The organism is Streptomyces sp. BR123 (assembly GCF_013401435.1).
Taxonomy (GTDB): domain Bacteria; phylum Actinomycetota; class Actinomycetes; order Streptomycetales; family Streptomycetaceae; genus Streptomyces.
This window is the reverse complement of record NZ_JACBGN010000027.1, coordinates 1-45,919: the sequence shown is the minus strand read 5'-3', so window position 1 is coordinate 45,919 and position 45,919 is coordinate 1. Positions and strand designations below refer to the sequence as shown.

43 protein-coding genes and 14 pseudogenes are annotated in these 45,919 nt (G+C 70.0%); 29 read left to right on the top strand and 28 right to left on the bottom strand.

Going from position 1 to position 45,919, the window contains the following annotated elements:
- Nucleotides 1-106: 106 nt before the first annotated feature.
- Together HYE82_RS07165 and HYE82_RS07160 are read right to left on the bottom strand one after the other, a co-directional pair.
- Nucleotides 107-796, bottom strand: coding sequence for an IS5 family transposase (locus tag HYE82_RS07165; RefSeq protein ID WP_179173080.1), 690 nt, complete (start codon nucleotides 794-796; stop codon nucleotides 107-109).
- A 515-nt stretch (nucleotides 797-1,311) separates the two neighbouring features.
- On the bottom strand, nucleotides 1,312-1,665 hold the full coding sequence (locus tag HYE82_RS07160) for a DUF3703 domain-containing protein (RefSeq protein WP_179173086.1): 354 nt from the start codon (nucleotides 1,663-1,665) through the stop codon (nucleotides 1,312-1,314).
- Between the two features lie 77 nt (nucleotides 1,666-1,742).
- Here HYE82_RS07160 and HYE82_RS07155 point away from each other — a divergent pair, with 77 nt between their 5' ends.
- The 4 genes and pseudogenes from HYE82_RS07155 to HYE82_RS37805 form a co-directional block, all read left to right on the top strand.
- A complete protein-coding gene (locus HYE82_RS07155) occupies nucleotides 1,743-2,078 on the top strand; it encodes a helix-turn-helix transcriptional regulator (RefSeq protein ID WP_179173079.1) in 336 nt (111 codons plus the stop codon).
- Nucleotides 2,078-2,321, top strand: a pseudogene (locus tag HYE82_RS37810) (cation transporter); the annotation flags it as partial. The gene HYE82_RS07155 and the pseudogene HYE82_RS37810, both read left to right, overlap by 1 nt.
- 363 nt (nucleotides 2,322-2,684) lie before the next feature.
- Entirely contained in the window at nucleotides 2,685-3,764 is a 1,080-nt protein-coding gene (locus HYE82_RS07150) for a hypothetical protein (RefSeq protein WP_179173078.1), read from the top strand.
- Nucleotides 3,765-3,778: 14 nt separating this feature from the next.
- A pseudogene (locus HYE82_RS37805) lies at nucleotides 3,779-3,921 on the top strand (IS701 family transposase); the annotation flags it as partial.
- Between the two features lie 275 nt (nucleotides 3,922-4,196).
- Here the strand turns inward: HYE82_RS37805 and HYE82_RS07140 are convergent.
- Nucleotides 4,197-5,138, bottom strand: a complete 942-nt coding sequence (locus HYE82_RS07140; protein ID WP_179173077.1) for a hypothetical protein — start codon at nucleotides 5,136-5,138, stop codon at nucleotides 4,197-4,199.
- A gap of 699 nt (nucleotides 5,139-5,837) precedes the next feature.
- On the opposite strand from HYE82_RS07140, the gene HYE82_RS07135 reads away from it, so the two are divergent.
- From HYE82_RS07135 to HYE82_RS37800, 8 genes and pseudogenes are all read left to right on the top strand, one after another.
- Nucleotides 5,838-6,068, top strand: a complete 231-nt coding sequence (locus tag HYE82_RS07135) for a hypothetical protein (RefSeq protein ID WP_179173076.1) — start codon at nucleotides 5,838-5,840, stop codon at nucleotides 6,066-6,068.
- Nucleotides 6,069-6,320: 252 nt separating this feature from the next.
- Complete coding sequence (locus HYE82_RS07130) at nucleotides 6,321-7,610, top strand: hypothetical protein (protein WP_179173075.1); 1,290 nt, start codon at nucleotides 6,321-6,323, stop codon at nucleotides 7,608-7,610.
- An 86-nt stretch (nucleotides 7,611-7,696) separates the two neighbouring features.
- Entirely contained in the window at nucleotides 7,697-8,374 is a 678-nt protein-coding gene (locus tag HYE82_RS07125) for a FadR/GntR family transcriptional regulator (protein ID WP_179173085.1), read from the top strand.
- Nucleotides 8,371-9,810: an amino acid permease gene (locus HYE82_RS07120; protein WP_179173074.1), complete on the top strand. Its 1,440-nt coding sequence runs from the start codon at nucleotides 8,371-8,373 to the stop codon at nucleotides 9,808-9,810. Before HYE82_RS07125 ends, HYE82_RS07120 begins: the two co-directional genes overlap by 4 nt.
- Before the next feature lie 424 nt (nucleotides 9,811-10,234).
- The gene (locus HYE82_RS07115; protein ID WP_179173073.1) at nucleotides 10,235-10,756 is read left to right on the top strand and encodes a MarR family winged helix-turn-helix transcriptional regulator; all 522 of its coding nucleotides are present in this window, start codon (nucleotides 10,235-10,237) and stop codon (nucleotides 10,754-10,756) included.
- A gap of 119 nt (nucleotides 10,757-10,875) precedes the next feature.
- Entirely contained in the window at nucleotides 10,876-11,337 is a 462-nt protein-coding gene (locus HYE82_RS07110; protein WP_179173072.1) for a hypothetical protein, read from the top strand.
- A 52-nt stretch (nucleotides 11,338-11,389) separates the two neighbouring features.
- Entirely contained in the window at nucleotides 11,390-12,256 is an 867-nt protein-coding gene (locus tag HYE82_RS07105) for an NmrA family NAD(P)-binding protein (protein ID WP_179173071.1), read from the top strand.
- Nucleotides 12,157-12,657, top strand: a pseudogene (locus HYE82_RS37800) (hypothetical protein); the annotation flags it as partial. The gene HYE82_RS07105 and the pseudogene HYE82_RS37800, both read left to right, overlap by 100 nt.
- A gap of 41 nt (nucleotides 12,658-12,698) precedes the next feature.
- Here HYE82_RS37800 and HYE82_RS07095 read toward each other — a convergent pair.
- Nucleotides 12,699-13,724, bottom strand: a complete 1,026-nt coding sequence (locus HYE82_RS07095) for a transposase (RefSeq protein WP_256986978.1) — start codon at nucleotides 13,722-13,724, stop codon at nucleotides 12,699-12,701.
- Complete coding sequence (locus tag HYE82_RS37795) at nucleotides 13,702-14,175, bottom strand: hypothetical protein (protein ID WP_256986984.1); 474 nt, start codon at nucleotides 14,173-14,175, stop codon at nucleotides 13,702-13,704. Before HYE82_RS37795 ends, HYE82_RS07095 begins: the two co-directional genes overlap by 23 nt.
- Before the next feature lie 662 nt (nucleotides 14,176-14,837).
- Here HYE82_RS37795 and HYE82_RS37790 point away from each other — a divergent pair.
- Complete coding sequence (locus HYE82_RS37790) at nucleotides 14,838-15,032, top strand: alpha/beta hydrolase (RefSeq protein WP_309144226.1); 195 nt, start codon at nucleotides 14,838-14,840, stop codon at nucleotides 15,030-15,032.
- Here HYE82_RS37790 and HYE82_RS37785 read toward each other — a convergent pair.
- From HYE82_RS37785 to HYE82_RS07065, 6 genes and pseudogenes are all read right to left on the bottom strand, one after another.
- Complete coding sequence (locus HYE82_RS37785) at nucleotides 15,012-15,338, bottom strand: TetR-like C-terminal domain-containing protein (RefSeq protein ID WP_309144225.1); 327 nt, start codon at nucleotides 15,336-15,338, stop codon at nucleotides 15,012-15,014. The two genes, HYE82_RS37790 and HYE82_RS37785, sit on opposite strands and share 21 nt — an antisense overlap.
- A 250-nt stretch (nucleotides 15,339-15,588) precedes the next feature.
- Entirely contained in the window at nucleotides 15,589-15,903 is a 315-nt protein-coding gene (locus HYE82_RS07080) for a hypothetical protein (RefSeq protein ID WP_256986977.1), read from the bottom strand.
- A 35-nt stretch (nucleotides 15,904-15,938) separates the two neighbouring features.
- Nucleotides 15,939-16,019 (bottom strand): annotated as a pseudogene (locus HYE82_RS39475) (hypothetical protein); the annotation flags it as partial.
- Nucleotides 16,020-16,250: 231 nt separating this feature from the next.
- A pseudogene (locus HYE82_RS37775) lies at nucleotides 16,251-16,337 on the bottom strand (IS5/IS1182 family transposase); the annotation flags it as partial.
- A gap of 383 nt (nucleotides 16,338-16,720) precedes the next feature.
- A pseudogene (locus HYE82_RS07070) lies at nucleotides 16,721-16,985 on the bottom strand (DUF6192 family protein); the annotation flags it as partial.
- Nucleotides 16,986-17,130: 145 nt separating this feature from the next.
- Nucleotides 17,131-17,781, bottom strand: a complete 651-nt coding sequence (locus HYE82_RS07065) for a TetR/AcrR family transcriptional regulator (protein ID WP_179173070.1) — start codon at nucleotides 17,779-17,781, stop codon at nucleotides 17,131-17,133.
- A gap of 97 nt (nucleotides 17,782-17,878) precedes the next feature.
- Here HYE82_RS07065 and HYE82_RS07060 point away from each other — a divergent pair, with 97 nt between their 5' ends.
- Nucleotides 17,879-18,253, top strand: coding sequence for a DoxX family protein (locus HYE82_RS07060; RefSeq protein ID WP_179173069.1), 375 nt, complete (start codon nucleotides 17,879-17,881; stop codon nucleotides 18,251-18,253).
- A gap of 926 nt (nucleotides 18,254-19,179) precedes the next feature.
- On the opposite strand, the pseudogene HYE82_RS07055 reads toward HYE82_RS07060, so the two are convergent.
- A pseudogene (locus HYE82_RS07055) lies at nucleotides 19,180-19,470 on the bottom strand (hypothetical protein); the annotation flags it as partial.
- 143 nt (nucleotides 19,471-19,613) lie between these two features.
- On the opposite strand from HYE82_RS07055, the pseudogene HYE82_RS07050 reads away from it, so the two are divergent.
- Nucleotides 19,614-19,985, top strand: a pseudogene (locus HYE82_RS07050) (transposase); the annotation flags it as partial.
- 346 nt (nucleotides 19,986-20,331) lie between these two features.
- On the opposite strand, the gene HYE82_RS07045 reads toward HYE82_RS07050, so the two are convergent.
- Both HYE82_RS07045 and HYE82_RS07040 read right to left on the bottom strand, forming a co-directional pair.
- Nucleotides 20,332-20,478, bottom strand: coding sequence for a hypothetical protein (locus HYE82_RS07045; protein WP_179173068.1), 147 nt, complete (start codon nucleotides 20,476-20,478; stop codon nucleotides 20,332-20,334).
- Nucleotides 20,479-20,647: 169 nt separating this feature from the next.
- Nucleotides 20,648-21,544 carry a LysR family transcriptional regulator gene (locus tag HYE82_RS07040; protein ID WP_179173067.1) on the bottom strand — a complete coding sequence of 299 codons (897 nt, stop codon included), beginning with the start codon at nucleotides 21,542-21,544 and terminating at the stop codon, nucleotides 20,648-20,650.
- Nucleotides 21,545-21,816: 272 nt separating this feature from the next.
- Here HYE82_RS07040 and HYE82_RS07035 point away from each other — a divergent pair, with 272 nt between their 5' ends.
- The 3 genes and pseudogenes from HYE82_RS07035 to HYE82_RS07030 all read left to right on the top strand — a co-directional run.
- On the top strand, nucleotides 21,817-23,139 hold the full coding sequence (locus tag HYE82_RS07035) for a serine hydrolase (protein ID WP_179173066.1): 1,323 nt from the start codon (nucleotides 21,817-21,819) through the stop codon (nucleotides 23,137-23,139).
- A gap of 21 nt (nucleotides 23,140-23,160) precedes the next feature.
- Nucleotides 23,161-23,271 (top strand): annotated as a pseudogene (locus HYE82_RS39220) (DUF6192 family protein); the annotation flags it as partial.
- 143 nt (nucleotides 23,272-23,414) lie between these two features.
- Nucleotides 23,415-23,708, top strand: a pseudogene (locus HYE82_RS07030) (transposase); the annotation flags it as partial.
- Nucleotides 23,709-24,185: 477 nt separating this feature from the next.
- Here HYE82_RS07030 and HYE82_RS07025 read toward each other — a convergent pair.
- From HYE82_RS07025 to HYE82_RS07015, 3 genes are all read right to left on the bottom strand, one after another.
- Nucleotides 24,186-25,073 carry a hypothetical protein gene (locus HYE82_RS07025; protein WP_179173065.1) on the bottom strand — a complete coding sequence of 296 codons (888 nt, stop codon included), beginning with the start codon at nucleotides 25,071-25,073 and terminating at the stop codon, nucleotides 24,186-24,188.
- 55 nt (nucleotides 25,074-25,128) lie between these two features.
- Nucleotides 25,129-26,775, bottom strand: coding sequence for a hypothetical protein (locus HYE82_RS07020; RefSeq protein ID WP_179173064.1), 1,647 nt, complete (start codon nucleotides 26,773-26,775; stop codon nucleotides 25,129-25,131).
- Between the two features lie 629 nt (nucleotides 26,776-27,404).
- Nucleotides 27,405-28,262, bottom strand: coding sequence for an alpha/beta fold hydrolase (locus HYE82_RS07015; RefSeq protein ID WP_179173063.1), 858 nt, complete (start codon nucleotides 28,260-28,262; stop codon nucleotides 27,405-27,407).
- Between the two features lie 61 nt (nucleotides 28,263-28,323).
- Here HYE82_RS07015 and HYE82_RS07010 point away from each other — a divergent pair, with 61 nt between their 5' ends.
- From HYE82_RS07010 to HYE82_RS07000, 3 genes are all read left to right on the top strand, one after another.
- Complete coding sequence (locus tag HYE82_RS07010; protein ID WP_179173062.1) at nucleotides 28,324-28,914, top strand: TetR/AcrR family transcriptional regulator; 591 nt, start codon at nucleotides 28,324-28,326, stop codon at nucleotides 28,912-28,914.
- Nucleotides 28,915-29,317: 403 nt separating this feature from the next.
- Nucleotides 29,318-30,127: an alpha/beta fold hydrolase gene (locus HYE82_RS07005; RefSeq protein ID WP_256986976.1), complete on the top strand. Its 810-nt coding sequence runs from the start codon at nucleotides 29,318-29,320 to the stop codon at nucleotides 30,125-30,127.
- A 106-nt stretch (nucleotides 30,128-30,233) separates the two neighbouring features.
- Nucleotides 30,234-31,040, top strand: coding sequence for an AraC family transcriptional regulator (locus HYE82_RS07000; protein WP_179173083.1), 807 nt, complete (start codon nucleotides 30,234-30,236; stop codon nucleotides 31,038-31,040).
- 230 nt (nucleotides 31,041-31,270) lie between these two features.
- On the opposite strand, the pseudogene HYE82_RS06995 reads toward HYE82_RS07000, so the two are convergent.
- Nucleotides 31,271-31,534, bottom strand: a pseudogene (locus HYE82_RS06995) (terminal protein); the annotation flags it as partial.
- Between the two features lie 115 nt (nucleotides 31,535-31,649).
- On the opposite strand from HYE82_RS06995, the gene HYE82_RS06990 reads away from it, so the two are divergent.
- Nucleotides 31,650-32,711 carry an IS630 family transposase gene (locus tag HYE82_RS06990; RefSeq protein ID WP_309144224.1) on the top strand — a complete coding sequence of 354 codons (1,062 nt, stop codon included), beginning with the start codon at nucleotides 31,650-31,652 and terminating at the stop codon, nucleotides 32,709-32,711.
- 35 nt (nucleotides 32,712-32,746) lie between these two features.
- Nucleotides 32,747-33,553: an NmrA family NAD(P)-binding protein gene (locus HYE82_RS06985; protein WP_179173061.1), complete on the top strand. Its 807-nt coding sequence runs from the start codon at nucleotides 32,747-32,749 to the stop codon at nucleotides 33,551-33,553.
- Nucleotides 33,554-33,680: 127 nt separating this feature from the next.
- Here the strand turns inward: HYE82_RS06985 and HYE82_RS06980 are convergent.
- A pseudogene (locus tag HYE82_RS06980) lies at nucleotides 33,681-34,079 on the bottom strand (CBS domain-containing protein); the annotation flags it as partial.
- Between the two features lie 21 nt (nucleotides 34,080-34,100).
- Here HYE82_RS06980 and HYE82_RS06975 point away from each other — a divergent pair.
- The 4 genes from HYE82_RS06975 (at nucleotide 34,101) to HYE82_RS06960 (ending at nucleotide 36,571) form a co-directional block, all read left to right on the top strand.
- A complete protein-coding gene (locus HYE82_RS06975; RefSeq protein ID WP_256986985.1) occupies nucleotides 34,101-34,937 on the top strand; it encodes a hypothetical protein in 837 nt (278 codons plus the stop codon).
- A 345-nt stretch (nucleotides 34,938-35,282) separates the two neighbouring features.
- Complete coding sequence (locus HYE82_RS06970) at nucleotides 35,283-35,543, top strand: hypothetical protein (RefSeq protein ID WP_179173059.1); 261 nt, start codon at nucleotides 35,283-35,285, stop codon at nucleotides 35,541-35,543.
- Entirely contained in the window at nucleotides 35,540-35,914 is a 375-nt protein-coding gene (locus tag HYE82_RS06965; protein ID WP_179173058.1) for a PIN domain-containing protein, read from the top strand. Before HYE82_RS06970 ends, HYE82_RS06965 begins: the two co-directional genes overlap by 4 nt.
- 432 nt (nucleotides 35,915-36,346) lie before the next feature.
- A complete protein-coding gene (locus tag HYE82_RS06960; RefSeq protein WP_179173057.1) occupies nucleotides 36,347-36,571 on the top strand; it encodes a hypothetical protein in 225 nt (74 codons plus the stop codon).
- A 42-nt stretch (nucleotides 36,572-36,613) separates the two neighbouring features.
- Here HYE82_RS06960 and HYE82_RS06955 read toward each other — a convergent pair whose 3' ends face one another.
- The 6 genes from HYE82_RS06955 to HYE82_RS06930 form a co-directional block, all read right to left on the bottom strand.
- Nucleotides 36,614-37,840: an SMI1/KNR4 family protein gene (locus HYE82_RS06955; protein ID WP_256986975.1), complete on the bottom strand. Its 1,227-nt coding sequence runs from the start codon at nucleotides 37,838-37,840 to the stop codon at nucleotides 36,614-36,616.
- 501 nt (nucleotides 37,841-38,341) lie between these two features.
- Complete coding sequence (locus HYE82_RS06950; RefSeq protein WP_179173055.1) at nucleotides 38,342-38,482, bottom strand: hypothetical protein; 141 nt, start codon at nucleotides 38,480-38,482, stop codon at nucleotides 38,342-38,344.
- Nucleotides 38,483-38,491: 9 nt separating this feature from the next.
- Complete coding sequence (locus tag HYE82_RS06945) at nucleotides 38,492-38,791, bottom strand: hypothetical protein (RefSeq protein WP_179173054.1); 300 nt, start codon at nucleotides 38,789-38,791, stop codon at nucleotides 38,492-38,494.
- A 496-nt stretch (nucleotides 38,792-39,287) separates the two neighbouring features.
- Nucleotides 39,288-39,683: a cupin domain-containing protein gene (locus HYE82_RS06940; protein ID WP_179173053.1), complete on the bottom strand. Its 396-nt coding sequence runs from the start codon at nucleotides 39,681-39,683 to the stop codon at nucleotides 39,288-39,290.
- A gap of 107 nt (nucleotides 39,684-39,790) precedes the next feature.
- Nucleotides 39,791-40,915, bottom strand: a complete 1,125-nt coding sequence (locus HYE82_RS06935) for a serine hydrolase (protein ID WP_256986979.1) — start codon at nucleotides 40,913-40,915, stop codon at nucleotides 39,791-39,793.
- 217 nt (nucleotides 40,916-41,132) lie between these two features.
- A complete protein-coding gene (locus HYE82_RS06930; RefSeq protein ID WP_179173052.1) occupies nucleotides 41,133-42,029 on the bottom strand; it encodes an alpha/beta hydrolase in 897 nt (298 codons plus the stop codon).
- Nucleotides 42,030-42,146: 117 nt separating this feature from the next.
- Here HYE82_RS06930 and HYE82_RS06925 point away from each other — a divergent pair, with 117 nt between their 5' ends.
- The gene (locus HYE82_RS06925) at nucleotides 42,147-43,181 is read left to right on the top strand and encodes a helix-turn-helix domain-containing protein (RefSeq protein WP_179173051.1); all 1,035 of its coding nucleotides are present in this window, start codon (nucleotides 42,147-42,149) and stop codon (nucleotides 43,179-43,181) included.
- 170 nt (nucleotides 43,182-43,351) lie between these two features.
- On the opposite strand, the pseudogene HYE82_RS06915 reads toward HYE82_RS06925, so the two are convergent.
- The 3 genes and pseudogenes from HYE82_RS06915 to HYE82_RS06905 form a co-directional block, all read right to left on the bottom strand.
- Nucleotides 43,352-44,070 (bottom strand): annotated as a pseudogene (locus HYE82_RS06915) (IS110 family transposase); the annotation flags it as partial.
- A 289-nt stretch (nucleotides 44,071-44,359) separates the two neighbouring features.
- The gene (locus HYE82_RS06910) at nucleotides 44,360-44,713 is read right to left on the bottom strand and encodes a hypothetical protein (protein ID WP_179173048.1); all 354 of its coding nucleotides are present in this window, start codon (nucleotides 44,711-44,713) and stop codon (nucleotides 44,360-44,362) included.
- A 2-nt stretch (nucleotides 44,714-44,715) separates the two neighbouring features.
- Nucleotides 44,716-45,225, bottom strand: a complete 510-nt coding sequence (locus tag HYE82_RS06905; RefSeq protein ID WP_179173047.1) for a TetR/AcrR family transcriptional regulator — start codon at nucleotides 45,223-45,225, stop codon at nucleotides 44,716-44,718.
- Between the two features lie 271 nt (nucleotides 45,226-45,496).
- Here HYE82_RS06905 and HYE82_RS37765 point away from each other — a divergent pair.
- Nucleotides 45,497-45,747, top strand: a pseudogene (locus HYE82_RS37765) (hypothetical protein); the annotation flags it as partial.
- Nucleotides 45,748-45,919 lie beyond the last annotated feature (172 nt).

Below are 45,919 nucleotides of genomic sequence, written 5' to 3'. Positions count from 1 at the left end.
GCGGGGGAGGAGGCGGGTCGTGGCATCGGCGGGCCTTTCGGACGGGTGCGTGTCGTGCCTCCACCCTGGCAGAGCCCGCTCTTGGAGCCTGTCGGTGGCCGGTTGATCACGCCGCGACAAGGTCCTCGACGGTCATGGAGGAGACGGTCTTCCGGCTGTCGTCATGGCTCCAGCGCGATGACTGCCCTGCGGGACGGACGAGCATCATCCGGATCATCGCCACCTTGACCATCGCTTCCGAGGTGGCGGTGAGCCGTTCGTAGTCGCGGGCCAGGCGGCGGTTGCGGACCAGCCGGCCGAGCATCCGTTCCACGATCCAGCGGCTTGGCAGCACCTTGAAACCCTTGACGTCGTCGGTCCGCTTCACGATCTCCACCACGATGTTCAGCCTGTCCCGGGCGCAGGAAAGCAGCCTGGAACCAACGGAGTTGGCGTATCCCCCATCCGCCGAGACCGGTGAGACCGTGCGGAAGCCCTCGGCGGGCCGGGCCAGGACCGCGCGCCCGCCGGCGCGGTACTGGACGGAAGCCGAGGTGACCGCGACGACCAGCGGGAGTTCCATCGTGTCCACGATTACCGACGCGTTGCGCCGACGGGTGCGGGAGCAAGCCGGGCCGGATCCCGAGCCGTCGGCCGCGGTGATCGACGCCCAGTCGATCAAGAGCAGTGAGGGCGGAGAGGCACAGGGATTTGATGCCGGACAGCGAACAGCGGGCCGCAAGAGGCAGTGGATCCGGTCCCAGGTGCCGTCCCGGCGCCACTTGGTGAACCAGCGATGGGCCGCGTCGAAAGACATCGGATCGTGCCCTCGCTCCACCCGGCCCTTCTCACGGACTTCAAGGCGGGCCCCGGCCCGCCTCGCCGACGCCGCGGCGGGCATCGACCGGCAGCTCGCCTCGGTACCGGATGCGGGAACCGGCTTCGGCCTGGCACCGCTCTGTGAGGTGAGGCCAGTGAGCGGCGCCCTGCCCCGGCTGACGATGCGGCGGAGCCACGGCCAGCTGGCATCCCGCAAGCCGATCGATCTGAAAGGGCCTTGAGTCGCCACCGGTGCAGGGGCGGCGACTCAAGGCGCTTCGCTACAAAAGCCGCTCCCTCGCCCCGGCCGGGCCGCTGCCGCACCACCTGCAGCAGCTGCTGGAGACGACAGGCGCGCCGGCCCTGTTCACCATGCGTGGTCTTGTAGGCGAGTTCCAGGAACGAGTGTCGCTCACCGGCAGGAACACCGGTTCCTGCCGGATATCGATGTTTCCCGGTTGTGAGAACGCCGGGGTGCTTGCTTCCCGGCGGGCGGCGTGCATGGAGCGGGTTCTACGGGCGCAGTGTGACGCCGGCCTCGCGGAGCAGGGTGGCGAGGTCATCCGGGATTGGCATCGAGGTGGTGAGTCCGGCGCGGGTGCGGCCGGTGTTGCCGTCCGGGTACTTCCCGGCCGCCGAGCCGGGAGCGGCCACGGCCAGGCGCACCAGCTGGCCGATTGCCTCGTGCAGGTCGCGGTCGCGCAGGGCGAGATGGAGCATCACCCAATGGGTGCGGGTGTGGGGCCATGGCCAGGGCTGGGACAGGATGTGGGCACGCTCGGCTGCCCGCCATCGCTCCGCCGTCGGCCCAGGCGTGCGGGCTGCGGACATCTCGGCGGTGAATGCCTCAAGCAGGTGGGGCGGCATGGGGACGCGGCGGGACACGGAAGACCTCCGGCAGTTCAGGATTTCTTGAATTCAAGCATCCGTGTATCGTCTTGTCCATGCTGACCCTCGCGACCGACCTTGACGCCCTGACCCGCTTCGGCCGGGCGCTGGCCGAACCGATCCGCTGTCGTCTGCTGCTCGCGCTGCGCGAGGCCCCGGCCTACCCCTCCGACCTCGCCGACGCCCTGGGAATCTCCCGCACCCGCCTGTCGAACCACCTGGCGTGCCTGCGCGACTGCGGTCTGGTCGTCACCGTCCCCGACGGCCGCCGTACCCGCTACGAACTGGCCGACCCCCGCCTTGGCCACGCGCTGGACGACCTGCGCAACGCCGTCGTGGCCGTCGCCACCGACCGCACGTGCGTCGACGCCGACGACAAGGGGTGCTGCTGATGACCGCGATATCCCTCGGGCCGCAGCCCGGCCCCCCGTGACGTCCTCGCCCGCCGAATACGGCTGCTGGTCGCCGCGACCACCGCGTGCAACGTCATCGAGGCGGTCGTCGCTCTCACCGCCGGCACCCTCGCCTCCTCCACCGCACTGATCGGCTTCGGCCTCGACTCCGTCATCGAGGTCTCGTCCGCCGCCGCGGTCGCCTGGCAGTTCTCCGCCCGCGGCCACGCCGTCCTCGATGCAGCGGTCGCCCACCCGGACGGGAAGGTACGCAGCCGACTCGTCGAGGCGCGGCACGAGTTGACCACGGATCGCTGGAACCGACTCCTCCTTGCGGAGACGAGCGGTGCGCGGCGGGCTCTGTTCGTCGAGAGGGCCGTGTGGGCGGGCGCAAGGCTGTCCGCCGCACATTGCGAGATGCTCGCCGCCGACGCGTCCCCGTTGGTTCGGGCCGGGGTCGCCGGACTGCGTGGACTTCCCGTCCCTCTGCTCCGTTCTCTGGCCTCGGACCCGGTTCCCGCCGTCCGGGGCGCGGCCTGCGACCCAGCCTGGCCTCATCTGTCTCCGCTCCTGCGGGAACGGCTTCTCACGGACCCCGACGAGTACGTGCGTACCGCCGCACGGCTCCGGTACCACCAGGACCACCCCCTGGACGGAGCCGGTTTCGAGCGACTCGGCGGCACGGCCGGTGGGGCTCTGGGCACCTGTCGCCTGGTGCCCCCACTGGCCGTGCGGCTGGCGGTGCACCAGGATCCTGCCGTTCGGGAGAGGCTGGCCGAGAACCCCCGTCTGGACCCGGCGGCCATCGTCGTGCTCGCCGAGGACGAGGACGGTCAGATCCGGCACGTCGTCGCCCTACGGGCAGACGTGACCGAGGAGCAGCGGGCCGCGATACCCCTCGCATTCGATCCGAGCGACGGGCGCCCCATGGTCCTGCCCTGGGTCGCAGACCTCCACGACGACCCGATGGCCATGCGCCGGCTCGCCGCCTCCAGCCATCCCCATATCCGGAGCAGTGTCGCCCGCGCCCGGCACCTGCCGCAGGACGTCGTCGAACGACTGGCCCGCGACGAGGACCGGGTTGTGCGGCGGCTCTTCCTCGCCGAGTCCTGCGAGGACGCGCCGCCGGACATGCTCCTGGAGGTCTGGCACTGGTGGGACGGCAGCCCCGGCTTTCCCGGGCGCCCGCGGACCCATCCCGACTTCCCTCGCGCCGGGCTTCTCCGCTTCGCCACCGACCTGAACCCGAGGCTGCGCCGACTTGCCCTGGACGATCCGCAGTCCACGCCCGAGCTGGTGGAGGAGTTCAGCCGGGACGCGGCCGAGGAGGTACGGCAGGACGTGGCGCAGGACCCCAGGCTCGCTCCCTCGACCGCGGTACGCCTGCTCGCCGACCCGGATTCCTCCGTGTGGGCCTTTGCTGCCCGCAACCCCGCCCTCCCGCAGGACGTTGTGCTCCGGCTGCTGCAGGACCCGGAGACCGCCGATGCCGCCGCCGGAAACCCCGCGCTGCCCGTGCCCGTGATGCGCCGGATGGTCAACCTGTTGGAACGGACCCGCAGAGAGTGTGACCGCAGCTGCCTCAACCGACCGCATGCGCCCACCCCGCATCAACACTCGTCACACGGATGGCAGCTTCTGGCCGGTCCGCCCGCGGAGCCCCGCACCCGCGTGCGGGCGGCCTGAAGGCTGAGCTGGGCCGCAAGCCGAAAACCGTCCTGGGCCTGGACCACTTCGAGGGGCGCTCGTTCGCCGGCCGGCACCGGCACGTCACCCTCCTCACCGCCGCCCACCTGTTCTGACCGAACAGCGGAGCAGCCCGAAAGCCCCTGCCAGGGCCTGACCCTCTACCAGGCCCTGGACCTCCTACAACTCACCACGGAGTCGAGCGTCGCCCAACAGATGGGGGACGCGTTCCTTTCCGGCTCAGCGGCCCGTTTCCGCCCTACACCTTCGTCTGAACTGAGGAAGCACCCCACGGGCTGCTTGTCCCTGCTGTCGCTTCTTGACCGATCCGGCGGTCGGCCGCCCCGCCGGCGGTATTCCGCCAGTACCCCATCCCGGTGAACGTCTCGCTGGTGAGGGGCACTGGCGCGGGGTGGTGTGTGCCGTGTCGGGTCAGCACCAACGGGTGTGTCGGCAGACGCTCCAGCCATGGCGGTCCGAGTCGCCGTCCGACGAACCGCCGGTGTCGCGGGGACGGCCGTTCGGGAAGACCGTGTCGCGGTTCCGGTCGTTTGGGTGGGGGTCGCGGTAGTCCGGGTCACCGTCGCCGTCCCGGTCCGGGAGGTACACGGCCGTGCCGCGGTCGGGGTCCGGACAGCCGTTCTCGGGCGATGACAGGGACAGCTTCACCCAGGCGTCGTTGCGCAACTCCGCGTCCTTCGCGGGGTCCTGGCGGCAGACGCGCCAGTCGTCGTACTCGCCTTCGGCGGGCAGGGTGTCGTTGCGGTACGCCGCCTCGGCGCGGATGCGGCGCTCGGGCACGCCCACGGCGGCAACCTCCGCGCGGGCGGTGGGCCAGGTCTTCCACGACACATCAGGCATCTTCGGCCAGGGCACAGCGTGGCCGTCCCGATCAGGGCAAGGCTCGCCGGCTTGGACGACGCCGAACTCGACCGTCTTCTCCACGACGACGCTTCCGGGCTCCGGCTGTTGGAAGCACACCGTCCACAGGGACCGGGCCGTCACCGCCCGTCCCTGACTGGACGCGTCGTGGTAGGTGACGGAGTATCCGGACTTGCGGGAACGTCCGAACGCCGTGTCGAGCCGCTCGCCCAGGAAGTCGCGTACCCGCTCCGCGGGCCGGGTCGGCGCGGCAGGCGGGGTCGGGCGGAACGCGGGGGATGTCCTGGCCGGTTTCGCGTCCTTCGCCGACGGGTGCGCCGCGATTGCCGGCCGGGGCTGGTCCGGGACCACCGCTCCCAGCAGCGCCATCGCGGCGACCGTGGCCGCGATCTTGCCGGCCTTCGGCCAAGGGTTGCCCCGCCACAGCACCACGAGCGCGGCGGCGAGGGCCACGGCGCCCAGCCGCTCGTCCAGGGCACCGAGCAACGGCACCGCAGCAACGGCTCCGGCCCTGGCGCGGTTCGTGCGCCACCAGGGGTTCGGCGGGGCGGATTCCGGCGGCGCCGCGGGGGTGCAGGGGGCGGGCATGGAAGTGCTGCAGCCCTTTCGATGGGCGGGGGCGGGTATTCCGGCCACATGGTACCGGTGGCCGAAAAGCGGCCCGCTCGCTCCCTCGTCACCCGCGACTTGGGTCCGCCGCCGCTGACACCCACGCCCGGACCGTGGACGGCGCTTACTGGGTCAGGAACCATGGGCTGGCGCTCCTCACTGCCGCCAGGTCATCGAAGCCCTGCCGCAGACGACCACCGTTCCCGGAGATCGCCAAGACTTCGTGGTCGGCACCGTGTGGTCGGCGCAGCTGTGGCCGTCCGCCTTCCGCCCGCAGGTGACGGAGCGCACCCGGTGGCGGCAGGAGCTCGGAGACGGCTGGGACGCCCACCGGCAGGAGGACTCCAACGCCGCCCCTCGGCTGCTCGCCGCCGGACGGATCTCCAACGCGGGCTCCCGGCTCGACCCGGGCGACGACTTCTTCAAGGAGGCCGTCATCGAGGTGGCGGTGGCCGCCGGGCAGGGCCGGGTGGAGCTGCCCGCGTCGGTGTCGTTCATCCGCGCCGACCGCTGCAAGCTCGCCAACAGCTACACGGGATCCATCGAGCACTCATGGGACGTGGAAGGTCAGGGGCACCTCGAGTGGTGGCGGAAGAAGTCGTCACCGGGGCACCGGTCTGGGCCGCAATGGGGTGGGCCATCCCGAAGGGCAACGACGCCGCCCCGTACATGGAGGTGCACATCTCCCGCGATCCCGACGGACGCGAGGTGCTCAGCGAGGACGAGCAGGAGCCGTACGGGATGAAGACCATGAGCAAGGGTGTCGACCAGCCCGTCGCGGTGCTGCTGCGGCTGGCCGGAGGCGGCGCCTGACGGCCGGCCCGGCCATGCTGCACTGGGCGCGCCGGGAGAACGAGCGGCGGTAGCCCACAGACCCATGCCGAGCATATGAAAACAAGACAACCTGACGCTCGCACTGAACGCGCGTAGACCTACCTGCGCCGCCGGAGCTGGTGGGCTGGCCTGCCGGGTCGTCGAGTCGCCCGAATGGCTGAATGTTGAACTATTGGCTGACAAGCGCACTACGGTTGCGGAGGTTGCTGTTCCACCGAGAGGAAACCCCTCATGAGCGCTGCCGAAGCCCCAAGAACGGCCTTCATCCTCACCGGCTACCGCCCCGAGGACGGCTTCTTGGCCGCCGAACTGAATCCGCCCCCCGCCGAGTACGTCTGGCACGACAAGGGCGCCGAGCAGCAGGAACAGCGGTACGGCTCGGGGGTGGGATACCAGCAATGGCTCGCCGTCGACGCGTGGACCGGCGCGGTCTGGTTCGGGGACGTCGACTGGCGGGCTCCGCGCGAACACGTGGAAGGCCAGCTTCCCGGCGTCCCGCGCAAGGCGCTGGGCGACGGCATGTTGCCGGCCCCCGGGGTCCTGGTGCAACTGCTGAGCCACATGACGCACGACGAGCAACACGGCTGCTCCTGGCGCTTCTTCACCGCCCCGGAGTTGCATGCGCTCGCGCTGCGCGTCCTACCGGCCGTTCAGCGGCTCGTCGACTCGATACACCGGACGGGGCCGGACGGCGAGCCGGAGTGGTCCGCCGAAGCGGCCACCGCCTGGGAGGACATCGAGCGGGTCGCCACCCACACCTTCCAGGCTTCCGGAGCGGTCGACTGGCCCAGGCTCCGTATGACCCCCGTACCCGCATGGCGAGTCGAAGTCGGCGCCTTCCTCGAAAGCAACGCCGACCTGTGCGACCCCGCCTGGGCGGGGGCCACCGACGCGGAGCTCGACGCCGATGCAGACTACCGGCGCGACTCGGGCTACGGCGGCGTCCCGGGACGCGTCTGCCTTGCTGTCGACCGGCAGATCGAGCACGGTTTCACCTTCTACGGCCACCGTGCCGCCCTGTATGCCCACCGCGCACGGGCCTGCGGTGGCCGTACGCCGACGGATGCCCGCACCTGGCTGGAGGCGACAGAGGCCGGCAGGAATACCTGGGCGGCGGCCAAACCCCTCGGAGCCACCCTCGCCGACGTGCCGGACTGCGTCCTTTCGCTGCTGGCCGAGGGCTTCCAGAGCGCCGCGCAGAAGGAGGGGCTGGCTCTGATGGGACTGCCCACCCACCTGCGGAACCTGCGCGCCGAGGAAAGGGAGGCCGTCGATCGGCAGCTCGTCCGCGAAGGCGAGGAGGTCGAACGCCTGGAGAACGTGCTCAGGGAGTTCCGCGCCGCACGGAACCGCACCGTGACGCGGATCCTGGCGTGGGCCGACGGGCGCAGCGATGAGGAGATCGCACGCCTGGCCTCCACGTCCCCGGACCTCGTCGGCGACTGGCGGGCCCGCCTGGGCGACGAGCAGGCCACCCAGGCCGCAGAAGCCCGATCTCGCCGGGTGCCCGGCGACTCTTGACAGCCCTGCTCGGCTGCCCCCAAGATCAGGGCGTGAACCTGTCAGACAGTCAGACAGGTGGGGGGATGTCGCGGCGCGTGAGCGCGATGGAAGCGGTGTTCGGCCACCTGCGCACCGCCATCGAGCGCGGCGAGTACGCAGTCGGGGACAAGCTCCCCTCTGAAGCCGAGCTGTGCCGCACTCTCGAGGTCAGCCGGCCCGTTCTGCGCGAGGCGCTCCGGGCCTTGCAGGCCATGGGCCTGACCGTGTCGAAGACGGGCAAGGGAACCTTCGTCGTAGCGAACACGGTCGAGGACCCGACCTTCGGCGACTACGCCGCGAGCGACCTGCTCGAGGTGCGCCGACACGTCGAGATCCCGGTCGCCGGGTACGCCGCGCTGCGCCGCACCCCGGAAGACCTGGACCACCTGGCCCATCTGCTCGACCGGATGGAGCAGGAGACCGACACCACGGCATGGGTGGCCCTCGACACCGTCTTCCACCTGGCGGTTGCCGAGGCCTCCCGCAACCCGGTCTTCCGCCGGGTCATCGAGGAGATCCGCGACGCCTTGGCGCGCCAGTCGACCTTTCTCAACGAGCTGGGCGGCCGCCGCGAGCAGTCCAACTGCGAGCACCGGGCGATCTACGAGGCGCTGATCGACGGCTGCGAACCGGACGCGGTCGAGGCCATGTCCCACCACCTCCACAGGGTCGAGACGACCCTGACCGACATCGTGCACCCCAAGCGCACGAACATCCCCACGGAAGGCGGACCCGAGGCGTGAGCGAGCAGTTCCTCAAAGACGAGAAGCACCCGTCCACCCGTCACGTCGACGCCGGGGACGACGGCTACAGCAAGTCGTTGCAGCCCCGGCACGTCAACATGATCGCCATCGGCGGTGCCATCGGCACCGGGCTCTTCCTGGGCGCGGGGGGCCGGCTTGCCGAAGCCGGGCCCTCACTGTTCATCGCCTACGCCGTCTGCGGCATCTTCGCGTTCCTCGTCGTGCGGGCGCTCGGCGAGCTCGTCCTGTACCGGCCGTCCTCAGGCGCCTTCGTGTCCTACGCCCGCGAGTTCCTGGGCGAGAAGGGCGCCTACACCGCAGGCTGGATGTACTTCCTCAACTGGGCCACCACCGGCATCGCCGACATCACAGCCGTGGCCGTGTACACCCACTACTGGGGCCTGTTCTCCGACGTCCCGCAGTGGGTGATCGCCCTCATAGCCCTGACCGTGGTCCTCGCCGTGAACCTCATCTCCGTGCGGATCTTCGGAGAACTGGAGTTCTGGTTCGCCATCGTCAAGGTCGGCGCCCTGGTGGTCTTCATGGTCCTCGGGATTTTCCTCCTGGTCACCCGCCACCCCGTCGACGGCGTCGTACCCGGCCCCTCCCTGATCACCGACAACGGCGGGATCTTCCCCAACGGGCTGCTGCCCATGCTGCTGATCGTCCAGGGCGTCGTCTTCGCCTATGCCTCCGTCGAACTGGTCGGCGTCACGGCCGGCGAGACCGAGAACCCCGAGAAGATCATGCCCAAGGCGATCAACTCGATCATGTGGCGCGTGGGCCTCTTCTACGTCGGTTCGGTCGTCCTCCTGTCGATGCTGATGCCGTGGAACGGCTACAGCGCCGACCAGAGCCCGTTCGTGACCGTGCTCTCCCACATCGGCGTGCCCGCTGCCGGCGGCGTGATGAACCTGGTCGTCCTCACCGCGGCCATGTCCTCACTCAACTCCGGCCTCTACTCCACCGGCCGCATCCTGCGCTCGATGGCCGTCAACGGGTCCGCCCCCCGCTTCACCGCCCGGATGAGCCGCACCCAGGTGCCCTACGGCGGCATCCTGCTCACCAGCGGCGTGTGCGTCCTCGGCGTCGGCCTCAACTTCGTGGTACCCGACGACGCATTCGAGATCGTCCTCAACCTCGCGGCCCTCGGCATCCTCTCCACCTGGGGCATGATCATGGTCTGCCACCTGCTCTTCTGGCGGAAGACCCGCGACGGCGAACTCGCCCGCCCCGCCTACCGCCTCCCCGGCTCCCCCTGGACCCAGGTCATCACCCTGGTCTTCCTCGCCTCCGTCCTGGTCCTCATGTACGCCGACGGCGGGGCGGGACGCACGACCGTGCTGTGCGTGCCGCTGATCGCCGGAACGCTGGTGGCCGGCTGGTACGCGATCCGCGGCCGCCTCGCACGCGCCGCCGCCAAGAGCAGCCGCTGACCGGACGACGCCCCTGAACGATCCGCGCAGTCGGTGCACCGTCACCGAAGCCGCCGCACCCCCACCCGTGCGAATCAGCACACGTCAAAGGAGGCACAGATGCGCAGCGCATCTGTGCCTCGCGGACGCGCCCGGCATACGGGAGCCCCTCACGCACCCGTCACCCACGTCATCCGGGGCGGCGTCATCCGAACCGTGGAGTCTTGCCTCCGATACGGGTGCCGAAAGACAGCCCCGCGCAAATGTCGGCCGGGTACCGCAGACGACCGGGCACGTCACGCTCGTTCAGGGCACCGATGACCAGGTCTGCGGTGAGGCCCCCGGGCGCGGCGGGCTGTAGTCGGGGGCGGAGCCATCCGGAGTCTGCGGCTGTGAGGCTCTCGGCGACTTGACCGGCAGATAGTTAGCCGCCATATTACGTCTCATGAGTGACGAGGATGCGAACCCCGGCGCTGCACCCACGCTCGAACAGGCGCGGAAGCAGATCGCACGGTACGGGCTTGAGGCCGACCCGCAGGCGGTGCTTGTCGCGGTGCGCCTGATGGCTGCCGGGGCGCGCCTGGACCGGGCGTCCGAAGTGCACTTTGCGCGTTCCGGGCTGTCGACCGGGCGCTACCGCCTCCTGGTGGATCTCGAGGACAGTGGCGGGGAGAAGTCGCCGTCGCAGCTCGCAAAGAGTCTCGGCGTCTCGCGCGCCACAGTGACCGGCCTGGTCGTTGGCCTGGAGCGAGAGGGTCTGGTGGCTCGCCGCGCCTCAACGGAGGACGGGCGGGGCGCAGTGGTCGTACTCACGGCGCGTGGCAGCCGGCGGTTGCGCGATATGGCCGCGGACCACTTCGCACGGCTTGAGGCGCTGGTCGGTGGACTGGCCGCCGACGAACGCGGGCTGTTCCTGGACCTCCTGGAGCGGATCACTCAGCGGATCGGCGCATTGACTGCCGAATAGCTGCGGCATCACTTCCGTGCGGGGGGCGGCTGTTTCGACCGCGCGGCACCCTTTCCCGCGCCCTAGTAGTTAGCCGCCTAATCAACTAGTTAGCCAGCTAATCATTTCGGAGGAGTCGCATGAGTCCCTCTCCCAGAACCGCCCAGCGCGGTATCGCCACGCGTCCGTTCACCCCGTGGAAGGAAGTCGCGACCGCCTACCTGGCCCCCGCGCTCACCGCCGGGCTCGGCGGATTCCTCAGCGGCCAGCCCGAACTGACCAGGGCCGCCTTCACCTCCATCGGGGCCACATCGGCCTTGGTGGCCTGCATCGTCGGCGCATGGCTGCACCGCCGTGGCCGCCCCCGACGCTGGACAGCCTCGGCGCCGCGACCGGTACTCACCCTCGGACTTGCCCTTACAGCGGCCGGCATCGCCGGCCTGGCCGGATGGTTCGGAACCGACTGGCTGCCGTCGCACACACCGGTGCCCGATGCCGGATGGCTGGAGCGGCTGCAGATCGACCTGCCGCTGTCGGCCGGCCTGGCCGCCGCCATCGTCACCTGGCGGTGGCACGGCACGACCTCCCGGCAACAGTCCTGACCCAGCCCTTCCCATCCGATTCTCCAGACCCCTCACTCACGAAAGGCACACTGTGATCACCATCATCGGCGCCACCGGCGCCACCGGAAGCGCCCTGCTCCGGCGGCTCATCGAACTCGAAATCCCCTGCCGCGCCGTCAGCCGTACGCCCGACAATCTGCGCGCCGCCATCGGCGCAAACACGCCAGTCGAGATCATCGGTGCGGACGCCGCAGACCCTCAGACGCTCCACGACGCATTCGAGGGATCCACGCAACTGTTCCTCGCCATGGCCAACAGCCCGCGTCAAGCCGAGCTGGAGACCAACGTGATAGACGCCGCAGCCCACTGCGGGGTACGGCACGTGGTCAAACTCTCCGCCCCAGCAGCCGAGCCCGCCTCACCGGTGGCCATCTCACGCAGCCACTGGCGGATCGAGGAACACCTGGCGACAACCGAGATGACGGCCACGCTGCTCCGGCCCTACGCATTCATGCAAAAGCTGCTCTTGAACGCCCCAGCGATTGCCGAGGGCGTACTCGTCGGGACCATGCGCGAGGCACCCTGTAACTACATCGACGTCCGAGACATCGCCGACGTCGCCGCCGAGACCCTCCTGCGCCCCAGCCTTGCCGGCGCCACCTACACCCTGACCGGCCCGCAGGCCTTCAGCCACCCCGGGCTCGCCCGTCTACTCGGCGAGCTGACCTGCCGCCCCGTTCGCTACATCGACCTGCCACCGAGCGAGTTCCACAGCCACCTCCTGTCCACCGCACATATGCCGCCCTGGCTCGCCAGCCACGTGGTAGAGATCCAGCAACTGGCCATCGCCCGCCCGGAATCTCCCAACGACACCATCGAGACCATCCTCGGCCGCCCCGCCAGGACACTGCACGCCTTCCTCCGCGAACATCTCCACACGTTCACCAAGACCGCCTGACCGACCGCCCAACCGTCTGCCCCCGCCCCTCACCCTTCTCCGGGATACCGATCCCGGTATCCCGGAGAAGGGCATGCTGCTTCGAGGACGAAGCCGGGTCCACCCGCCGGCCGCCCGCAGGACGCACCCGGGGCCGGCGCGGCCACACGCAGGTCGTAACGGTGAGTGGACGCCGCTCGGGGCGCCTGTCGGTGGCCGGGCTGATCGCGATGCGGCCCGGCCACCGCACCCGACTGTGCCACCGCGTGCGCACCCACCGAGCGGGCAAAGGCAAGCGCCGCAGCATGGGCGAGCGTGACTTCATCGCGCTGATCGACGGCGTCCACCAGATCGTCAAGGCACCGATCGTGCTGGTGTGGGACCGCCTGAACACGCACGTCTCCCGCGCCATGGGCGAGCTGATCGCCGAGCGTGAGTGGCTGGCGGTGTTCCTCCTGCCTGCCTACTCACCCGACCTCAGCTTGACTCTGTCGGGGATCTTGGAGTTGCCGAGGTCAGGTGCCCAGGGTTCGCCACGACTTCGGCCGGGGGATCTCGCGCCGGTCGAGGTAGTTCTGGAGGCAGTCGGTTGGCGCGGCATGGGGGCTTCCTCGGTGGGTGGAAGTCCGCTGAGGCGCTCGATGTTGACGGCGATGGCCGTCAGGACGTGTTGGACGTGTGCCTTTCCCTGTCCTCGGTAGCGGCAGCGGCGCATGCCGTGTCCGTGGGCGAACTCATTGACCGTGCCCTCCACTCCGGAGCGGACCGCGTAACGGGCCTTCCACTGGGGTGTCTGCTGCTCGGTGTGGACGCGGAGCTGCAGGTCGCGGAGTTCGCGCGGGGGAAAACCCACGGTGCGGGCGCTGTCGACGGTGGACGTGCAGCGGGATCGGACGGGGCAGGGGCGGCACTGGCTCTTGGTGAACCGGGCCACGATCAGCGGGGCCGCGGTGGGCGAGGAGGTCGGGTAGGGGCCATGCCAGCCCTGGCTGACTTGCCCCTGGGGGCAGGTGACCTGCTGGCGGTCGTAGTCGATGTGGAAGTCGTCCCGGGCGAAGCCCTCGTTCTGGCGGTGCTGGCGGGTGGGGTTGCTCCGCAGCGGCCCGGAGACGGTGACCTGGTGTTCACGGGCGGCTTGTTCCAGGTGGGGCAGGGAGGTGTAGCCGGCGTCGACCAGGTGCTCGGCGGGCAGCAGTCCGCGACGCGCCAAGCGTGTGTGGATGCCGGGCAGGACCTGGCTGTCGTGGGCGGTGGCCGCGGTGGTGGCCACGTCCGTGATCACGTTGGGTCCGTCGGGAGCGCAGGTCTCGGTCAGATGAGCGGAGAATCCCTTCCAGCTGATGATGTGGCCGTGCCGTGCGTAGCGGGCCGAGGTGTCGTAGGGAGAGACGATCGCCCGGGGCGAGGGCGGCAGCCCGGGGCCGCATTGCTTCTCGGCGGTGCGCCAGCGCAGGTGTCCTGCGGCGTCATAGTGGTAGTTCTGCACCATGACCTGGCGCAGGGCCTGGACACGGGGACCGGTGGTGCGGTCGGCTCCGTGCCGGTCGAGGTGTTCCAGGAGCCGGACGGCGTCGTTTCCGGTGGCAAGGATCCTGGTCTTGGGTTTGGTGGGGGTTCTTGCCCAGGCGGACCGGCCGGCCGTAGCGGAGCCCCCAGTCCTCATCGACCAGTTCGTCGAGCAGGTGCGGGGACGTGCCGGCGACTTCTTCGAGTGCGGCACGGACGGCCTCGGTGATCAGCTCCAGGCGGGTCAGGTCACGCACCGCGGCCAGGACATGGGTGGAGTCGGTGCGCTGCGTGGTGCGCTCGCGCACCAGTCCGGCCTCCTTGAGACGGGCCAGCGCGAGGTCGAGGAGCCGGTCGGCACGGCCGTCTTCAGCGAGCCGGTCGCGGAAGTCGGCCAGCACGCTGTGATGGAAACCGGGATCGTCCAGCTCCATGGCCATGGCGTACTTGAAGTCGATGCGGCAGCGGACCGCCTCGGCGGCCTTCGGGTGGTTCCGCCGATCGATGCTGATGTCGAGGTGCCCGTTGTCCCTCCGCCCCCGTTCCGGTGAGCATGTGCCGCCTCTGACTGCGCAGGTCGCGCGGGCGAGCAACCCGGGTGGCACGACGGCGATATGGGTACGGGACCGCCTCGATGGACTGTGGTGCGACGAGGACTTCGCCGACTGGTATCCACGGGATGGGCGTCCGGGTCTCTCGCCTGCTCAGCTGGCCACCGTCTGTGTGCTGCAGTTCCTGCTCGGCCTGTCGGACCGGCAGCTCACTGAGCTTGACTCTGTCGGGGATCTTGGAGTTTCCCGGTGCGACAGCGTGATCAACGGGCATGCTGTTTTTGAACCTCCGGCTGACCCGGGCCGATAGCCTGTGAGCAGCCCCACTCTGAGGGGAACCGATGGCTCCCACGCCCGCCGACACCGCCGAGATCCGGGACCAGCAAATCGCCGACCTGCGGGCCAGCTCGTCGTTCTCCGCGGTATAAGCGGTGATCGGGGGCCGAGTACCGTGCGATAGCGGAGCGGGTGTACGAGCGGGCGTGCGACCGGCGGTCCGGGCTCAACCGTACCCTCGCAGGAGCGGCTGGCGCCGCGCTGCGGACGTGGCCGCCGTCACCGCGTCGGCGCTGGTGCTGCACGGCACCGAGGACCCCATGTTCCCGCCCGCCCACGGCCGGGCCACCGCCCCCGCTGTCCCCGGCACGCGCCTGGTCACCGTCGAGGGCCTGGGGCATACTCTCCCCGCGGCGCTGGACCGGCGCCTGGCCGACGAGATGCTACGGCACGTCCAGCGCTGAACGCCGGCCGGAAGCGGTGAAGGCGCGGGCGCCCGCCTGCCACGTGAGGTCGAGGTCGGAGCCGTCCGGGTAGCGGTGGTCGAGTTCGAGGAGCACCATGCCGTGCGCGTACGACCAGAGGGCCTGCGCGAGGTGGGGTTCGTCCGTGGCGAGGAAGAACGGGCTTCCGGCCCACTCCTCCAGCCCGCCAGGCAGGGCGGCGCGCGGCAGCGGGCCGGTGGTCGCCAGGCGGTAGAGGCCGGGGTGGGCGAGGGCATGCCGCCGGTAGGCGGCCAGGACCGCGGGCACGCGGTCGGCGGCGGGCACTTCGCCCAGGGCGGCGTGCAGGGCCGGGCCGCACCCATCTCGGCGAGGGCGTCCTCCACGAGGGCCGCTTCCACGGCCTCCTTGTTGCGGAAGTGCTTGTAGAGGGAGGGAGCGCGGATGCCGAGGCGCTCGGCGAGGGCGCGCATGGTCAGTTCGTCGTGGCCGCGCTCCTCCAGCAGGCCGCGGGTGGCGGCGGCGATCTGGGCGGCGCGGGGGGTGCGCGGGGTGCGGACGGGCTGCTGGTGGGTGCTCACTGGTGTTCGGCTCGCTGCCTGAGGGCGGAGTTCATCGCCGCGGAGGCGTCGTGGACGTCGAGCTTGCGGCGTACGAAGGGCACGGCCACGAGGGCGCCGGTGAAGGTCTCGGCCTGAGTGAGCCGTACGCTGCCGGGCCCGGTCTCCTCGATGAGGAAGGAGTGCTCCCCGTCGAGGAGACCGGGCAGCCCGAGCCGCCCGAGCCAGCGCAGCTCCCTGCCGGGGACGGCAGCACGGACCGTGGGGCGGAAGCGCATGGTGGAGCCGTTGTTGACGATGACGTTCCGTAGCACTGCGCCCCTCTCGGGCATGCCCTTGATGCTGAGATGAAGGGGTTCCGATGCGGGTACGCGTCGAAGTCGGTGAGCACCTGCCACACGCGGGAAGCGGGGGCGGCGATGTCGATGTGGGTACGGACAGCGTGCATGGGAACTGGCAGGGAATGAGTCGGCTAACGTTGTTAGCTCGCGCCCCCAGCGTAAGGCTCTTTGTTAGCCGCGCAAGCGTGTCGGCGGCAGGATTGTCAGTGGCCCCTTGACTCACTGAGACAGAACACCCCGAGAGGCAACTGCCCGGCCAGCTCGGGGTGGCCCCCTCCGCGAGGCGCCTGGTCATGAGGGCGCGGCCAAGTGATCAGGGTCTCGGAGTGCTGGACGAGGCGTTCGTAGTCCCGGGCGTGCCGGCGGGCGTGCATCATCCAGGCAAGCGACCGTTCGACCGCCCAACGGCGGGGCAGCATCACGAAAGCCGGAGGCGTCCTTGGGCCGGAAGACGATCTTGATGGTGAGGCGGAGGTGGACTCGTTGGAGTTGAGCTGGGCGACGATGTGCCGCACCCACGTGTCGTTCGGGTGGGCGGCGGCGTGAGGGGCGAAGGTGCCGGTGATGAATCGGCGGAACTCGGTCAGCTTCTCGCCCACCACGGCCTGCTCGTAGGTCTCCAGGACATCGCGTTCGGCGCCGAGCAGGTAGCCGACGTCGCGGGTCCACGTCAGCGGCGCCGGCCCTTCTCCGCGGCCTGGTCGCGCAGGGCGGCGAGCCGTCGCGGACCTGGCGGGCGGACAGGCTGGTCGCGGGACGAGCTGGCGGAAGTCCGCATCCCTCCGTCGCCGGGAGGCGCGGGGCACGGCTACTCGCCCTTCAACAGCCGGGCGACCTCGTCGTCCATGTCGACCTTGCCGGTGTCCACCGCGGTCTCGATCCAGTCCGGTGTCGCCCGCACCTTCGCGGCGTTGGAGTGCACGATCGCGCACTCGTCCTCGCTCAGGGTGCGGTCCCGCAGACCGTGGACAGCCGCGGCGACGAACGAGTGGCAGGCGGTCACCAGGTCCAGGAACTCCACCGTGCGGGTCAATGCGCATCACGGCCGGCGCGACCGGGCTCATGCGCTCGAAGTCCGCGAACCGCTCTTCCTCGTCAGGAATGCTGCCCAGGACCCAGCCGCTGGCCTCCGGCCCCGGCCGGACGCCCCCCGCAGGCGGCGAACAGGGCCTGTGCGCGCAGCGCGGGGCCGCCCGGCCGGGGCGTAACGGTCTTCGATCAGCGACGCGGGCGTGCTGCGAGCATCGCGTCGTGAAGTTCCTCGGGGCCGGGAACGGGCGGCAGCGGCGACGTGGGCCCGTCGGGGCGGCAGGAGTCGAGCAGCAGGGAGACCAGGCGCTGCCAGGCGCCGGGGGCGGCGTGGCGGGTGGAGGACAGCACGCCGGTGTTGGCCATCAGGAACAGGATGACGTCGCTGCTGGTGATCTCGGAGCGCAGGCGGTGCTGCTGCTGCGCGCGCCGGATCAGGGCGTCAAGAGCTTCTATGGCGCGGGAACGTGGTTCTTCCATCGCCGGTGAGTCGGGGAAGCAGGCGGTGAAGGCTTCGGTGACGGCGCGGTCGGCGGCCTGCATGGCGCAGATGCGCTCGACGAAGCCCTTGAAGCCTTCCCAGGGGTCGGGGGTGTGCATCGCCTCCTCGGCGAGGCGGGCCAGATCGGTCATGCGGTCGGCCAGCACCGCTTCGATCAGGGCTTCCCGCTCGGGGAAACGCCGGTAGAGCGTGGCGATGTTGACCTCCGCCTTTCGCGCGACGTCCTCCAGGGGCGCACTCAGCCCGCGCTCGGCGAACACCGTGCGGGCAGCCGCCATGATGCGTTGCCGGTTGTCTTCGGCGTCCCTGCGCAGCCTTCGGCTCTGCTCGGATCCCATGGCCTGAATCCTACAAGTGAAGGTACTCCTGCGGTTCTGGTAGCTTGAGCCTCACATCAAAACGCAGGGTCCCCTTCACTTATGGAATGAGTGTGCCGTGCCCGTCGTCCTGTGGGTCGCCCAGGCCCTCCTCGCCGTACTGTTCACCGCCGCCGGCGGGATGAAGCTGGTCATGTCCCCGGATGACATGGTCCCGCTCATGCCGTGGGTCGTGGACTTCCGTCCCGAGACGATCAAAGCGATCGGAGTACTGGAGGTACTTGGTGCGGTGGGGCTGATCCTTCCCCGCGCCACGAACATCGCCCCGGTACTCACCCCGGTCGCCGCGGCGGGCCTTGCCTGCGTCATGGCCGGCGGCGCGGTCGTGCATGTCACCCGAGGTGAATATCCCCACAGCATCGGCAACATCACCGTGTTCGCGGTGGCTCTGTTGACCGCCTGGGGAGCACTTCGCTCCCCCTCCTGGCGGTGATCCCTCGGTAGCCTGTGGGGCCCAGCGATCGCGGATCCGGCCGGAAGAGATGGTTGAGGTCGGCCACGACGTGCCCTTGGAAGGGGCCGCGCACCAAGCGGCCGATGGCGTCGACATCCTCGGGCGGAACCTGGAGATCGCCGCCACCTGTGATCGAGAGGACCGGAGCCGCGATCCGGGCGAGCGCAGGAGCCGGGTCGTGGGCGACGAAGTCACAGGTCCACCGCGCGTTGACACGCTGTCCCTGAAGACGCATCTCGGCGTCACCGGAGGCTGCGATCCTCTCCAGATTGCTGCGCTGGAGGCGGTGGACGTTCGTGCGCAACACCCGCAGGACGAGTTTGACCGGCAGCGGCAACCTGGTGGCCAGGTGCTCGGCCTGCCAGACGAGGATGTCGCCGCCAGGACGTGCGGCGGCGGAGAGCAGGACCCACTCCGGCCACTTGGGCGTCAGCGGCGAGCTGCGCGGCGTACCAGGCGCCCTCGCTGTGTCCGACGACCGGGAGGGAAAGGCCGGCGGTCCGGTCTGCGATCCAGGGGAGGGCGGCCTGCGCATCAGCCGGCCCGTCATCCCTCCCGGCGCGCAGGAAGTCTCCGCTGCTGCCCCCTACATCGCGCTTGTCGTAGCGCAGTGTCGGCCCTCGCGCCTTCGCCAGGGCGTCCGCGACAGCGCGGGTGACCCCCGTCCTGAGCATCGGTCCGCCGGGCAGCCGTACGTCAGAATCGCGGTTCACCCTGCCTGATCCCGGGAACAACAGGGCGGCGGCGACGGGTGGGCCGCCTCGGTGAACGTCCCGGCCAGTGAACAGCCGTTGCTGTCGATGCCTGCCGTCTCGTCGGTCACGAGTTCTCTTCCCCTTTCCTCTCTGTCGCCGCCTGCCGCGTCACCACGGAGAGCAGCGGGCTTGACTTGCGAGAAGGCGGGGTCAGTTGGGCAGGGCGTTTTCGACCAGTGCCACCGCCGCCCGGGCATCGAGGACCTGGATCACGAGGCGGGCGTATCGCTCGTCGGCCAGTTGGATGACCACTGCCTTGGCCGGGTCGCGGACGTCCCGGAAGACCCGTTCGCATCGACGTGAAAGGTGCCGGCGGTAACGATGCCCGGGACATGGGTGCCAGGCGGAGCCCTTGGGCTCCTTGGCGATCCCGGGGTCGGCTGTGGCGCCGCGCACGTGTGCCAGCGGAATGGTCAGGCGGCTCTTGAGCGCCCAGAGTTTAGCTTGTCATTTATGGTCCGGCGTCGAACGCGGCTCGAACTTGGTCGGCGTTTTCGCAGTTCAGCGGACGAGAAGGCGGCCCCCGTCTGATCCTGTGCTCCGTCACAGAGTGGATCAGCACGAAGGCCGTGTCCGTGAGTTTGATGCACCAGAGCGGCCTGCGGCATGCGTGCGCGGAAGTGTCACACGTCCGATCGGAGCTGTGCGCGTGTCTGACTGCAAGGGGCGACGCATTGTTCGGGTTGTGCGACGCGCCGCTGTGCACGGACGGGCCCGTGCGAACGCTGGTCGATCTCGCGCTCGCACCCGAACACCGCCGTGGGCACGGGGCTCTGTACGGCGGACTCGACCAGGGCCGGATCGACGTCGCCCGGCTGCGTCGGGCCCTGGCCAGGGTGCCGTTGCCGCGGGCGGACGGCTGGCTCGTGCTGGCGGTGGATGTCTCGCCGTGGCTGCGGCCGAACGCCAACACATATGCTGACCGGGCCTTTTGCCACACGTCCGGCCGGGGTGAGGGCAAGCATCAGACCGACAATCACACCGTCGGGCACGGCTACGCCGTCGGATTCGCCGGTAACGGCGGGCTCCCGCAGACATGGATCTTCTGCGCCGACCTGGAACCGGCTGTCGTCTTCGGCCGCGCCGCGACGATGTGACTGAGGCCGCCCGCGAGGACCGTTTGCCAAGCACTCGCCGGTTCTTGAGGGGCGAAGGCGTGCTCGACGGGGGCGCGGGCGCCACACCCTGGTTGGACGGCTTCTGACCACGCTGCAGGGGCGCGGTTGCAGTTGCCGGCCGCCTTGTAGCCGGTGACCGTCGCGGGGTCGGCGTCATCGAGCCCGACGAACCCCACGTCGGCGCTCACACGACGCAGACACGCCGGCTCCACCGGCCATCGCTGCTCCTCAGCTCGACGACGGTGATGTCCCCGGGGGAGCGCCCCAGGCCCGCGAGCGCCTCACCGACGATGGCCAGGAGCAGCGACTGGCTGCCGCCGAGCACAAGCACGAGCGGACCGGCGGTCAGCAGCAGGCCGCCGAGGGCTGCTGCGCCCCGGGCCCCGAAGCGCGTCCATGTACACCTCGTCCACGCCCGGTTCGCCCGCGCAGTCCGGGGACTTCGCCGGATAGAGGAAGGAGCCCTCCGCATCGAAGGAGCGGTCGCAGAAGTCCACGTTTCACTCTTGGTGACTCGCCGTACCCAAGTCCCCCACAACCTGGGCAAGTGCCCGGACGGGGGCGAACTCGGTGTCGCTGCGCCAGACCAGGCCCCAGCGCAGGCCTGGCCAGTCGTGAATGGGCAGATAGACGATGTCGGGGCGGGCGTGGTAGCGGGTGACGTGGGCGCCCAGGCTGTGGATGACGTCCCCGGCGGCGACCTGGGTGAACAAGTCGTCCAGGCTCTTGATGATCGGGCTGTGGCGTTCGATCGGGCGGCCGCTGGGGGTTTGGAAGGGCGTGAAGGCGTCCGCCCAGTAATCAGGTCCGGCCGGGCCCTGCCAAATGCCGAAATCGCCGAAGGCCTCCAGGGAGACCGATGGCCGGACGGCCAGTTCGTGGTCGTGGGCGACGAGTGCCACCGCGTGCTCGGTGTAGATGACCGGCCCTACCGTGAGGTCGGGCTCCTCCACGGGCAGCCAGGCGACCAAGACGTCGATCTCTCCCCGCCGCAGCGGGCCGAACGCGTCGATGAACGGGTTGTGCCGTATGCGCAGGGCCCACTGGGGGTGGCGGGCGCGGAACGCCTCCCAGTAGGGCCGTAGATCGTGGGCGTTGCTGGGCAGCATGCCCACGCGTAGCACCTCGGTCGTGCCCCGCGCGGCGAGCCTGGCCCGCTCCACGCTCGCCTGTAGCCCCCGGTAGACCGGTAGCAGGTCCTCGCGCAGTTGCTCGCCCAGCGGGGTCAGCCGCACGTTTCGGCTGGTGCGCTCGAACAACCGTGCCCCGACGCCTCGTTCCTGCTTCTTGAGAGCCTGGCTGACCCGCGCTTGCGACACGTGCAGCCGTTGGGCCGTCCTGCCGAAATGAAGTTCTTCCGCAAGCGTCAGGAAGATCTCGATGTCCCTCAGCTCCACCCGTCCCGTCCCCGTCCCCCTCGGGCGCTGTGACGACGCACCACGATCCATAAGCGGCAGGTTATCCGGCCTTTCGTGATCTCCCGTTGTTCCCCCGACGGCCAGGCGAAATGCTGAAGGGGCAGGCCGGACGACCAACCCGGCGATCAAAGTGAACACAAGGGGACGACATGTCACAGGCCACCAGACAGACCGTGAGCTGGGACGAGCGGGGGAACTGGGCTCTGAGTGGCGGCGCGGACGGTGGGCTTTCGCGAGCGGGGCTGCACCGGATGCGCGAAGTGCTTGCCGGTTACGTCGAGTCCGGGGCGGTTCCCGGACTGGTCGCCCTGGTCGGCAGGGGCGATCAGGTGCACGTCGAGGCCTTGGGCACCCTGCACGCGGCTCATCGATCGGATGCTCGATCGGTTGGCCGTTCGGGCGGCGGGTCGGACGCCGGACTCCACGAAGGATCGGAGGGCGGATCGCCGGACGGCGGTGGGGCGGACGGCCTGGTCGGCGCTGCTCGCGGTGACCGGCGAACTGCGGGGGCTCCGGGTGGTGCGCCGATGCGTCGGGACACCCTCTTCCGCATGGCCTCACTGACCAAACCGGTCACTGCCGCGGCGGTGATGATCCTGGTCGAGGAGTGCCGACTGCGACTGGACGACCCGGTCGAGACCTGGCTGCCCGAGCTGGCGAACCGGCGGGTGCTGGCGCGGATCGACGCACCGTTGAACGACACCGTGCCCGCCCGGCGCTCGATCACCGTGCGCGATCTGCTGACCCTGACCTTCGGTTTCGGTCTGGTGCCGGCTCCGCCGGACACGTACCCGATCCAGGTCGCCGTCCGGGAGCGGGGCGTCATCGGTGACGGGACCGCGAACTGGCCGACGGTCGGACCGGACGAGTGGATCAAGGAGCTGGGCGCTCTTCCGCTGATGTACCAGCCCGGCGAACGGTGGCAGTACCACGTCGGCTCAGACGTGCTCGGGGTCCTGGTCTCGAGAGTGGCGGGCCGGCCCTTCGGGGAGTTCCTGCGCGAGCGGCTGTTCGAGCCACTGGGGATGGTGGACACCGGGTTCCACGTGCCCGCCGACCGGATGCACCGGCTTCCCACCAGCTATGCCCACGACCCGGAGACCGGCGAACTCACGACCTGGGACGAGGCCGTCGGCGGTAAGTACAGCCGGCCGCCGGTGTTCGAGGCCGGTGGTGACGGTCTGGTCTCCACCGTCGACGACTACCACGCGTTCCACCGGATGCTGCTGAACAAGGGGAGCCACGGAGGCGAGCGCGTCCTCTCCCGCGCCTCGGTCGAACTCATGACCATGGACCACCTGACGCCGGAGCAGAAGGTCGAGAAGGACCAGTTCGGTGACCTCTTCGGACGGCACGGCGGCTACGGCTTCGGCATGGCGGTGCGCACCCATCGCCGTGACCTCGCGTCCGTGGGGCAGTTCGGGTGGGACGGCGGCCTGGGCACGACAGCGTACGCCGACCCGGCGGAACGGCTCATCGGGATTCTGCTGACGCAGACGGCCATGGACTCCGCGGACACCCTCCGACTCCACCAGGACTTCTGGACCACCGTCTACCGGACGCTCGACGACTGACCAGAGGCGGGCACTCGGTCGGTGAACGAATCTCCGGCCGGCCTTCAGCAGGCGGTGTCCTTCACCGTTCACCGGGTCCTGGGCAGCATTCCTGACGAGGAGGAGCGGTTCGCCGCGATCAAGGAACCGCCTGCGGGGAAGAGCCGGTGGACGGTCGACGAGGCCAACGGCTGGTTGGGCGCCAGGTCGAGCACCCGGAGACGCCGCAGGAGAAGATCACCGGATCCACTCCCTGGCCCGGGACGAGGAAGTGGCCGCCGCGGTAACCTCCCCATCGCGGCCGTCACTTCAAGCCTCGGAAACTGCACGCCGACAAGGCCTACGACCTTCCTGAACTGCGGAAACGGCTCTGCGGCAAACGGATCGGCGTCCGCATCGCCCGCAAGGGCATCGAGTCGAGCGAACGATTAGGGCGTCGGCGGTGGGTGATCGAACGGACCATGTCCTGGCTCACCGGATACCGCCGGCTCAACCACCGATACGAACGCCACCCCCGCCACTGCCTGGCCTTCCTCGGCCTCGCCGCCGCCCTGTGCTGCTACAAGCGACTCGTCCGCCTCACCACATAGGACACGGTGGATGCAGCACACGGAGGGTGCGGGACATCGACGCCGCCGTACATGCGGCCGCCCGAACCCCACGCCAGCCCGATGCGCCGTTCGAACAGCACAGACCCGAGAGGACGGAAGCGGTACGGGACCCCCTGCAGCAGAACCATCTGGGCGGCGATCCGGGGCCCGTACCCGCCCGCCGTCAGGTCGGCCAGCACCAGGTCGTCGAGCAGCGGGCGCAGCGCGTCGGCGGCCCAGCCCAGTACGAGCTTCTCCTCGCCGGCGGCGAGCTCATCCCCGGCCCTGGCGGAGCCTCTGGGCGGCGCGGCGTACTCCTTCCGACGAGAGCAGTTAAGGCTCAGGCATACGCGGGGGCTGCAGGTATGCCCGCGGGGTGTCCGCCGGTGCACCCACGGATCGGCCGGTTCGGTGGGGGAGCTGCAGCGGGTCCGCCATATGGCTGGTCTGCCGTTGGGTGCCGGGTAGTCGAACCGCTCAGGTGACGCAGTTCGCGAGGTCGGCGACGGAGAGGCAGGCGGGGTTCCCGTCGCCTGCGGGTTCTGCGCTGACGGTGCGGAAGACGTCCGGCGGGATGGTGAAGATGGCGACCCGGTGGCGCGGCATGACCACTCGGCCCACTTCCGTCTGCAGCACCGCGACCGTTCGGCCGTCCTCCTGGTCCTCCGGGCGGTAGAGGCCGATCGGGACGCGGGCGCCGGCAGGGTATCCGTAGACCGCGATCCGGTGGTTGCGCTCCCAGCCCTCCACGGTGGACGCTCCCCGGGGCAGGCGCAGCGGTACCTCACTCTCGGCGCGGACGGCTCCGGAGCGCGCCGCCACGGTGAACCGTCCGGACCGGGCGATGTCCGTCAGGGCCGGCTCGGACGGGAGGAACTGCCAGAAGCCGCTCTGGAGCAGGCCGCCGCCGACGTCCTCGACCTCCACCGGACTGCCGTTGAACAGGTCGTCCATCGCCGACGGCGTGGCGCTCAGCTGGGCCACGGTTTTCACGGCCGTGGTGTAGGCGCGCCCTCCGGCCTTGACCGTGACGGTGATCGGGCCGGGCGGGAAACCGTGGAGGCACAGGAGCGACTCCTCACCCAGGCCTGCCGCCACCGCGTCACTCGCCCCCGTCCCGTCCCCGCCCGAGGTCACCCAGACCCGGGGGCGGTCGTCGGGACGGCCCTGCGCGAGCTGGTCCAGATCGTCGCGGCAGCTGACGGGGCCAGCGCCTTCCATCTCCATGTCGAACTGCTGGGCCAGCAGGAGGTCCCGGGCGCCCGGGCTGGGGGTTGCCGCCCGTGTGGCGGGACCGCCGGTGGGGGCTGCCGTCGGCGTCTCGCGGAGCATCGTGCAGCTGGTACCGAGGAGCAGAGTGAGCACCCACAACATGGGCGGCCGCCACCGGGGCGGGTGCCGTTCGACCATTCGTCACCTCTCATTGTCCGTGTCCTCGGCTGGTCCCGCACCGCTCCTCGGCGCGCCGCAGCTCCGTGACGAAGGCCTGTTCGTACCGGCGGACGCGCGCGCTGTCCGCCCTGCCCGCGCGTTCTGCCGCGGTCAGCTGGGTCAGGGCGTCCTGTTGCGCCGTACGCCCGGTGGCGAGGTCGCAGCGCGCGAGGCTCCAGGAAGCCAGCAGGCCGTGCCAGACGGCGCGTTGGACCGGCTCCTGGCCGTGTGCGATGGCATCCCGGATGCGGTTGACGGCTGTTGCCAGGTCGCCCCGGCCGGCGGCGTTGACGGCGGCGATGGACTCCGCGAAGGCGCGCAGGTCCGCGGAGCCGGTGAGGTCCGGGGCGGCGCGGACGGCCGCCACAGCACGTTCCACCGTGCCGTTGTCCTTCACCAGGCGGGCCGTGATGCGGCACTGCTCGACCTGGGCGAGGTTCGCGGTGGCCTTGATCCGTCCGAGTTCGGTGATACCGGGGTCCGCTGCGAGGGCGCGCAGGGCCTTCGAGACTTGGGCGAGGTCCGTGGCGCGCACGGTGCCGGGCTTGCAGCTGTGTGTGGGTCCGATGGCCCGTCGGTAGGTGTTGCCCTGCAGGCTGAGGGCGGCGCGGCGGCCGGCCGGCGAATCCGGGCCGATGGCGAGGTAGTCGGCGCGGGCCGCCGCCAGCAGCTTCTCGCGGCCGGGGCCGCTTTCGCCGGACGCCTGGTCCTCGAGGGCGTGGCCGTGGAAGAGCCGGACCAGATCGGGCGGTACGAAGCCGCCGGCGCCGGCCTGCCGCTCCGCGTCGAGAAGGCGGGCGAGGATCCGGCCGGCCTCAGCGGGGCTGCCGTTGCGCCAGGTGTCCAGCGCGTCGACGAACTGAGCGAGGGTACCGATCTGGCGGGTCAGTTCCCCGGTCAGCTGGGCGCGGGCGCGCGCCGACTCCCAGCCGCGGGCGACGAGGACCGGCGCGCCGAGGAACCATCCGGTGAGCTCGGGCGAATCAGGGATCTGGTCGGCCCGGACGTAGACGGCGGGCCGCAGCGTGGTCTGGCCCGCCTGGTCCTCGCTGACGAGGCCGCCCACGACGATCTCGGCATTGGTCTCGTCGGCGAACCTGGCGGTTTTCCGCTCCAGTGCGCCGCTACGGGTGTCGGTGAGCTGGGCGAGGGGCAGCGACGCCGCGCCGGCGTAGCTGCGGACGGCCGTCGCGGTGGGGATGCGCGCCGCCATGTCGTGGGCGAAGGTCGCGGCCACGTCGTTCAGGACCTGCCTGTCCTGCCGCCCGCCCTCGGCCGCGAAGCCGGCCACGGCTACGTCGCGGGCGCCGCTCATCCGGGTAAGCGGGGGCGGCGGGGGGCGGAAGGCGAGGAGCACCGCGACGCTGCCGAGGAAGAGCACCGCCGCGGCCGACCACACCAGGATCCGGGACCGGCGGGGGTACTGCCCGAACCGCTCCCCCACCACGGCGCGCACCGCCAGCACGTACCCGGCCAGCGCGGCGAGCACGGCAAGGACGAGCGGCACGGGTGACAGGGTGGAGCCGAGCTTCTCCACGACGAGCAGCGCGCACGGCACGCAGGCCGCGAACAGGCCGAGCAGGGACCACAGCCAGACGGAGGCGCGGTGGCCGCCGTCCGGGGAGTGGTCCGGCATACGCTTCCTCACCCCGTCGGCTGGTCGGCGCAGGCCCGCGCCGACCAGCACGGTAGAGGGCACCACGCTGCGCGGGCGGTCGACGCCGCCCCGGGCGCTGGGATTGCGCGCCGAATTCCCCGGATCGGAGGCAGGGTGGACCAGCATGTCGACGGTCTGCCGGGGCCGGGTGCGACCACGGTGCCCACCCGGTCCCGGCAGAGCAGCTTCACCGCTCCCCGCGCTCAACTGGTCAAGCACGCTCGCTGGTCAACTGAATGGCTCAGTCACAATATTGAGCCGAAGCACGTAGTTGTCACCGGCAGAGCCAGTTGAGCTGGTGAATGAGACCGGGCGAAGCAGGCTGGTTGTCACCAGTGGGGCACGCGGCTTGTCACACGTGCTCGTTCGGCAGCCTTCCAGTCACCAGTAGCGAAGATCGAAAGCCGCGGGCTGTCTGGGGCGACGGTCTGATGGGGGCTGATGGGGACGGGGCGTCCGGCTCGGTACAGGGCCTCGTACACGAGCCGGCGCTGTCGGGTGATCCGATGCGTCACTTCACCCGGTGCCAAGCGGAACGGACCCGGCTTGCAGCTTCGACCTTGGCGGGAGGGCGGTAGCGGCTGTCGGATCCGCCTGCCGCCCCGCGCTCAGGAGATGTGTCGGACCGGCTCTGCTCCGGTTTGGATCAGGAAGTCGGTGAGTGCTTGGGCGAGTTGTTCGGGCTGGTCCTCGGGGATGAGGGTGGATGAGTCGGCGATCTCGATCAGCCGGCCCTGCGGGTACAGTTCGGCCAGCCAGGGGCCGTGCTCACGCGGCATCAACCGGTCCTCGGTCGCCCAGACGACCAGTACCGGGCGGTCGAAGTCACGCAGTCGCTCACTCCAGGCGAGCAAGGTCTTGCGTCCGGGTGCCCCGGTGGCGAATTTGGCGAAGTCCCTGCGGATGGCCCTGCTGCGGGTGGCGGGAGCGAACCAGTCGTCCATGATCTCGTCGGGGACCCCGCGCAGGCTCATCCCGCCGTATCCGCCCCGGCTGTGACGGAAGGCGGGAACGCGCATGAGCCGTGTCAAGAGCCAGACGCCGCCGGGAACCCTGCACACCTGCGCCATGGCCTTGGCTGGCCCTGGGGGAAAATTGTCGAAGGCCTCGCAGGCCACCAGCACCAGGCGCGCGATGTGCTGGTCCTGCCCTTCCGACACCAGGAACTGGCCCCCGCCCCAGTCATTGAGTACGAGGGTCACCTGGCTCAGACCGAGCCTCTCGATGAACTCGCCCAGGAGCCGGGCGACACCGCGCTGGGACAGGTCGGCATCCGGGTTCATCGGCTGACGGTGACCACCCAGAGGCAGCGTGGGAAGGACGCAGCGGTATCCGTCCAGCAGCGGGACCACCTTGCGCCACTGGGTCTCGTTCATCGGTAGACCGTGGCCGAACACCAGCACAGGCCCCTCACTGCCGGTGTCCTGGTAGTCGATCGGTCCGGACGACAACTCGATTCTCGGCATCCCAACCCCTGGTTGATAGATCGTTCTACTGTAATCTTGGAGGGGAAAGGGGTGGAAGGCAATGGGACAGACGGACACGCGAGCCAGGATCCAGGGGGCCGCCACGGTGCTGTTCCGCCGACACGGCTACTCGGCCACCGGCCTGAAGCGGATCGCGGCAGAGGCGGACGCACCGTTCGGCTCGATCTACCACTTCTTCCCTGGCGGCAAGCAGCAACTGGCCGAGGACATGATCCGCACGTCCGGAACCGAGTACGGCCGAATGGTCCTGGCTCTGCTGGACGGCGTGCCGGACCCGGTGGAGTCCCTCGTGCACGCATTCGAAGCGGCCGCGGACGACCTTGCAGCGGCCGACTATGCCGACGCGTGCCCGATCGGGACGGTGGCCTTGGAGGTCGCGAGCAGCAATGAGGTGTTGCGGGTCGCGACGGCGGAGGTTTTCGAGGAGTGGGTCGGCACGGCGACACGGTGGTTCGGCCGCTGGGTGGCCGAACCGAAGACGGCGCAGTCCCTCGCCTACTCGATGGTCATGATGCTTGAGGGGGCTTTCATGCTCAGCCGGGCTGCCCGTGATCCGGAACCGCTGCGGGTGGCCGGCCGATCGATGGCCAAGTTGTTGTGCACAGCCATCACTCAGGCCGGCGAGGACTGATCTCGAACAACGAGAAGGACAGCCTGTGCATGAGCGGCGCACAGGTTCACGGCCGGCTCCACGCGCCAGAGGAGCGCTGCACCGCCGCAAGGGCGTTGCCGCCCCCCGTCCCGGCGGGCAAGCGCTGAGTGGCGGAGCGCACACACGCGTGGATGAGCGACTACGGCACGACGAGCCGCTGCCGGCGGGACGGCCGCCCCACCACCCGATGCCTCAAGAGGTAGCGACTCGTTGACCTGCATGAATGCCAGATGGTTGGAGACTGCCGACGGCCGAGTTCTCCAACGGCCTGGCCTTCGTGGAAGTCCCGCTCGCCGTGGAGGCAGAGGTGTCCGGCGAGCGTCAGCCTCGCGACGACATTTGTACAAGACTGATAGCCGTCAGCGCAGGCATCGTCCCGTACATGAGACATGACGACGTCACGCGCTTGCACGGGATGCATGTGGTCCACTACGGCCCGCGGCAGGCGCCGCCGCTGGTGCTCATCCACGGATCGGGATTCTCGGGCGCCTCCTGGAGCCCGGTGCTGCCGGCACTCGCCGACCGGTATCACGTCATCCGAGTCGACCTCCCGGGTCACGGCCAGTCCTCGCCCGTGCCGTCGTACGACGTGCCTGAGCAGGCGGGCCGCTTGGCCGCGGTGCTCGACGAGCTCGGTCTTCGTCCGGTCACCGTGGCCGGGCACTCCAGCGGTGGATACATCGCCACCGCGCTTGCCGAACAGCGCCCTGACCTGATCGGTTCGCTCGCACTGATCAGCAGCGGCCCGAGTCCCGAGGCGCTCCTTCCGCAGCCCGTCCTCCTTCGGATGCTGATTGCCCCGCCGCTGGGCCCGCTCCTCTGGCCGATCCGCTCGGACGCGATGCTCCGCAGGGGCGTGACCGCGGTATGCAACCGCCCGGTGGACATCCCGGACGACCTGGTCGCCGAGGTCCGGGGCATCGACTATCGCACGTTGAGGACGGTGCTTCGCCGAAACGCCGCGTACATCGCCGAGCGGAGCGTGCCCGAGCGCCTCATCGCCCTCGACGTCCCGGTCCTGGTGATCTTCGGCGCTGCCGACCGCCGCTGGGATCCGTCCTCGGCACACCACTACGACGCGGTGCCGAACGCTCGCGTCGAGCAACTGCCCGACATCGGACACCTACCCATGTTCGAAGCGCCGGAGGCGACCGGTGATTTGCTGCTGGCCTTCGCGGCGGCAGGCCGCTGACACCGATCGGTACCCTGGTGCAGTGTGGGCCACGGAGTCACCACCTGACTGGACGGCGGTGGAGGTCGCGATCCCCCGGCAGTCAAAGCGACTGCCCGGGATCAGCATGGCCGGGTTCGGTCAACGCGTCCCGGCGCTCGTGGACATCGCCATGGTCGCGCACCCGTCGGTCACCCTGTTCGTGGACCTGAGCGAAGGAGACGGCCTCGTCTACGACGCCCACGGCCGGCGCGAACGCGGCAGCGCGGTCGTCGGGCTGATCCCGGGCGACCTCCGGATCAGCGGCCGGACGGCCGAGGCGGTCCGGTGCCTCCAGATTCGGTTGTCGCCGGTCGTGGCGGCTGCAGTGCTCAGCGCATCGACCGAGCTCGTCGGGACGGTGGTCTCCCTGGAGGATGTCTGGGGTCGCGACGCCGGGCGAGTCGAGGACAGGTTGCGCGCCGCCACGTCGTGGGACGAACGGTTCACGATCGCGGCTGATGCCCTTGGCCGAAGGCTGGACGCCCACCCGCCGCTCGATCCGGAGATCGCTGCTGCCTGGCGGCGGATGCTCACCAGCCGGGGACGGGTGCGGGTCGACGGCCTGGCGAACGAGGTGGGATGGAGCCGTAAGCGCCTGTGGTCCCGCTTCCGGTCCCAGATCGGTCTCACTCCCAAGCGCGCCGCCCAGCTGGTGCGCTTCGACCACGCCGCCCACCTTCTCGCGGCGGGTGACGCCACCGCTCGGGTGGCGGCCGCGAGCGGCTACGCCGACCAGTCCCACCTCCACCGCGAGGTCAAGGCGTTTACCGGGGTGACGCCCACCGCCGTGGCCGCTGCGCCGTGGCTCGCGATCGACGACGTCGCGTGGCCGACTTCGTTCGCCGACCTGCCGCCGTCGCCGTCTGCGGTTCGTCAGGGCCCGGCAAGGTGAGCACAGGTTCCACGAACGGAGCAGGCGGCGGCCCTCAGGACGTGCCCGGATGGGAATCGGACAGCACGAACGAGAACGGGTAGGAAGCCGGCAGATCCAATGCGACAGGACAGTGATCCATGTGCCGGTCGGTCAACGTCACACCGGTCGGTGACAACAAGCCTGCCTTGGTGACGACTACCGTGCTTCGGCTCAAATACGGTTTATGGCAGCTCCGGAATTCGGCCGTGTCAGAACCGGAATTCTATGGGCACAACGTGTGTGAAATCCGCGCGCAGGCCGGCGGCTCGGGTGCCCCATTCCGTGAAATAGGACTCGGTGATGGCCTCGGCAACGAGCGGATGCAGGTCCTCCTCCGTCGCTCCGGCTGCCGGGAGCTCCAGGGCCTGCTTGGCGTAGGTGGATGAGATGTCCGTGGTGATGGAGCGCTCGCGGCCGTCGCCCGAGCTGCCCTTGCCGACGAATCCGAAGTACGCCGTGACGTCCACCATCATTTCGCGAAGGAAGTCCAGCAGAGCCGGTAGCCCCCGGCAGAACGGGGGTTGACCTCAAGTCCGGTCGAGGTCCTATTGATCCGAAACGGTTGGGGTTCTGGGTCGTTGTAGTGGTGTGAGCGATCTGGTGGGGGACGCGCGACACCTGTCGCCGACGGCGCAGGAAGCGTTGCGGCTGCGGGCGGTGGCCGCGCTGGTGGAGGGCCGCGACCGTGCGGAGGTTGCGGCGGTGTTCAAGGTCTCGCTGAAGGCGGTGGACGGCTGGTGGGCGAAATGGCTGGTCGGCGGGCGTGACGCGCTGACCGCTCGCCCGCGGGGCAAGCGCGTGGGCGAGCATCAGGTGCTGTCAGAGGCCGAGCAGGCGGCCCTTCGCCAGGCGGTACTCGATCACCGCCCTTGCGACCTTGGGTTGTCCGGGCAGCTATGGACGCGTGGCCAGGTCGGCGTACTGATCGCGAAGTTGTACCGGGTGCGGCTGACCGAGCCGGGGGTGGGCAAGTACCTCAAGCGGTGGGGGCTGTCGTTCCAGCGGCCCGACAAGCGGGCGATCGAGCAGGACCCGGAGGCGGTGCGGGTCTGGCTGGAGGAGACCTGGCCGGCGATCCGCGCGAAGGCGAAGGCCGAGGGCGGCGAGGTCCTCTTCGCTGACCAGGTCGGCATCCGCTCCGACCAGGTCAGCGGCCGTACCTGGGGCGAGCGGGGCCGCACCCCGATCGTCCGGCGGACCGGGAACCGGATCTCCGTGAACGCGATGTCGGCGATCAGCACGAAGGGCCGCATGCACTTCATGGTGTTCACCGAGAGCTTCGACGCGAACGTGATGTGCCGGTTCCTCGACCGCCTCGCCGGCCACTTCGACCGCAAGATCCACCTCGTGGTGGACCGGCATTCAGCCCACCGGTCCCGCACGGTCCGCGACTGGCTGGCCGATCACGCCGACCAGGTCGAGCTGCACTTCCTGCCGTCGTACTCGCCCGAACTCAACCCCGACGAGCTCGTCAACGCCGACCTCAAACGGAGCCTTCCCGCGAGCAGCAAAGCCCGTACCCAGGCCCAACTCGCCAGCGAGGCCCGACGGTTCTTCCACCGCCGTCAGCGCCAGCCGCACATCGTCCGCGGCTACTTCCACGGCCCGCACGTCCGCTACACCCTCGAAGAGAACACTTTGAGTTTCTGATCAATAGCGTCTGTGCCGACGAAAGGAGATCGACTGTGACGACACTCGTGACAGGGGCCACCGGGAACACCGGGCGGCATATCGTGGCGGAGCTGGTCCGCAGGGGTGAGCCCGTACGGGCGCTGACCCGTGACCCGGCCGCAGCCGCGGGGAGGTTGCCGGCCGGGGTGGAGATCGTGCCGGGCACGCACACGGCACCGGCGGGGCTGGACGCGGCTCTTGCCGGTGCCACCCGACTGCACATCACCGTGACGGCGGGGCTCGCCGAGGTCGGGCCCGAGCTGGTGCGGCGGGCCGTCGACGCGGGGGTGCGGCGGATCACCGTGCTGTGGGGCGGCGGCGTGGGGCCGGTCGAGCAGGCGGTCGCGGAATCCGGGGTGGAGTGGACCCGCCTGGAACCGCAGGAGTTCATGTCCAACACCCTCGGCTGGGCCGAATCGGTACGGACCGAGGGCGTTGTGCGGGAACCGTACGACTTTCCCAGCGCGCTCGTCCACGAGGCGGACATCGCGGCGGTAGCGGCCGCCGCACTCGTCGACGACGAGCACGCGGGACGCGCCTACAACCTCACCGGGCCCGAATCACTGACCCCGCGCGAGCGCATCGCCATCCTGTCCCGGGTGACCGGCCGGGCCATCGACTTCGTGCCGATCACGCACGAACAGGCTCTCGACCGGCTGACCGCCACCGGCGTTTCCCGGGCGGACGCGGAGTACGTGGTGGGCTGGTACGCCACCCCGACCGGCGACTCCACGACCGTCGTCGACACCGTCGAGCGGATTACCGGCCGCCCGGCCCGTACGTTCGCGCAGCGGGCCGCCGAGCACGCGGACCGCTTCTAGGCATGTGCCGGGCGAGGCGGCTACGCCGCCGACCTCGGACGCCGCGGAAGCCCGAGAGGGCGGCCGGTGTAAGGGTTGGGGCGTCACCCGACCAACGCCATGCGTTCCGTCGCTGCCGGGGTGCCGGCTACATGTCGGCGGCGGCGCCGAAGAGTTCCTCCAGGACGTCTTCCATGGTGACGAAGCCGAGGACGCTGCCCTGGGTGCCGGTGACGGCGGCGAGGTGGGTGCCGGCGTTGCGCATGGCGGTCATGGTGTCGTCCAGGGGTGTGTCGAGGGCCACCTTGGTGATGGGGTGCAGTGCCGTGCGGGGGAAGGGGCGGTCGCGGTGTTCGGCGGCGAGGGCGTCCTTGAGGTGGAGGTAGCCCAGGACCGCGCCGTCCTCGCCGGTGACCGGCAGGCGTGAGAACCCGTGGTCTGCGGCGGTGCGCTCCAGCTGCCGGGGGGTGATGCTGGCGGGGACGGTGATCATGCGCTGGAAGGGGACCATGATCTCGCCGACGGGCCGCTTGCCGAGTTCGGGACTGTAAGCGGGCAGTCCGGGCGGATGCCGGTGCCGGTGCTGGTGATGGTGTCCGGGTATTCGCGGGTGATCGCGGCGCGGATGCTGCCCTCGCGGCGGACCGGGGACCTGATCGACGGGCACTGGCGGCTGCTGACCGAGTGGGGTGCGGTCCCGAAGATGCTGGTCTGGGGCAACGAAGCAGGCGTCGGCCGCGGCAGCCCGCCCTCGGATTTCGCCGCGTTCGCGGGCCTGCTCGCCACGAAGATCTACTTGTGCCGGCCCTGCGATCCGGAAGCGAAAGGCCTGGTGGAGCGGGCGAACGGCTATCTGGAGACCTCGTTCCTGCCCGGCCGGCACTTCAGCGGCCCTGGCGACTTCAACACCCAGCTGGCCGCCTGGCTGAAGGTCGCCAACCGCAGAGTCCACCGCACTCTGGGCGCCCGTCCGGCCGACCGGTGGGAAGTCGACCGGGCCCAGATGCTGACCCTTCCGGCCGTCGACCCGCCGACCTGGTGGCGCTTCCAGGTCCGCCTCGGCCGCGACCACTACGTCCGCGTGGACACCTGCGACTATTCCGTCGACCCGTCCGCGACCGGCCACCAGGTCACCGTCCTCTCCGACAACGAGAAGGTGATCGTCCTTGCGACCGGCGGGGAGACCGTCGCCGAGCACCCCCGCTGCCGGGCCCGCCACCAGACCATCACCGACCCCGAGCACGCCGACAGCGGCCGGATCATGCGGCAGGAACACCACCGCCTACGGCCCGCCGGTCACATCCGCTCCGTCGATTCCGGTCCGCTGGTCGAGGTCGAGCAACGTGAGCTCGGCTCCTATGACCGACTGTTCACCGTGATCGACGGCGGGAAGGAGGTCAGCTGACATGGCCCGCACCACCACGGCCGACACAGCCGATGACTGCCGCCCAAGGCCGGCGGACCGGCCAGCAGACCACCGCTGACCTGGCCTTCCTTGCCCGGGCGATGTCAGGGCACCTGGCCGCCCAGGCTGGCACGGATGTGTTGGCAGCAAAAGTGCCCTGACCGGCAGGGGGCTCGCAGAAGACCGCCGGCGACAGCGGTGATCGCCCGCGGGTCGCACAGCTCCGGCGCCGGTTCCTTTCGTGGTAGCCCTGGCGGCCTTGCTCAGCTTGACGATGGGCACCCCTCTCACGCCGCTGAGCAAGTTGTGGACGGCGAAGTTCTACCGGCGGTAGAATCATCTTTCATGAGCAGCGGGAATCCCACCAGCATCAAGACCAGCGAGGCGACGCGGGACCGGTTGCGCCTCCTCGCGAAGGAACGCGGCACGACGATCACCGAGCTCCTGGATGAGCTTGCCCAGAGTCGGCTGACTCGGGCGGAGCAGGAGCAGCGGGCGCTGGAGGCTGCGGCGGAGCTGGGGCTGGAGTACACCGAGCAGGTGCAGCAGGCTGGCCAGTCGGCCTGGGACAAGATCCGCGCCCATCAGGGCGGCGCCGCCGCGTGAACCTGACGGCTGTCTTCGATCACACGGCGCTCGTCGCCCTCTACCAGGCCGACCCGTTCCTCACCGGCCTGTACATCGAATCGTCCCGGGGCACCGGTCGGGTCCTGATCCCGGCCCTCTCTGTCCTCGCCGCCGAGCGCACGATGCCCGGCGCCGGCTCGCACGCCGCGCGCCTGCGCTTCGCCGAGACCGTGCCCTTCACCGCGGCCCACGCCCTGGATGCCGGCTCCTGGCCGGCCACCGACTGGACGGTGACGCATCCGGCGGCACTCGCCTGGCAGGCGGCGAAGTCGGGAGAGCCGGTCACCGTACTCTCCCTGACCCCCGAGGCGTACGAGGGCACAGGGGTCTACCCGCTCGACCCGCGGTAGCGCTCTGGCAGAAACCTGTGTCTCTCCCTGCAGCGCGGGCGGAGCCAGAAGGACGCATGCCCGTCGTGCAGGTACACGGGTTGCCCGTTCTGGCAGGCCTGGACTGCGGCGTCGAGCCGGTTGCATATCCGGCTGGGCAGGAGCGTGGGGGCCTTGTCGATCAGCAGCAAGAGGCCTGGCCGCGGGTCGGTGTCTGGTGCTCCGGTGCGGGTCAGGGCAGGCAGCAGCGAGCCGTCTGGCTGGGATTCCTTGATGCGGCGGGCCGGGCCTGGCACGACGCCGACGAGGAGGATGTCGCCGGGTTCAAGTTCTGGCGGATGACCGACGAGGCCAATATCCGGCGCGTGGCCGGCGGGATGGTGCTGGACGACCTGATCGCGATCAGCGCGTTTCTACCGCTGGGCCGGGTCCCGGTTCGGAGTGAGCGATCCGGTGGCCCGACGGCAGGTTCTCGGCCCCGCCCCGGGCACGGTGACTGGGTCGTTCGAGGCCGGCCCGCACCTCGTACGCGGCAAGGACGTGAAGTGGCTGGACTCGGCCGGTTACGCCCGCTTGACGGCCTTGTGCTCAACACGGGTGTGGCTGGCCCAGAACTACACCGTCCGCACCACCGTCGCGTTCTTCGCCCACGGCCTCAAAAGCCGCTCATGGCCCTGACGCAACGGTGCTGAGGCCCCAGCCCGTGGTGACGAGGGGCCTTCACCACGGCGCGCCCGGCCCGAACGGTTCGAAGAACATGATGTTCAGCGGATGCAGGTCCCGGCCGGTCAGACCAGGGAAGCCGGATTCGGCGGGGCCGCCGCGCAACCACGTGAGCAGGGTTGCCGTGAAGTCGCCTGGCAGGGGCGGTCCTTGGTCGCAGTGGCGTGGGTTGACGGCTACGCGCCATGTCTCGGGCGGGCCGTCCGCGCACCAGCCGATCTGGTCCCCGTCGATCGTCGACGCGAACGGCAGGAAGCCGCCGGGCTCGGGCCACGCGGGCATCGGGTAGTACTGGGGATGGGCGGCGCGCAGTTGGCGGTATCCGTCAAGCATGCCCTCGACGGTGGCCGCGAGCCCCTGCTCCCGTGGCCGGTCCAGGGACAGTGGGGCGCTCATGTCCAGCCACCCGCTCCAGTTGCCCGCCCCGTACCGCTCCGCGAGTGCCACGAAGTCCGGCGGCAGCCGGGTGCCGAGCCGCTCGAAGACCTGCTCCCATGTGCCCTCGCCCAGGTACGGCTCCAGGGGCGGTGGAACCAGCGCCATGACGGCGTCGAGGCCCGAACCCTCGGTGAGCGCCGCGTGCTGCCGCGCGTCCACGGCGGTGCCCCCAGGCGGTGGCGACCAGGGTGCGGCCCCGGCCAGCGGCGGCCAGACCCGTATCTGTGAGGACAGCGGGCCCAGCAGCCCGCCGGGCTCGCCCGGGTGCGGCACGCCGGTGCGCAGCAGCGTGAACAGCAGTTCCAAGAACGGGACTTCGTAGTCCACCCAGGGCTCGCTCACCCCGACTTCCACATTCGTGGTCACGAGCGTGACCGGCCACTCGTCGGGGTCGTCCGACGCGCCCGTGTTCCAGAAGAGGTGGTCGCCGCTCCTCGTCGTGGCGAAGGCGAGCAGGCCGCCCTCCTCGGGCAGGAAGGGGCGCCGACGCGCGGTGAACATGCCGGGCCGGATCGCCGAGTGCCGGTGCGTCTCGACGATCCATGCTGCGTACTCGAAGCGGCCGTCGGTGCTGACGCACGGGGGGTGCAGCCGGATCGCCGCACCCGGGCCGCCTATCTCGGCCGCACCGTACGCCGACACGAGCGCCTTGTAGTCACCGGGCAGCGGGGTGCCGAGCCAGCCCTCGACCGCCGCCCAGTCGACGGCGGGCGCCGGGCCGGGCGCCGGGCCGGGCGGCGGTCCGACGAGACCTGTGAACGCGGTGATCCGCGCAGAGTGATCCATGGAGCCGAGGATGACATCCCCCACCGACATTGAGACTGGGACCTGGCACCGCTCGGGGTCTGCCCCGCCCACTGACTGACGCTTCGGCATTTTTTGGGTTGAATCGCTCGGCTCCCGGCCGGTGCCACAGCGCGCGTGACCGGCCGGGCTACCGTGACCTCATTGCCTCGCCCAACCCTCTTGCCCCGCAGATCACAGCGTTAACGCAACGGCGTGGGCTACCGTCAGAAACGGCCTACGTGCCCCTCGCGTTCGTGTTCACCGGGTTGGCCCGGGAAGTGGGACGACCTGTGCGCACCGTGCGTAACGCACGCCGTCGCTCGTGCGGAGGCGGAGCGGGCGGCGCGGCGCCAAGCGCAGGACGTCGCGGCCGGCACGGCGGCCGAAGCGCAGGTGCCGAAGGCCCGAGGGCTGTTCAGGCGTCGCGGATAGCTGCGCGCCTCCGGGAAGTCTGGGCAAGCCGCCCGTGAGGATGGCTTGCCCAGCAGGAGACGGCTGGGCTCAGGAGCCGAGCGCGGGCGGGTTGCTGTGGTGGCGCAGCCGGAGCCACAAGGGATGTTCGGCGAGGGCGTCGAACAGGATCGCGGCCACCGACCGGTCGAAGGTCCGGGTGCGCTTGACCTCGTCGATCACGAAAGGCATTCCCTGGGCCTACAGCTCGCGGGCGGCCGTGTTCACCCGCCGGCTGAGGACACCCAGAGCGGTGAGAGCCGGCTTGCCGGTCAGCTCCGGGGAGATGTACTCCGCGCACACCCGCCACACCACGTGCAGCTCCTCCACCGTGCGCAGCCACTTCAACCAGGACCGCAGCATCTCCTCCGTCCAGGCCGGGTGGTCGTACCGGCTGGGCGGCTTCCACACCACGTCCTCCGGCAGCACCTCCGGCCGACGCCCGGCGCGGGCTGCGGCTTCCCGTAGGCCGCGCGCATGGTAGGGATTGCGTCCGGGCAAGCCCAAGGGGTCCCTGGGCAAGCCGCCTCGACCGGTGGCTTGCCCACCCCGGCCGGGGGTGGCGTCGGTCACGGTCCCCGCGCCGGAGTCTCCCGGCGAGGCTGCGGCTGACCGATGGCCGGTGACCGGTCGGCGGGGAGTTGCATGGATCGGTCACGGCGCTGACCTGCGGTTTGACCGATGAGCGAGGAGATCGGTCACGCCTGCCCCGGTGACCGATCCACCGGGCGGGCAAGCCTGAGGCTTGGGCAAGCGCACCTGCGGAGCGTCTCAACCCTGCTGACGCCGGCTGGCTACACAGGCGGGCCCGGTCTCCACACTCAGAAAGACCGGGCCCGTCGGCGTGGCCGAGCGCGCGCGTCGGTCAGCCGCTGATCTCCTCCACGATGTTCGCCGGTCCCGCCCGGCGGGACGGGCGAGCCATGGGGGGACGTGGGCGACGGGCCCGCCTGTGCCGAGCGTTGTTGTGGATGAGGACCGGGTGTGAGGCTTCGGCCTAGGCTTCGGTCCACTTCTCCTCGTGGGTGCCGCGGGGCAGGGTGACGGCCATCATGTCGCTAGGGGCGTCCAGTGCCAGGCGGTGCCATCGCCCGCGCGGCACGATGGTCGCGGTCCCAGCACCCAGTTTGATCTCCTCCTCCTCGTCCCCCGGCCGTTCCGGGCGGAGGATGACACGTATGCCGCCCGTAAGGCAGGAGACGAACTCGTCAGCCTCGGTGTGGATTTCCCAGTGGTCGCCGTGGACGTCGGCGTCGGTCTCCGCGCGGGCGACCATCAGCAGCCAGCCGTCCCGCTCGAGCTCGGTGTCCGCTGTGGGCCGCTCGGTGTGTACCTGGCCGCCTGGGTGAAGGTGGACCAGGGATCCGAACAGTTCGATCCGGGTGGCAGTCATACCAGGACGTCCTTCCTGTGGTGGTTCTGCAGCGGTGAGTTGTGGCATGGGGGTGGCCGGTGAGTCGGCGGCCCGTGGCCTGGGCCGGCGAGCGTGCAGCACTCCGGTCACGGGGCGAGCGCCGTGGCCAGCGAGGCGTTCTCGGCCCGGGCGTTTGAGTTGCCGCACATTGCCTGCTGGTACAGCGTCTCCAGGGCGTCGTCGATGGGGTGGCGCTGCGGCTGCCCCGAGGAGTCCCGCTCGTTCCACCTCTGGAGATTGACCGCGACGGACATCTGACGCTTTCCGTCGGCCCGGGTCAGGGACATCGTTCCGGCCCCCCAGACCGTGCCATCGTGGCCCCAGAAGGTGCCGCAACCCGGGATGACGACCTTGTGCAGACCGAGGCCGTACTCGATCACCGATCCGTCCAGGGCGATGACGGGAACCGTGCGCTGCATCTGAGCCAGCGATGACCTGCTGACGATCTCGCCGTCGAGCAGCTTGGCGTAGAAGCGGTTGAGATCCTCCATGGTCGACACCAGAGCGGCACCCGTCCACGTCCAGGACATGTTGTAGACGCTGTAGTCGCGCGGCGGGTCGATCAAGCCGTGCAGGGACTCGTACATGCGTGCGTGCGGCCCGTTGATCCGTGGGCCGGTCGGGAACTCGGTGTGCCGGAGGCCGGCGCGTTCGATGACGTTGCGGGTGATGTACTTCTCGGCCGTGGTGCCGGTCACCCGCTCCAGAAGCCGGCCGAGGAGCAGCCAGTTGGTGTTGGAGTACACCCCAACGGGTGCTCCCGGCTCGCTCGCGGGAGGCGCCGTGACTCCCATTTCGATCAGTTCGGCCGGGGTGAACTGCCTGAACCTGTTGTCGTCCAGACTTGCGGGCGAGTTGCGCTGCAGGGAAGGGAACGCGTAGGGGATGTAGTCGGGGAGGCCACTGGTGTTGTTGAGCAGCATCCGGACCGTGATCTTCCTGCCGCGCTCTCCCGGCACCAGCTCGGGAAGGTAGTCGCCGATCGGTGCATCGAGCCGGATCCGGCCCTGCTCGGCCTGCTGCATGACCGCGGCGGCGGTGAAGGTCTTGGTGATGCTGCCGACGCGGTGGCGCATCTGCGGGCTGACAGGACGTCCGGTCCTGACATCGGCGACGCCGGAAGCGCCACGCCATGTCCCGTCGGTGTCCCGCACCTCGGCGTACACCCCCGGTATCCCGGCGCGGTGCACCCCGTCGAGTGCGGAGTTCAGCTCCTCGCGGCCGAAGCCGGCGGACGGGCTCGTGCTGCCGGTCGGCCCGATTCCGGCCTCGGACACGGGAGCCGCTGCCACCGTGCCCGCACCCACACTCAGCGCGGCCACGCCGGCGCACACCACCAGTCGGATCTTCACGGCGTCCGTCCTTTCACGATCGACGAGTGCGACAGGGACTCTCCCTGCGCGTTCCGGTATCCGCGGAATCCGTGGCTCATCCGGCGAGAGCGCGGCGCAGGACGGCGCCGATCTCGGCGTTCTGGCGCTGCGAGACGTCGGCGGAGAGGATCGCCTGCGATCCGTGGAACGTGCCGGGCCACTGGTGCAGCTCGACCGAAACGCCCGCCTGCATCAGGCGCAGTGCGTACTCGATGCCCTCGTCCCGGTTCGGGCAGAGCTCCGCGGTGGCGATGTGGGCCGGGGGCAGGCCGGACAGGTCGGCGGCCCGCGCGGGGGCGGCGTACGGTGTGGCGGCCCGCGAGCCCAGACAGTGCCGCCACGCCGCGGTGATCTTGTCTCGGTCGAACCAGGGCGTTTCGGTGAAGTTCCGCGCCGACCAGGTTTCCTGTCGGTCGTCAAGGCCCGGCTGGTTGAGCAACTGGAAGCAGATGGCCGGCCCCTGCTCGTCACGCGCCCGCAGCGTCACGGCGGCCGCGATCCCGGCGCCGGCACTGTGCCCTCCGACCGCGATCCGCTCCGGATCGATGCCGAGTTCGTCCGCGTGTGCGGCCGTCCAGGTGAGTACGGAGTAGGCGTCGTCCAGGGCGGCCGGGAACGGGTGCTCGGGTGCCAGGCGGTAGCCCACCGAGACCACCACCGCCCCGGAGAGGTCCGCGATCCGGGCAGCCCACGGATGCTCGGTGTCCAGGTCACCGAAGACCCCGCCGCCGCCATGCAGCCAGATGATGGCGCCTCGTGCCCGCAGCGGGCGGTAGACCCGGACCGCCACGTCCGGATCGGCGGGCACCGTGCGGTCCTCGACCTCCATGGCCGAGGTGTCCGGTGCCGGCGCCGCAGCGGCACGTTCCGCGAAGTCCTTGCGCGCGGCGACCGGGTCGTTCATGTCGATGTGCGGGAGGAACGGGATGAACGCTTCGAGTTCGGGATCCATGACGACCATCCTCATGGCCGTCCCCCGAGGGGTCATCCGCCACCCGTCGCGCATCCCGCCCCGATCACGCACCGATCGGCGCCCCTGTCCTGACGCCCCTCCTTCTACCCTTCTGCCATGGAGGCACTGGCCATACGGCTGTCGGGACTGGATCCGTACATCGACGGCGCGATCCGCATCATCGCGTTCTACGACACACTGATGCGCCGACGGGTGGACCTCCCGGCACTCGCCCGGGCCTCGGCGGGCCTGGCCGAGTGTGTCGCCGGGATACGACTCCACGGCACGGGGCGCGCGACCCGCATCTCGCCCCACGGCACGGAAGCGCCAATCCCGCAGTCACCCGCGTCCACCACAGCGCCGATCACCCTCGACGACGAGGAGATCGGCACGGTGTGGCTGGAACGCCCCGGCCCGCCGGGGCCGCTCGACGAAGTCCTCCTCGACCGGCTCGCCATCGCTGCGGCGGCAGCCGTCGAGCGGTACAGCCCTGCCCGCACCACCATGGCCGACCCCGCCCTCGTCGAACTGGCCATCAGCTCCGACAGCGACGAGGCAGCCAGAGCACGGGCACTACGACTCCTCGGATTCGCGGCCGACCTGCCGATCCACGTCGTCGCCGTACGCTCGCAGCTCCCGCTCGACCAGATCGGCAGCCTGGTCTGCCCCGCCCGCCCCGTGAAGGCGGCACCGCTCGCCGACGTAGGCGTCATCCTGGCCACCACCGTGGACCGGGCCCGGTTCCCGGCAGGCGTCCGCGCGGGCATCGGCGCCGCGGAAAGCCCCGACCGGTCCTGGCAGCAAGCCCGCACCGCCCTCCGCTTCAACACCCCGCGCGAACCCGTCATCCGCTACACCGACCTGGGTGTGCTGGCACTCCTCGCCGAGGTACCTCAGGACACCGCACGCCGCAACGCCGACGTGGCCGCCATCGCCCGCATCGCCCGCAACGCGGAAGACTTGGAGACTCTGGACACCTACTGCGCCACCGGCTCCCTGCGCCGGGCCGCCGACCTCCTCCATCTGCACCACAGCAGCGTCGCCCGCCGACTCGAACAGATCGCGAAGACCCTGGACATCGAACTCGCCGAACCCGCCGGGCTGACACGAGTCAGGCTCGCCCTTACCGCATGGCGGCTGCTCGACGACTGAGCAAGATCCACCTCGCCACCTGGACGAGGACTCAGCAGGACTCGGGGGAGCTCACGAGTTGTCGATCCACTCACTGCGAGTCACCCGCCCGTCAGTGAGCGGCTCTCGCAACTGAGGCGAAGAGCGGGTCTGAGGAAAATTCCAGATCCGCATCAGCGCTCGACACTGGTCAGGGTGTTGACCACGGCCGCGGCAGTGCCTTCCCCGGCCACGGCGGTGTGCTGGGCCTGCGCCGCTGCGACAGCCGCATCCGCCATGGCCTGGGCGCCACGGACTTTCCGGTTCTTCAGCCAGGTCGCGAGCCGGCTCGGGCCGACCCGGCGCAGGCCGGCCGGTGTCTGGTAGCCGGTCAGCAGGGTGAGTGCCGCTTTGGAGGCGGCGTAGTCGAAGGCCCGTTCCAGGGCCGGGAAGTACTCCAGGAGCTGTGCCCGCATCCGGTTGATGCGCGAGTGCGGTCGGCTGCGAGATCGTAGCGGCGGGCGGTGAGGATCTTCAGGTCCACTGCGATCTCGTCCCAGTCCTGCAGAGGCTGCAGGTCCCGGCGCATCCGTGCCTGATCGGCGATGACGTAGGCGTCCTTCGTGTCCGTCTTGCCGTCCCCTCGGTAGCCACGGGAGGCATGGTGGACGGTTCGGCCAGGAACGTAGAGCAGCCGCTGACCATGGCTGGTCAGGAGAGCGATAAGCAGGGCGCCGCCGCCGGCGTTCAGGTCGACGGCCCAGGTCACCGTGCTGTCCTCGGCCAGTGCGAGGACGTCGCCTATCAGCTCCAGGAGCTCGGGCTCGTTGTTCGGTACTCGGCGCGAGAGCACCTTCTTTCCATCCGTGTCGATCACCGTGCAGTGATGCGCGGCCTTGCCGGCATCCGTCCCCGCCCAGAGCTCGGGCACCCGAGCCTCCCTCGTCGATCGGTTGACTGGTCCCTGCAGACGACCACGCCGACGTGTCCTTACGAAGCGATCTCTGTTCGCTTATCCCAATGAGTGGCCGTGTCGTCGCGGGGCACTGGGCGGCCAATCAGTCAAAGCCACAACCACGGCATGAGCGCTTCCAGCCACACCCAGGCCCCTGGGTCTCCCGACCGTACGAAGGATTCGGAACCAACCCGCCAACACGGTAAGGAGCGCTGCAGTTGGCGGCTCTCGCCAACTGCAGCGCTCAGAAGCCACCCGGAGGCGTCTACCGCGTGGTTGCCTGTTCGATCAGGGTGACCACCGCTCGCGGGTTGTCCACTTCCACTATCAGCCGGGTGTATCGCACGTCCGCCAGCTCGATGACGATCGCCTTTTCGGGGTTTCGTACGTCCCAGAAGATGCGCTCGCCCTCGTGGTGCCAGGTGCCTGCGGTAATGACTCCGGGGAGATGAGTGCCGGGGGCGCGTACACCCTTGCGGTCGCGGATGATGCCGGGGTCGTGGGTCGCGCCACGCACATTCGCCAGGGGGATCTCCAGGCGGCTTTTCAGCGCCCACAGCTTGTCCAGGCCCTCGACTGTGACGATGAGGGCGGTGTTCTCAACGGTGATGCGGGCCATGCTCAGTCTCCTGTCGGTCGGATGTGCCGGGCGAGGTTGATCACGGGCCCGGGCTGGTTGCGGATGCGCGCGCCCAGGACGGTCGCGGTGAGTGCGGGGGCCAGTTCGGGCGGGGCGAAGTCGGCCAGGGCTTGATCCAGGGCTTGGAAGGCGTCGGCGACCAGTTCCGCGATCTCGGGGTCGTGCGGGGCCCGTTCGACCGCGGCCAGCAGGAGCAGGCCGGCAGCCGGGCCGCTGTCGTACGAGGCCGCCGCTGATGCCAGGGCCTGGGCGAGGTCGCCGCTCGCGGCGAGGGCGGCCGTGAGCGGGCGGACCTGCTCCTCCACGTGGGTGCGCAGAGCAGAGGCGTAGAGGCCGCGCTTGCTCCCGAACACCTTGTAGAGGCTGCCCCGGTGCACGCCGAGGCCATTGACCAGATCGTCGATCGACGTGCCCTCGTAACCGTGGGCGGCGAACAACTCGGCGGCAGCCCGAATGACGTGTCCTTCATCGAAGGCGCGTGGTCTTCCCATGCCCCGACCCTACGAGTTTGAGAATGACCAGTCAAGAACGACCGTTCTTAAACTCGGCGCGCAGAATGGCCCACGCAGCTCACGAGCCGCAGCCCGCATGGCGGGCCTAGCGAAACTGCCCCTCCGTACTCAACCTGCCAACTCGAGCGCTCAGCCGCCATCTGAAGTGCTCAGTCGCATGACGGTTCATGCCTCACAGCTGCTCCTGGCTTCTACAGGTCGAACTCGATGGTCGATGCCGGTGAACTCCACCAGGAGGCCGCCGGCGTGGTTGGCCCGGACGGCACTGTCAGCGGACTACCAGCGCATCCTGGCCGCGCTCGCGGACCGGGGCCGCCTCGGCCAGGGCCACTGACCTGCCAGGAGATGGCCGCTGCCTTCGGCATGGACGTGGTGCCGGCCAAGGTGGAGGCGCTGCGGTCGAAGGCGAAACGCTTGGTCGCGCGGGGCTGGCTGGCGGAGCCGGCGCCGGGCCGGTTCACGCTCGCGCGGGGCGTGAGCGGGTCAGACGGCGGGTCATAATCATGGTCATCGATCAGTAGACCATCGCCTCGGCGCTGGTGGTGCTGAGCCTGTTCCGCTTTGACGGACACCATCGGTGTGGTGGTCAGGCCGCGAGGGCGGCCTCGTAGTCGGCGGGTGTGCGGTAGCCGAGGCTGCTGTGCAGCCTCCGCAAGTTGTACCAGCTCTCGAT

What these genes read in the sequence shown, in the direction of transcription:
- HYE82_RS07005 (WP_256986976.1), top strand. Translation starts at nt 29,318, where the DNA reads ATGAGACATGACGACGTCACGCGCTTGCACGGGATGCATGTGGTCCAC.
- HYE82_RS07010 (WP_179173062.1), top strand. Translation starts at nt 28,324, where the DNA reads ATGGGACAGACGGACACGCGAGCCAGGATCCAGGGGGCCGCCACGGTG.
- HYE82_RS06925 (WP_179173051.1), top strand. Translation starts at nt 42,147, where the DNA reads ATGGAGGCACTGGCCATACGGCTGTCGGGACTGGATCCGTACATCGAC.
- HYE82_RS37795 (WP_256986984.1), bottom strand. Translation starts at nt 14,175, where the DNA reads ATGGAGCTGGACGATCCCGGTTTCCATCACAGCGTGCTGGCCGACTTC.
- HYE82_RS06950 (WP_179173055.1), bottom strand. Translation starts at nt 38,482, where the DNA reads ATGCCTTTCGTGATCGACGAGGTCAAGCGCACCCGGACCTTCGACCGG.
- HYE82_RS07110 (WP_179173072.1), top strand. Translation starts at nt 10,876, where the DNA reads ATGAGTCCCTCTCCCAGAACCGCCCAGCGCGGTATCGCCACGCGTCCG.
- HYE82_RS07130 (WP_179173075.1), top strand. Translation starts at nt 6,321, where the DNA reads ATGAGCGCTGCCGAAGCCCCAAGAACGGCCTTCATCCTCACCGGCTAC.
- HYE82_RS07065 (WP_179173070.1), bottom strand. Translation starts at nt 17,781, where the DNA reads ATGGGATCCGAGCAGAGCCGAAGGCTGCGCAGGGACGCCGAAGACAAC.
- HYE82_RS06910 (WP_179173048.1), bottom strand. Translation starts at nt 44,713, where the DNA reads ATGGCCCGCATCACCGTTGAGAACACCGCCCTCATCGTCACAGTCGAG.
- HYE82_RS07015 (WP_179173063.1), bottom strand. Translation starts at nt 28,262, where the DNA reads ATGCCGAGAATCGAGTTGTCGTCCGGACCGATCGACTACCAGGACACC.
- HYE82_RS07160 (WP_179173086.1), bottom strand. Translation starts at nt 1,665, where the DNA reads ATGCCGCCCCACCTGCTTGAGGCATTCACCGCCGAGATGTCCGCAGCC.
- HYE82_RS06970 (WP_179173059.1), top strand. Translation starts at nt 35,283, where the DNA reads ATGAGCAGCGGGAATCCCACCAGCATCAAGACCAGCGAGGCGACGCGG.
- HYE82_RS07155 (WP_179173079.1), top strand. Translation starts at nt 1,743, where the DNA reads ATGCTGACCCTCGCGACCGACCTTGACGCCCTGACCCGCTTCGGCCGG.
- HYE82_RS06930 (WP_179173052.1), bottom strand. Translation starts at nt 42,029, where the DNA reads ATGGATCCCGAACTCGAAGCGTTCATCCCGTTCCTCCCGCACATCGAC.
- HYE82_RS07000 (WP_179173083.1), top strand. Translation starts at nt 30,234, where the DNA reads ATGGCCGGGTTCGGTCAACGCGTCCCGGCGCTCGTGGACATCGCCATG.
- HYE82_RS06905 (WP_179173047.1), bottom strand. Translation starts at nt 45,225, where the DNA reads ATGGGAAGACCACGCGCCTTCGATGAAGGACACGTCATTCGGGCTGCC.
- HYE82_RS07080 (WP_256986977.1), bottom strand. Translation starts at nt 15,903, where the DNA reads ATGCCCGAGAGGGGCGCAGTGCTACGGAACGTCATCGTCAACAACGGC.
- HYE82_RS06975 (WP_256986985.1), top strand. Translation starts at nt 34,101, where the DNA reads ATGCCGGTGCCGGTGCTGGTGATGGTGTCCGGGTATTCGCGGGTGATC.
- HYE82_RS07115 (WP_179173073.1), top strand. Translation starts at nt 10,235, where the DNA reads ATGAGTGACGAGGATGCGAACCCCGGCGCTGCACCCACGCTCGAACAG.
- HYE82_RS07165 (WP_179173080.1), bottom strand. Translation starts at nt 796, where the DNA reads ATGTCTTTCGACGCGGCCCATCGCTGGTTCACCAAGTGGCGCCGGGAC.
- HYE82_RS07035 (WP_179173066.1), top strand. Translation starts at nt 21,817, where the DNA reads ATGCGCGAAGTGCTTGCCGGTTACGTCGAGTCCGGGGCGGTTCCCGGA.
- HYE82_RS07095 (WP_256986978.1), bottom strand. Translation starts at nt 13,724, where the DNA reads ATGGTGCAGAACTACCACTATGACGCCGCAGGACACCTGCGCTGGCGC.
- HYE82_RS07125 (WP_179173085.1), top strand. Translation starts at nt 7,697, where the DNA reads ATGGAAGCGGTGTTCGGCCACCTGCGCACCGCCATCGAGCGCGGCGAG.
- HYE82_RS06955 (WP_256986975.1), bottom strand. Translation starts at nt 37,840, where the DNA reads ATGGATCACTCTGCGCGGATCACCGCGTTCACAGGTCTCGTCGGACCG.
- HYE82_RS06940 (WP_179173053.1), bottom strand. Translation starts at nt 39,683, where the DNA reads ATGACTGCCACCCGGATCGAACTGTTCGGATCCCTGGTCCACCTTCAC.
- HYE82_RS07020 (WP_179173064.1), bottom strand. Translation starts at nt 26,775, where the DNA reads ATGCCGGACCACTCCCCGGACGGCGGCCACCGCGCCTCCGTCTGGCTG.